The organism is Burkholderiales bacterium (assembly GCA_035543335.1).
Taxonomy (GTDB): domain Bacteria; phylum Pseudomonadota; class Gammaproteobacteria; order Burkholderiales; family JAHFRG01; genus JAHFRG01.
On the sequence record DASZZH010000011.1, the window covers coordinates 1 to 41,460 of the forward strand.

Annotated in this window: 43 protein-coding genes, 1 tRNA gene and 1 pseudogene; 20 read left to right on the top strand and 25 right to left on the bottom strand. The window is 57.2% G+C overall.

The genetic code is table 11. The annotated features are described in order from the left end of the window. Positions 1-158 precede the first annotated feature (158 nt). Complete coding sequence (icd, locus tag VHE58_02410; GenBank protein HVS26146.1) at positions 159-1,418, bottom strand: NADP-dependent isocitrate dehydrogenase; 1,260 nt, start codon at positions 1,416-1,418, stop codon at positions 159-161. A gap of 152 nt (positions 1,419-1,570) precedes the next feature. Here icd and rraA point away from each other — a divergent pair, with 152 nt between their 5' ends. From rraA to mnmA, 7 genes are all read left to right on the top strand, one after another. Next, on the top strand, positions 1,571-2,050 hold the full coding sequence (gene rraA / locus VHE58_02415; protein ID HVS26147.1) for a ribonuclease E activity regulator RraA: 480 nt from the start codon (positions 1,571-1,573) through the stop codon (positions 2,048-2,050). A gap of 430 nt (positions 2,051-2,480) precedes the next feature. After that, positions 2,481-3,758: an isocitrate lyase gene (gene aceA / locus VHE58_02420; GenBank protein ID HVS26148.1), complete on the top strand. Its 1,278-nt coding sequence runs from the start codon at positions 2,481-2,483 to the stop codon at positions 3,756-3,758. Positions 3,759-3,882: 124 nt separating this feature from the next. Continuing rightward, positions 3,883-5,490, top strand: a complete 1,608-nt coding sequence (gene aceB, locus VHE58_02425) for a malate synthase A (protein HVS26149.1) — start codon at positions 3,883-3,885, stop codon at positions 5,488-5,490. Positions 5,491-5,596: 106 nt separating this feature from the next. Continuing rightward, the gene (locus VHE58_02430) at positions 5,597-5,818 is read left to right on the top strand and encodes a hypothetical protein (GenBank protein HVS26150.1); all 222 of its coding nucleotides are present in this window, start codon (positions 5,597-5,599) and stop codon (positions 5,816-5,818) included. 130 nt (positions 5,819-5,948) lie between these two features. Then, positions 5,949-6,395 carry an NUDIX hydrolase gene (locus VHE58_02435; GenBank protein ID HVS26151.1) on the top strand — a complete coding sequence of 149 codons (447 nt, stop codon included), beginning with the start codon at positions 5,949-5,951 and terminating at the stop codon, positions 6,393-6,395. Positions 6,396-6,399: 4 nt separating this feature from the next. Next, positions 6,400-6,933 (top strand): hypothetical protein, encoded by a 534-nt coding sequence (locus VHE58_02440; protein HVS26152.1) that lies wholly within the window; start codon positions 6,400-6,402, stop codon positions 6,931-6,933. Continuing rightward, the gene (gene mnmA, locus VHE58_02445; protein HVS26153.1) at positions 6,926-7,993 is read left to right on the top strand and encodes a tRNA 2-thiouridine(34) synthase MnmA; all 1,068 of its coding nucleotides are present in this window, start codon (positions 6,926-6,928) and stop codon (positions 7,991-7,993) included. Before VHE58_02440 ends, mnmA begins: the two co-directional genes overlap by 8 nt. A gap of 4 nt (positions 7,994-7,997) precedes the next feature. Here mnmA and VHE58_02450 read toward each other — a convergent pair whose 3' ends face one another. Both VHE58_02450 and VHE58_02455 read right to left on the bottom strand, forming a co-directional pair. Then, entirely contained in the window at positions 7,998-8,609 is a 612-nt protein-coding gene (locus tag VHE58_02450) for a glutathione S-transferase (GenBank protein HVS26154.1), read from the bottom strand. A gap of 461 nt (positions 8,610-9,070) precedes the next feature. Beyond that, the gene (locus tag VHE58_02455; protein ID HVS26155.1) at positions 9,071-9,652 is read right to left on the bottom strand and encodes a uracil-DNA glycosylase family protein; all 582 of its coding nucleotides are present in this window, start codon (positions 9,650-9,652) and stop codon (positions 9,071-9,073) included. 62 nt (positions 9,653-9,714) lie between these two features. On the opposite strand from VHE58_02455, the gene purB reads away from it, so the two are divergent. Next, entirely contained in the window at positions 9,715-11,085 is a 1,371-nt protein-coding gene (gene purB, locus VHE58_02460; GenBank protein ID HVS26156.1) for an adenylosuccinate lyase, read from the top strand. 136 nt (positions 11,086-11,221) lie between these two features. Here purB and VHE58_02465 read toward each other — a convergent pair whose 3' ends face one another. The 6 genes from VHE58_02465 to queA form a co-directional block, all read right to left on the bottom strand. Continuing rightward, entirely contained in the window at positions 11,222-11,851 is a 630-nt protein-coding gene (locus tag VHE58_02465; protein HVS26157.1) for a DedA family protein, read from the bottom strand. A 16-nt stretch (positions 11,852-11,867) separates the two neighbouring features. Beyond that, positions 11,868-12,797 carry a protein translocase subunit SecF gene (gene secF / locus VHE58_02470; protein HVS26158.1) on the bottom strand — a complete coding sequence of 310 codons (930 nt, stop codon included), beginning with the start codon at positions 12,795-12,797 and terminating at the stop codon, positions 11,868-11,870. Between the two features lie 14 nt (positions 12,798-12,811). Next, positions 12,812-14,677, bottom strand: coding sequence for a protein translocase subunit SecD (secD, locus tag VHE58_02475; protein ID HVS26159.1), 1,866 nt, complete (start codon positions 14,675-14,677; stop codon positions 12,812-12,814). A gap of 83 nt (positions 14,678-14,760) precedes the next feature. Further along, positions 14,761-15,090, bottom strand: a complete 330-nt coding sequence (yajC, locus tag VHE58_02480) for a preprotein translocase subunit YajC (GenBank protein HVS26160.1) — start codon at positions 15,088-15,090, stop codon at positions 14,761-14,763. A 33-nt stretch (positions 15,091-15,123) separates the two neighbouring features. Further along, complete coding sequence (gene tgt, locus VHE58_02485) at positions 15,124-16,230, bottom strand: tRNA guanosine(34) transglycosylase Tgt (protein HVS26161.1); 1,107 nt, start codon at positions 16,228-16,230, stop codon at positions 15,124-15,126. A gap of 103 nt (positions 16,231-16,333) precedes the next feature. Further along, complete coding sequence (queA, locus tag VHE58_02490; GenBank protein ID HVS26162.1) at positions 16,334-17,362, bottom strand: tRNA preQ1(34) S-adenosylmethionine ribosyltransferase-isomerase QueA; 1,029 nt, start codon at positions 17,360-17,362, stop codon at positions 16,334-16,336. Between the two features lie 73 nt (positions 17,363-17,435). Here queA and VHE58_02495 point away from each other — a divergent pair. Continuing rightward, positions 17,436-17,522, top strand: a tRNA-Leu gene (locus VHE58_02495). A gap of 174 nt (positions 17,523-17,696) precedes the next feature. On the opposite strand, the gene panD is transcribed toward VHE58_02495, so the two are convergent. The 8 genes from panD to hda all read right to left on the bottom strand — a co-directional run bounded on the left by panD (position 17,697) and on the right by hda (position 23,942). Further along, positions 17,697-18,077, bottom strand: coding sequence for an aspartate 1-decarboxylase (panD, locus tag VHE58_02500; GenBank protein HVS26163.1), 381 nt, complete (start codon positions 18,075-18,077; stop codon positions 17,697-17,699). Between the two features lie 33 nt (positions 18,078-18,110). After that, the gene (gene panC, locus VHE58_02505) at positions 18,111-18,944 is read right to left on the bottom strand and encodes a pantoate--beta-alanine ligase (GenBank protein ID HVS26164.1); all 834 of its coding nucleotides are present in this window, start codon (positions 18,942-18,944) and stop codon (positions 18,111-18,113) included. 92 nt (positions 18,945-19,036) lie between these two features. After that, positions 19,037-19,828, bottom strand: a complete 792-nt coding sequence (gene panB / locus VHE58_02510) for a 3-methyl-2-oxobutanoate hydroxymethyltransferase (protein ID HVS26165.1) — start codon at positions 19,826-19,828, stop codon at positions 19,037-19,039. Between the two features lie 112 nt (positions 19,829-19,940). After that, on the bottom strand, positions 19,941-20,585 hold the full coding sequence (locus tag VHE58_02515; GenBank protein HVS26166.1) for a deoxynucleoside kinase: 645 nt from the start codon (positions 20,583-20,585) through the stop codon (positions 19,941-19,943). Further along, the gene (folK, locus tag VHE58_02520) at positions 20,585-21,100 is read right to left on the bottom strand and encodes a 2-amino-4-hydroxy-6-hydroxymethyldihydropteridine diphosphokinase (GenBank protein ID HVS26167.1); all 516 of its coding nucleotides are present in this window, start codon (positions 21,098-21,100) and stop codon (positions 20,585-20,587) included. The genes VHE58_02515 and folK overlap by 1 nt, the downstream gene beginning before the upstream one ends. Positions 21,101-21,103: 3 nt before the next feature. Beyond that, positions 21,104-22,477 carry a polynucleotide adenylyltransferase PcnB gene (gene pcnB, locus VHE58_02525; GenBank protein HVS26168.1) on the bottom strand — a complete coding sequence of 458 codons (1,374 nt, stop codon included), beginning with the start codon at positions 22,475-22,477 and terminating at the stop codon, positions 21,104-21,106. A gap of 49 nt (positions 22,478-22,526) precedes the next feature. Beyond that, the gene (locus tag VHE58_02530; GenBank protein ID HVS26169.1) at positions 22,527-23,192 is read right to left on the bottom strand and encodes an HAD family hydrolase; all 666 of its coding nucleotides are present in this window, start codon (positions 23,190-23,192) and stop codon (positions 22,527-22,529) included. A gap of 57 nt (positions 23,193-23,249) precedes the next feature. Next, positions 23,250-23,942 carry a DnaA regulatory inactivator Hda gene (gene hda, locus VHE58_02535; GenBank protein HVS26170.1) on the bottom strand — a complete coding sequence of 231 codons (693 nt, stop codon included), beginning with the start codon at positions 23,940-23,942 and terminating at the stop codon, positions 23,250-23,252. Between the two features lie 73 nt (positions 23,943-24,015). Here hda and VHE58_02540 point away from each other — a divergent pair, with 73 nt between their 5' ends. Next, complete coding sequence (locus VHE58_02540) at positions 24,016-25,092, top strand: FecR domain-containing protein (GenBank protein ID HVS26171.1); 1,077 nt, start codon at positions 24,016-24,018, stop codon at positions 25,090-25,092. Here the strand turns inward: VHE58_02540 and VHE58_02545 are convergent. Beyond that, positions 25,080-26,138 (bottom strand): AI-2E family transporter, encoded by a 1,059-nt coding sequence (locus VHE58_02545; GenBank protein ID HVS26172.1) that lies wholly within the window; start codon positions 26,136-26,138, stop codon positions 25,080-25,082. The genes VHE58_02540 and VHE58_02545 overlap by 13 nt on opposite strands. Before the next feature lie 65 nt (positions 26,139-26,203). Here VHE58_02545 and purM point away from each other — a divergent pair, with 65 nt between their 5' ends. The 6 genes from purM to VHE58_02575 all read left to right on the top strand — a co-directional run bounded on the left by purM (position 26,204) and on the right by VHE58_02575 (position 31,847). Continuing rightward, positions 26,204-27,241 (top strand): phosphoribosylformylglycinamidine cyclo-ligase, encoded by a 1,038-nt coding sequence (purM, locus tag VHE58_02550; protein HVS26173.1) that lies wholly within the window; start codon positions 26,204-26,206, stop codon positions 27,239-27,241. After that, entirely contained in the window at positions 27,238-27,876 is a 639-nt protein-coding gene (purN, locus tag VHE58_02555) for a phosphoribosylglycinamide formyltransferase (protein HVS26174.1), read from the top strand. Before purM ends, purN begins: the two co-directional genes overlap by 4 nt. Next, the gene (locus tag VHE58_02560; protein HVS26175.1) at positions 27,876-28,568 is read left to right on the top strand and encodes a DUF3108 domain-containing protein; all 693 of its coding nucleotides are present in this window, start codon (positions 27,876-27,878) and stop codon (positions 28,566-28,568) included. The genes purN and VHE58_02560 overlap by 1 nt, the downstream gene beginning before the upstream one ends. Next, a complete protein-coding gene (locus VHE58_02565; protein ID HVS26176.1) occupies positions 28,568-29,824 on the top strand; it encodes an RsmB/NOP family class I SAM-dependent RNA methyltransferase in 1,257 nt (418 codons plus the stop codon). Before VHE58_02560 ends, VHE58_02565 begins: the two co-directional genes overlap by 1 nt. Beyond that, the gene (locus VHE58_02570) at positions 29,817-30,398 is read left to right on the top strand and encodes a phospholipase D family protein (protein ID HVS26177.1); all 582 of its coding nucleotides are present in this window, start codon (positions 29,817-29,819) and stop codon (positions 30,396-30,398) included. Before VHE58_02565 ends, VHE58_02570 begins: the two co-directional genes overlap by 8 nt. Before the next feature lie 252 nt (positions 30,399-30,650). Next, the gene (locus VHE58_02575; GenBank protein HVS26178.1) at positions 30,651-31,847 is read left to right on the top strand and encodes a fatty acid desaturase; all 1,197 of its coding nucleotides are present in this window, start codon (positions 30,651-30,653) and stop codon (positions 31,845-31,847) included. A gap of 59 nt (positions 31,848-31,906) precedes the next feature. Here VHE58_02575 and rpmG read toward each other — a convergent pair whose 3' ends face one another. From rpmG to VHE58_02590, 3 genes and pseudogenes are all read right to left on the bottom strand, one after another. After that, on the bottom strand, positions 31,907-32,062 hold the full coding sequence (gene rpmG, locus VHE58_02580; GenBank protein ID HVS26179.1) for a 50S ribosomal protein L33: 156 nt from the start codon (positions 32,060-32,062) through the stop codon (positions 31,907-31,909). Positions 32,063-32,073: 11 nt separating this feature from the next. Next, on the bottom strand, positions 32,074-32,301 hold the full coding sequence (gene rpmB, locus VHE58_02585) for a 50S ribosomal protein L28 (protein ID HVS26180.1): 228 nt from the start codon (positions 32,299-32,301) through the stop codon (positions 32,074-32,076). A gap of 90 nt (positions 32,302-32,391) precedes the next feature. Continuing rightward, positions 32,392-32,559, bottom strand: a pseudogene (locus tag VHE58_02590) (JAB domain-containing protein). Positions 32,560-32,758: 199 nt separating this feature from the next. Between VHE58_02590 and VHE58_02595 the strand changes: the two are divergent. Beyond that, the gene (locus tag VHE58_02595; protein HVS26181.1) at positions 32,759-33,988 is read left to right on the top strand and encodes a tyrosine-type recombinase/integrase; all 1,230 of its coding nucleotides are present in this window, start codon (positions 32,759-32,761) and stop codon (positions 33,986-33,988) included. 189 nt (positions 33,989-34,177) lie between these two features. Here the strand turns inward: VHE58_02595 and VHE58_02600 are convergent, their stop codons facing one another. The 4 genes from VHE58_02600 to VHE58_02615 form a co-directional block, all read right to left on the bottom strand. Continuing rightward, on the bottom strand, positions 34,178-35,230 hold the full coding sequence (locus tag VHE58_02600) for a hypothetical protein (protein ID HVS26182.1): 1,053 nt from the start codon (positions 35,228-35,230) through the stop codon (positions 34,178-34,180). Continuing rightward, positions 35,227-35,919, bottom strand: a complete 693-nt coding sequence (locus tag VHE58_02605; GenBank protein HVS26183.1) for a hypothetical protein — start codon at positions 35,917-35,919, stop codon at positions 35,227-35,229. The genes VHE58_02600 and VHE58_02605 overlap by 4 nt, the downstream gene beginning before the upstream one ends. Positions 35,920-36,433: 514 nt before the next feature. Beyond that, positions 36,434-37,714 (bottom strand): hypothetical protein, encoded by a 1,281-nt coding sequence (locus tag VHE58_02610; protein HVS26184.1) that lies wholly within the window; start codon positions 37,712-37,714, stop codon positions 36,434-36,436. 88 nt (positions 37,715-37,802) lie between these two features. Next, on the bottom strand, positions 37,803-38,273 hold the full coding sequence (locus VHE58_02615; protein HVS26185.1) for a hypothetical protein: 471 nt from the start codon (positions 38,271-38,273) through the stop codon (positions 37,803-37,805). A gap of 625 nt (positions 38,274-38,898) precedes the next feature. Here VHE58_02615 and VHE58_02620 point away from each other — a divergent pair. The 3 genes from VHE58_02620 to VHE58_02630 all read left to right on the top strand — a co-directional run bounded on the left by VHE58_02620 (position 38,899) and on the right by VHE58_02630 (position 41,430). After that, entirely contained in the window at positions 38,899-39,834 is a 936-nt protein-coding gene (locus tag VHE58_02620) for a hypothetical protein (GenBank protein HVS26186.1), read from the top strand. 63 nt (positions 39,835-39,897) lie between these two features. After that, a complete protein-coding gene (locus tag VHE58_02625) occupies positions 39,898-40,119 on the top strand; it encodes an AlpA family transcriptional regulator (protein ID HVS26187.1) in 222 nt (73 codons plus the stop codon). A gap of 157 nt (positions 40,120-40,276) precedes the next feature. Further along, positions 40,277-41,430 (top strand): IS3 family transposase gene (locus tag VHE58_02630; GenBank protein HVS26188.1). Its coding sequence is split into 2 segments (ribosomal slippage): positions 40,277-40,535 and positions 40,535-41,430, totalling 1,155 coding nucleotides; the frame shifts between segments, so codons are not numbered across the junction. The last annotated feature ends 30 nt before the right edge of the window (positions 41,431-41,460 follow it).

Here is a 41,460-nt window from a genome sequence, read left to right on the forward strand (position 1 = left end):
CCGGAAAGCCACGCCCCATCCGGGTTTGCACGAAAAATGCCCATCTGCTGCGTTGCGCTCCTCGGCATCGTAGTCCTGGCTACGACCTTCGTCGCGCGCCTTGCATCTGAGCATTTTTCGTGTCAAACGCGGCTCCCGGAGAGTTTTTCAACACCCTGCTAGTGCTGGCCGGGGTGGCAGATGCGCTCGATCATGGCGTCGCCGAAACCGGAGCAGGACACCTGAGTGGCGCCCTGCATCAGGCGCGCAAAATCGTAAGTCACGATCCTGGCCTTGATGGTGTCCTCCATCGCCTGGATGATGAGGTCGGCGGCCTTGAACCACTGCATGTGCCGCAACATCATTTCCGCCGAAAGAATGAGCGAGCCCGGATTGACATAATCCTTGCCGGCGTACTTCGGCGCGGTGCCGTGGGTGGCCTCGAACATCGCCACCGAATCGCTCATATTGGCGCCCGGCGCAATGCCGATGCCGCCCACCTGTGCGGCCAGGGCGTCGGAAATGTAGTCGCCGTTGAGGTTGAGTGTCGCGATCACGTCGTATTCCTCGGGGCGCAGCAAAATCTGCTGCAGGAAGGCGTCGGCAATCACGTCCTTGATGACGATGCCGCCGTTCGCAATCTTGAGCCACGGCCCGCCATCTAATTCGGTGGCGCCGAACTCGCGCCGTGCCAGTTCATAGCCCCAGTTCTTGAACGCGCCCTCGGTGTACTTCATGATGTTGCCCTTATGCACCAGCGTCACCGAGCGGCGGTGGTTGTCGAGCGCGTATTGAATCGCCTTGCGCACCAGGCGTTCCGTTCCTTCGCGTGATACCGGTTTGATGCCGATGCCTGAAGTCCCGGGAAAGCGGATCTTGGTGACCCCCATATCTTTGATGAGGAAGTCGATTACTTTCCTGGCCTTGTCCGACTGCGATTCCCACTCGATGCCGGCGTAAATGTCCTCCGAATTTTCGCGGAAAATCACCATGTCGGTTTTTTCGGGGTGCGTGAGCGGGCTCGGCACGCCGCGGAAGTAGCGCACCGGGCGCAGGCACACATAGAGGTCAAGCTCCTGCCGCAACGCCACGTTGATCGAGCGGATGCCGCCGCCCACCGGCGTAGTCAGCGGTCCCTTGATGGAGACCACGTATTGGCGCGCCGCGTCTAGGGTTTCATCCGGCAGCCACATATCCTTGCCGTAGACCTTGGTGGATTTTTCGCCGGCGTAGATTTCCATCCACACGATTTTGCGCTGGCCGTTGTAGGCTTTGTCCACTGCGGCATCCACCACTTTGCGCATCACCGGGGTGATGTCCACGCCAATGCCGTCGCCTTCGATGAAGGGAATAATGGGCTGGTCGGGAACACTGAGGGAATGGTCCAGGTTGACGCGGATAATTTCGCCTGTGGTCGGCACCTTGATATGTTTGTACATTGGGATCCCTAGTCGAGAAGAGGGGGGTTCATGAACTCTTATATCTTATATAATATATTATTATTACGGTTTTGTCCGGACGGTTATTCTATGCCTGAACCGGGGAGGGCGCTGAGCCGGTCCAATCAGACTTTGTATCGGGGAGAACCAACATGAGTTTCAAAACCGCGGACCTCTGCGATCACCACCAGGGCAAAATCAGGGTGGTGTCGCCGCGGCTGCAAAGTTACGGCGGCAATAAAGTTTTTTCCGGGCGCATCGCCACGGTGAAAGTCCACGAGGACAACGTGCCGGTGAGAAGCGCGCTGTCGCAACCGGGGATGGGAAAGGTGCTGGTGGTGGACGGTGACGGCTCATTGCGCTGTGCACTAGTGGGAGATCAGCTCGCCGAACTCGCGTTGAAGAACAACTGGGCCGGCATCGTCGTCTACGGCTGCATCCGCGATTCCGAGGCTATCGGCCAAATGCCTATCGGCGTTTTGGCGCTCAATACCCATCCGCAAAAAAGCCTGAAAAAAGGCGCAGGCGAGGTCAACATCCCCGTTAATTTTGGCGGCGTAACCTTTGCACCCGACCATTATCTTTACGCCGATGCCGACGGAATTGTGGTCTCGGAAAAGATCTTGGATTGACCGTTTTTGCCCTGCACATAAAGAGGTTAAACACAGTGCGTAAAATACCTTAACTGTATTATGAAATAAACTATTATTACTTTTTTATTCATTACGTTACAACTGATGTTGCAGTGCATTAAAAACTATACATATAAAAAAATATCATGTTATACTCCCCGCCACGGTCACGAACGCTCGCCTCAAGCCCACCGCACAGGCGACGCCAGTCACGGGCTGATGTTAAGCACATCTTGAGCCCTTCAGGTTTGCCAGACCCGATCTCTGGCCACCCCGTGAAACGAATTGCCCGAGGGCAATTTTTTTCTGCAAGCCGGCATTCGCCGTTTGGTTCGACCCGAACACCGGCAAGGCGAACCGGTACGATGGGAGCCGGGGTGCGCAGCAGCGAATTGCCAGCCTGATAAATTTATTTGCGTAGAGGAACTTCATGAACAATGATCTGGAAATCGCACGAATTAAAAAAGACTGGGCGGAGAACCCGCGCTGGAAAGGCGTGAAACGCGGCTACACCGCCGAGGACGTGGAACGCCTGCGCGGCACGGTGCACATCGAACACTCGCTGGCAAGGCGCGGCGCGGAAAAACTGTGGAAGCTGGTTAACGAACAGCCTTATGTGCTTTCTCTTGGCGCGCTCACCGGTAACCAGGCCATGCAGCAAGTCAAGGCCGGCTTGAAGGCGGTTTATCTTTCCGGCTGGCAGGTCGCGGCGGATGCCAATCTCGCCGGCGAGATGTATCCCGATCAGTCGCTCTACCCCGCCAACAGCGTGCCGGCGGTGGTCCGCCGCATCAACAACACCTTCATGCGCGCCGACCAATTGCATCACGCCGAAGGCAAGGACGAAATTGACTGGTTCGCGCCGATTGTGGCGGATGCCGAAGCCGGTTTTGGCGGAGTGCTGAACGCTTTCGAATTGATGAAAGCCATGATCGAAGCGGGCGCCGCCGGCGTTCACTACGAAGACCAGCTCGCTTCCGCCAAGAAATGTGGCCACATGGGGGGCAAAGTCCTGGTACCCACGCAGGAAGCGGTGCAGAAACTCGTCGCGGCGCGGCTGGCGGCCGACATGCTGGGCGTGCCGACTCTGTTGTTCGCCCGCACCGACGCCGAAGCGGCCAATTTGATCACCTCCGACGTGGACGAGAACGACAAGCCGTTCTTGACCGGCGAGCGCACTTCCGAAGGCTTCTTCCGCGCTAAGAACGGCCTCGAGCAGGCAGTGTCCCGCGGCCTCACTTACGCGCCCTACGCCGACCTAGTGTGGTGCGAGACCGGCACGCCGGACCTTGAATTCGCCAAGAAATTCGCCGAGGCAATCCGCAAGCAATACCCGAATAAGCTGCTTGCCTACAACTGTTCGCCTTCCTTCAACTGGAAGAAGAACCTGGACGATGCCATCATCTCCCGCTTCCAGCGCGAGCTGGGCGCCATGGGCTACAAGTTCCAGTTCATCACGCTGGCGGGTTTCCACGCATTGAATTACAGCATGTTCGAGCTGGCGCACGGCTATGCCCGTGAGGGCATGTCGGCGTTCGTTCGGTTGCAGCAAAAGGAATTCGCCGCGGCGGACAAGGGTTTTTCCGCGGTCAAGCACCAGCGCGAAGTCGGCACCGGCTATTTCGACCAGGTAACGCAAGTTATTCAGGCCGGCCAGTCGTCGGTCACCGCGCTCACCGGCTCAACCGAAGAAGCACAGTTCGGCTAACAATTGCCTGATCAAACGTCGCAGGATGCGCTCGCTCAAGAGGCGGGGGCGCCCTTGCGGCGTTTTTTGTGGCAAACTTGCTACGTTAAAAGCTTTCAAAACTATAAACTAAAGGAGAATATCGATGGGCCGCATCCATGGCCACGCGGAAGGCGTCGCCGTTCTCGGCAAAATCACCCACGAATTTGCACAAATCCTCACACCCCAGGCGCTGGATTTTGTCGCCGAGATTGCGCGCAAGTTTGAAGACCGCCGCCGTGAGCTGATGCAGGCGCGCGTGGCGCGCCAGGCGGAGTTCGACGCAGGCAGGCGCCCCGATTTCCTGCCGCAGACCCGCCACCTCCGGGAAGGCAACTGGACTGTCGGACCGGCGCCGCACGACCTGCAGGACCGCCGCGTCGAGATTACCGGGCCGGTGGAGCGCAAGATGATCATTAATGCGCTCAATTCCGGCGCCAACGTGTTCATGGCGGATTTCGAGGATTCCAGCAGCCCCACTTGGGAGAACATCATCCAGGGGCAGATCAACCTGCGCGACGCGGTGCGCCGCACCGTCAGTTACACCTCGGCCGAAGGCAAGCAATATAAACTCAACGACCGGACCGCCACTCTCATGGTGCGGCCGCGGGGCTGGCATTTGCCGGAAAAGCATGTGCAGGTCGACGGCCAGCCGGTTTCCGGCGCGATTTTCGACTTCGCGCTCTACTTCTTTCACAACGCCAAAGAACTGCTTGCGCGCAATACCGGACCGTATTTCTACCTGCCGAAAATGGAAAACCATCTGGAAGCACGGCTGTGGAACGACATTTTCAACCTGGCGCAGGACGAGCTGGGCATTCCTCGCGGCACCATCAAGGCCACGGTGCTGATTGAAACCGTCCTCGCCGCGTTTGAGATGGAAGAGCTTCTTTACGAACTGCGCCAGCATTCGGCGGGGCTTAATTCCGGGCGCTGGGATTACATCTTCAGCTGCATCAAGAAATTCCGCAATGACCCGAATTTCGTCCTCGCCGACCGCAGCCATGTCATCATGACCAGTCCCTTTATGCGCGCGTACGCACTGCTGCTGATCAAGACCTGCCACAAGCGCGACGCCCATGCCATGGGCGGCATGGCGGCGCAAATTCCGATTAAGAGCGACCCCACAGCCAACGAAGCCGCGCTGGCGAAGGTGCGCGCCGATAAGGACCGGGAAGCGGGCGACGGGTACGACGGCACCTGGGTTGCGCACCCCAAGCTGGTAACGTTGGCGAAAGCGTCGTTCGATGCGGTGATGCCTGCGCCCAATCAGATTCACAAGAAACACGACGATGTCACAGTGAAGGCTGCCGATCTGCTCGCCTTCGGCCCGGAGAAGCCGATCACTGAGCAGGGCTTGCGCATGAACATCAATGTCGGCCTGCAATACTTGGGTTCCTGGCTCGCCGGCGTCGGCTGCGTGCCGATCCACAACCTCATGGAAGACGCCGCCACTGCCGAAATTTCGCGCTCGCAGATCTGGCAATGGATCCGCAGCCCGAAAGGCGTGCTGCAAGACGGGCGCAAAATCACCAAGGAACTCTTCCGCGAGCTTTTGCCGCAGGAGCTCGCCAAAATCCGGCGGGAGCTCGGTGAAACGCAATACACCCAGGGTGGGCGTTACGAAGAGGCGGCGAAAATTTTCGACGAAATCACCACCGGCAATGATTTCGTAGAATTCCTCACCCTGCCCGGCTACGCCTATCTGAAGTAACGCGGCGCTTGATCAAGCGCGGTGTCAACCTGTTGCAAGCTTGCGCGTTATTGGCGGGGGCACGTTTGTGTCTTTTTTATAATTTGTTAACTCTAAAGGAAAAACCATGAGCAAGCTGTTGTCTGCACTGATCGCCGCGGCGTTTGCCGCCGTGACCCTCTCCGCTGTTGCCGCCGAAACCGCCGCTCCGACCCCCGCCGGCACGGCCAAGACCGAAGCCGCGCAACCCGGCAACACCGAAAAGAAAGCTGAAAAGAGTAAAGAACACAAGAAAACAGCCAAGAAGAAACATAAGAAAGAAGAAAATAAGGAAGACAAGAAATCCTAAGACGGATTTATTTCCGGTCATGAGAAGGCGGGGTTGCTACCCCGCCTTTTTTGTTTTTTCCGTTGATGCGAAGTTGCTTTTGGCTTGCCCCGAGACAAGCTAAAATTCAAGTTTATCGCGGGGAAATCGCATGATCTGGAAACCGAACGTTACCGTGGCCGCGGTGATTGAAGAGCACGGGCGCTTTCTGCTGGTCGAAGAAGACACCGACGACGGCAAGGCGTTCAACCAGCCGGCCGGGCATCTCGAGGAAAACGAATCGGTGCTGGAAGGCGTGGTGCGCGAGACGCTGGAAGAAACCGCTTATCACTTCAAGCCCGAGTATCTGCTCGGCATTTACCGTTGGCACCATGCCGGCAAAAACATTACCTTTCTGCGCTTTGCCTTCGCCGGACGCGCCACCGGCTTCGAGGCGCAGCGCAAGCTGGACCACGGCATCATCCGTACGGTATGGCAAAGCGTTGATGAAATCCGCGCCAGCCAATCGCGCCATCGCAGCCCATTGGTGTTACGCTGCGTGCAGGATTATCTCGCGGGAAAGCGCTATCCTCTCGACATCATCACCTATTACAAATAAGAGCATGCTCCGGATTCCTGTTCTGCTTCTCTTGCTGTCCAGTTTTTCCACGCACGCCGAGGACGTGAAGATTTGCTACAACTATGACTGCGCCGCAAGCAGCATGGTGACATTCAGCGAAAGCCAGCTGGCAAACGCGGCCGGGCTGTTCCGGGGCATTCTTAATGGTGCCGAAGAACGCGAAGCCATCGCCAAGGCTGTGGGCTTGCTCGCGCGCTACGCGGGAGAACAGAGCCCGATTTGGCGCGACCAGGCCAAAGACGATGACGGCGGCGTGGACGGCCGCATGAATTCGGCCGATCATTCGGAAAATACCACGGCTTACCTAAAAATCCTGGAAGGCCGTGGCTGGCTCAAACTCCACCGCGTGCAATCGCGGGTGGTGCGCGGCGCCACCAAGCCGCACTGGGCGGCGCGCATTTTGGAAATCCGCACCGGCCAGCAGTACGCGGTGGATTCCTGGTGGTTCGATCACGGCAAGCCCGCGGCGATTTTTCGCCTTGAAGACTGGTTCAAGGGAGCCCGGCCCGATGGCTAAGAAGCGGATCGTCGTCGGCATGTCTGGCGGCGTGGATTCGTCGGTCGCCGCCTGGCTGCTCAAGCGGGAAGGCCACGAGGTGCTCGGCCTCTTCATGAAAAACTGGGAAGACGACGACACCGATGACTACTGCTCCTCGCGCGAAGACCTGATTGACGCCGTGGCGGTCGCCGATAAAATCGGCATTGATATTGAGACTGTGAATTTTTCCGCCGAGTACAAGGAGCGCGTCTTCGGCGATTTTCTCAAGGAATACCAGGCGGGCCGCACGCCCAATCCCGACGTGCTGTGCAACGCCGAAATCAAGTTCAAGGCGTTTCTCGACCACGCGCTGAATCTCGGCGCGGATTTCATCGCCACCGGCCATTATACCCAGGGGCGCGAGGCGGACGGACTGTTTCAATTGCTGAAAGCGGAAGACGGTACCAAGGACCAAAGCTATTTTCTGTACCGCCTGAACCAGCAGCAGCTTTCAAAAACGCTTTTTCCGTTGGGAAAGCTCTATAAGCGGGAGGTGCGGGAAATTGCGAAACGCGAGGGGCTGCCCAACCATGACAAAAAAGACAGCACCGGCATCTGTTTCATCGGCGAGCGGCCGTTTCGCGAATTCTTGAGCCGCTATCTGCCGAAAGCGCCGGGGCCGGTGCAAACCCCGGAAGGCCAGAAGGTGGGCGAGCATATGGGCATCATGTACTACACCATCGGCCAGCGCCAGGGCTTAGGGATAGGCGGCAAGGGCGAGGCGTGGTACGTCGCGGCAAAGGATTTGGAGCACAATGCGCTCATCGTGGTGCAGGGACACGACCACCCCCTGCTGTTTCGGCCGAAACTCACCAGCACCGAATTAAGCTGGGTAAGCGGCAGGCCGCCGCATTGCAACTGGGTGTACACCGCGAAGACGCGCTACCGCCAGCCGGACGCCGCGTGCAGCATTTCACAGGTGAACGAAACAAGCTGCACCATCGATTTTGCCGAACCGCAATGGGCGGTCACTCCCGGACAGTCGGTGGTGGTGTACGAGAGTAGAGCATGCCTGGGAGGTGGAATTATCGAGTCTTGAGAATTTATGAAGCCGGCGGAACGGTGTCCTTGAACGACTGCCGCTGCATCAGTTTCCCGTATAGCTTCTCCAGATTGGGATGAGCGGTGCGCCAATCGATTTCCGGCAAACGCAAATCGAGAAAACCCAAGGCGCAGCCTAAAGCGATGTCGGAAAGATTGTAGCTGTCGCCGGAGCACCAGTTTTTCTCGTCCAGTTCGCGCGCCGCCGCCCTGAGGCCGGCTTGCACCTTGCCGTGCTGGCGGCTGATCCAGTCCTTGCTTTGCAGCTTCGCCGGCCGCTTTTTTTCAACCACGATGGCGGCGGCGGCATCGGAAATTCCGTCGCCCAGCGCTTCCCAGCGCTTTACCGCCGTTCTTTCACGGTTGTCGTCGGGGATGAGTTTCCCGAGCGGTGTGACGTTATCCAGGTGTTCAACAATCACCCTCGAATCGAAGAGATTCGTGCCGTCATCCAGCAACAGCACCGGCACCTTGCCGAGCGGATTGTATTCCGGCACCTTGCTGTCCTCATTCCAGGGAATGTCCACCTGTATTTCGTAATCAATATGCTTTTCCGCCAGCACCACTCGGACTTTCCGCACGTAAGGGCTGGTGAGCGATCCAATCAGTTTCATAACCGTCCTGAACGACGTTTTAGAAGCCGCTTATTATACCTTCACCGCTCACGGCAAGACAGCGGCTTGACCAGCCGGATTAACTTCAGGGTTAGGAACCTCTGATTAAGTCCTCCGCGAATTGCGTTGCCGGCAAAATGCGGATGGATGCAAGGCGCGCGACGAAGGTCGTAGCCGAGACTACGATGCCGAGGAGGGCCCGCGTAGCGTCGCACCTGCGAAGCTGTGCAGCGGAGCGGGCCAGCGCTCGCCTTCGCGGTCGCACGTACCCGAGGCTTCACGCTCCGGCGAGCACGAGGCAGACGCCGCATCTTGCCGCAACCCAGAGGGACGGGGCAATCCGTGCGCGTGGCGTTGTTGTTCGTCGCTGGTTTGGCCTCCACCAAACGGCGCTCCTCACGCCTCGCCTTGCACCCGGATTGCACACCGTCGCAACCGCGTGGGACTTAATCAGAGGTTCCCTAGCGCAGCGCCTGGCGTGCGCGCCTGCGCAGCAGCGGAATGATTTCGTTTTCGAACCAGGGATTGAGCTTCAGCCAGCGGCGGTTGCGGGGGCTGGGGTGCGGCAGCGGCAGAAATTCGGGTAGATATTCCTGGTAAGCGCGCACCGTTTCGGTAAGCGATGATTTGGCACGATCGCCCAGGTAATAAGCCTGGGCGTAGCTTCCTATCAGCAGAGTAAGCCGGATGTGGGGAAGCTGCGTGCGCAGTCGCGGGTGCCACAGCGGCGCGCATTCCGGGCGCGGCGGCAGATCGCCATTTTTCCCCGTTCCCGGATAGCAAAAGCCGGCGGGAATGATGGCAATGCGGCGGGCATCGTAAAACTGCTCGCGGTCCAGCTTCAGCCACTCGCGCAGCGTGTCGCCGGAAGGATCGTTCCACGGAATGCCGGTTTGGTGCACCTTGCGCCCCGGCGCTTGGCCGACAATCATCAAAGTCGCGGTGTGGGCGGCTAGCAAAATCGGCTTGGGCGGATTGGGCAAATGCGCTACGCATACCCGGCAGGCGCGCACTTCATTGAGCAGGCACTCAAACTTTTTCATGCTGCTTCGGTGCAAAACCATCACTCAACCTGTGATAAAATACGCTTTGGGAAAAATCAACAATGCACCTGACGCCTCTGACCGCCTTATCGCCTCTCGACGGGCGTTATCATAACAAGACCGCGGCGCTCAGGGAGTATTTCAGCGAATCCGCGCTGACCAGGCACCGCGTGCGGGTGGAAATCGAATGGCTGAAAGCCTTGAGCCGCGAATCCGCAATCCGCGAAGTACCGCCGTTTTCCCAAGCCACGCTTAAGCAGTTCGACGATGTGGCCTCGCGTTTTTCCGAAAGCGATGCCGAAAAAGTTAAAAGCATCGAAGCGCGCACCAACCACGACCTCAAGGCGGTCGAATACTGGCTGAAGGAAAAGCTCTCGGCCAACAGGGAAGTCACTCGGGTCGCCGAGTTCATCCATTTCGCCTGTACTTCCGAAGACATCAACAACCTCGCCTATGCGCTGATGGTGCAGTCGGCGCGCGAAGAAGTGATGCGGCCCGCGCTCAAGCAGATCCGCGCCAAGGTAACCGCGCTCGCCCGCCAATTCTCCGCTTTGCCCATGCTGGCGCGCACCCACGGCCAGCCGGCCAGCCCGACCACCCTCGGCAAGGAGCTCGCCAATTTCGCCTACCGCCTGAAGCGCGCCGAGCTGCGCATGGCGACGGTCAGAATACAGGGCAAAATCAACGGCGCGGTGGGAAATTACAACGCCCATCTCGCGGCCTATCCCAACTTTGACTGGGAAAAATTCGCGAAGAATTTTGTCGAAAGCCTCGGTTTCGAATTCAACCCCTACACCACGCAAATCGAGCCGCATGACTGTCTCGCCGAATTGTTCGATGCCTACGCCGGCGCCAACGCCATTTTGATCGATCTCGACCGCGACATCTGGGGTTACATCAGCCTGGGCTACTTCAAACAAAAAACCAAAAAAAAGGAAGTGGGCTCCTCCACCATGCCGCACAAGGTAAATCCGATAGATTTTGAAAACTCCGAAGGCAATCTCGGCGTGGCCAATGCATTGCTTAAGCACTTAAGCGAAAAACTGCCCATCTCGCGCTGGCAGCGCGATCTCGCCGACTCCACCGTGCTGCGCAATGTCGGCGTCGCGCTGGGCCACACTCTGCTGGCTTATGATTCCTGCCTGAAAGGCTTGAACAAACTGGAAGCCAATCCCAAGCGGCTGCGCCAAGACCTGGAGCAGAACTGGGAAGTGTTGGCGGAGCCGATTCAAACGGTGATGCGCCGCTACGGTATCGCCCATCCTTACGAGCAATTGAAAGCGCTCACCCGCGGCAAAAGCGGTATCACCCGCAGCATGCTGCACGCTTACATCCGTTCACTTGCCATTCCCGCCGGCGAAAAGAAGCGGCTGCTCAAGCTCACTCCCTGGAGTTACATCGGTAAAGCCGCCGAACTCGCCAAGAAAATCTAGCAAATTGCGCCTAAGCTGCCCCAGCTTTGTTAAAAATTGCTCGCAAATGCTCATTTACTTCTTGTGTAAACTCCGCTTTGCTCGCTATTTTTGCCTCGCTGGATGCGGCTTATCCGGCAATTTGTATAGCTTTTAGTCAGCGCTGACGCGTCCGGTTTCTGAGAAATTCAACAATGCCGGGCAGGATGGAAACGAAGATAATCGCAATGATGAAAGCGGTGAGGTTTTCCTTCACTACCGGGAGATTGCCGAAGTAATAGCCGCCGTAGACAAAGAAACCAATCCAGAACAGCCCGCCGCACAGACTGAAGACGAGGAAGCGCGGGTAGTGCATGCGCCCGATGCCAGCGACAAACGGCGCGAACGTGCGGAGGATGGGAATGAAGCGCGCGAAGATGATGGTTTTGCCGCCATGTTTTTCATAGAAACGGCGCGCGCGCGCAAGATGCGTCGGGTTGAACAGCCGCGACTGCTGCCAATGGAAGATTTTCGGGCCGGTAAAGCGGCCGATCCAGTAATTGGTGTTGTCGCCGGAAAACGCCGCCGCTATCAATAATGCCGCCGCCCCATCCACGTTGAGCGCGCCTGTTGCCGCCAGCGTGCCGGTGACAAACAGCAGTGAATCGCCGGGAAGAAACGGCGTCACCACCAGGCCGGTTTCACAGAAAATAATCAGAAACAGGATGAGGTAAACCCCCGCCCCGTAATCGCGTATCAGCTCGAGCAGGTGCCGGTCGAGGTGGAGGAGAAAATCAAGAAATTCCACGGGCCGCGCCTGGCGATCAGGGCGTTTCCGCCGCGGGCTTCTTTTCCGGCTTGATGAAATCCTCGCGCGTCACCCCCAGCCACATGACGATGGGGCTGGCCACCAGCACCGAAGAATAAATCCCGAACAGGATGCCGATGGTGAGCGCCAGGGCGAAATAATGCAGGGTCTCACCGCCGAAGAACAGCATCGAGGTCACCATCAGCTGGGTGCAGCCGTGGGTAATGATGGTGCGCGACATGGTGCGGGTGATGGCGTTGTCGATGATTTCCGGCGTCAAAGCTTTGCGCATCTTGCGAAAGTTTTCGCGGATCCGGTCGAACACCACCACCGACTCATTCACCGAATAACCGAGAATCGCCAGCACCGCCGCCAGCACCGAGAGCGAGAACTCCCACTGGAAAAACGAGAAAAAGCCAAGGATGATGACCACGTCGTGCAGGTTGGCGATAATCGCCGCCACCCCGAATTTCCATTCGAAGCGGAACCACAGGTAAAGCACAATCCCGGCCGAAACCAGCAGCAGCGCGAGCGAGCCATTTTCCACCAGCTCCCTGCCCACCTGCGGTCCGACAAATTCGACGCGGCGCATCTGCACGGTCTTGTCCGCCTCACGCAGCGCGTCCAGCACCTGCTCGCTCAGCTTGGCGTTGGTTATGCCGGCTTTGACGGGCAGCCTGATCAACACATCGCGCGAGGTGCCGAAATTCTGCACGCTGGCGTCAAGAAAGCCGAGCTTGGTAAGCGCTTCGCGGATTTTGTGAATGTCCGCCGTCTGTGTGTAATTGACTTCCATCACCGTGCCGCCGGTAAAATCCACGCCGAAATTCAACCCTTTGGTGGCAAGGAACATCACCGCCAGGATGAACGTGATGAGGGAAATCACGTTGAACACCAACGCGTGGCGCATGAACGGGATGTCGTGTTTGATTCTGAAAAATTCCACGGTTATTTCCTGGTTCAGCCTTTGTTTTCAGCCGCCGGGCGCCATACCTGGCCGACGGAAAGTTTCTCCAGCTTGCGGCGGCTGCCGTAAACCAGATTGACCATGCTGCGCGAGACCATCACTGCGCTAAACATCGAGGTCAATATCCCCAGGCACAGCACCACTGCAAAACCGCGCACCGGGCCGCTTCCAAACAGGAACAGCGCAATGCCGGCAATCAGCGTGGTGACGTTGGAGTCTAGAATCGTGCCGAATGCGCGCTCGTAGCCCGCGGCGATGGCCGCCTGCGGCGTGGTGCCGTTTCGCAGCTCCTCGCGGACGCGTTCGTTAATCAGCACGTTGGCGTCAATGGCCATGCCCACCGTGAGCGCAATGCCGGCCATGCCGGGCAGTGTCAGCGTCGCCTGCAGCATGGAAAGCAGCGCCACCAGGAACAGCACGTTGCAGACAAGCGCGATGATGGAGACGAAGCCGAAGAGCAGATAGTAGGCAATCATGAAAACGGTGATGGCGGAGAAGCCGATCCAGGTGGAATGAAAGCCGCGCTGGATGTTTTCGGCGCCGAGACTGGGACCCACGGTGCGCTCCTCGATGATTTCCATCGGCGCCGCCAAGGCGCCGGCGCGCAGCAAGAGCGCGATGTCGCGCGCTTCCTCCACATTCATCCGGCCGCCGCTGATCTGCACGCGGCCGCCGCCGATTTCGGTACGGATCACGGGCGCGGTCACCACTTCCGCCTTGCCTTTTTCAATCAGCAGAATCGCCATCCGCTTGCTGACGTTCTCGCGCGTGACCAATTGGAAAATCCGTGCGCCGGCGCCATCCAGCGTGATGTGCACCGCCGGTTCACCGGTCTGGCCGTCATAGCCCGGCTGCGCGTCGCTGATGCGTTCTCCGGTCAGCACTACGGTTTTCTTCACCAGCACCGGGATGCCGTTCCTTTCCTTGTAAAGCTCGGTGCCGACCGGGAGCTGCCCTTTTGCCGCCGCTTCCAGCGATGCTGCGTCGCTATGCTCCTCATCCACCATGCGCACTTCCAGCGAGGCGGTGCGGCCAAGAATGTCCTTGGCCTTGGCGGTGTCCTGCACGCCGGGCAGTTGCACCACCACCCGTTCCGCGCCCTGCTGCTGGATGATGGGTTCGGCGACGCCCAGTTCGTTCACGCGGTTGCGCAACGTGGTGATATTTTGCTGCAGGGCGTATTCCCGAATTTTGGTCTGTGCCTCCGGCTTGAGCGTTGCGGCAAGCTTCGGTTCGCCGCCTTCGTCCATTTCCTTCAGCCCCAGGTCGGAAAAGTTTTTGCTGATTTCGGCGGAGCCTTTTTCGCGCGCCTCGGCGTCACGGAATTTCACCGACACGGTCTGCCCGTCGCGGCTCACGCCGGTGTAGGCGATTTTCTTGTCGCGCAAGGTGGATCGGATATCGTTGACGTAGCGGTCGGCCGCCTTGTCGAGCGCGGCTTTCATGTCGACTTGCAGCAGGAAGTACACGCCGCCGCGCAAATCCAGCCCAAGGTACATCGGCAGCGCGCCGAGGCTGGAAAGCCATTTGGGCGAGCTCGACAACAGGTTCAGCGCCACCACATAATCGTCGCCGAGCTGCGTTTGCAGGAGGTCCTTCGCTTTAAGCTGGGTATCGGTATCGGCGAAGCGCGCCTTGATGGTGTTGACGTCGAGAAAAACGCCTTGGGCGGGAATGTTGGCTTTGGTGAGTGCTTCTTCAACCCGCGCCAGCAACGCGGTATCCACTTTCAGCGCGGATTTGGCGGGCAGAATCTGCACCGCCGGCACCTCGCCAAACAGGTTCGGCAGAGCGTAGAAAAAGCCCAACCAGAGGGTGAGGCCGATGAGGATGTATTTCCAGAGTGGATAACGGTTCATGGGCTAATGCGTGAACGGGTGAACAAGTGAACAAGTGAATAGAAAAAGCATGGTTCCGTCACTCGCTTTCACTCGTTCACTTTTCACTCTATGCTTTTGATGGTCCCTTTGGGCAGCAGCGTCTGAATCGCGAGCTTCTGCACCTGAACCTCGACGTTCGCCGCAATTTCCAGACTCACGTAGTTATCGCCGACCTTGGTAACCCGGCCCAACACGCCGCCGCCGGTCACCACTTCGTCGCCTTTTTGCAGCGCCTCGACCATCGTCTTGTGCTCCTTGCCGCGCTTCATCTGCGGGCGGATCATCAAGAAATACAGCAGCACGAACATCAGCACCAGAGGCATGAGACTGATCCAGTCTAGACCCGGCTGCGCGGGCGCCGCGGTCTGCGCAAAAACTGGGCTGATCAACACGGGTTTCTCCGTCCAGGGAATAAAATAAAGGCGTTATTCTAGCACGGCGAGACGCGCCCGCTTAAATTCCTCGACAAAATCCTCGAAGCGGCCGTGCTCGACGGCCTCACGCAAACCGCGCATCAGTTCCTGGTAGTAATGCAGGTTGTGCAGGGTATTGAGCCGCGCCCCGAGAATCTCGTTGACCCGCTGCAGATGGTGAAGATAAGCACGAGTGAAATGACGGCAGGTATAGCAGCCGCATTGTTCATCGAGCGGCCGCAGATCGTCGCGATAACGGGCATTACGCAGTTTGATGGTGCCGTGACGGGTGAAAATCCAGCCGTTGCGGGCATTGCGCGTCGGCAGCACGCAATCGAACATGTCCATGCCTTGTCCCACGGCGTACACAATATCCTCCGGCGTGCCGATTCCCAGAAGATAACGCGGCTGGTTGTCCGGCAATTGCGGGGCAATATGTTTGAGCATGCGCTGCATGTCGCGCTTGGGTTCTCCCACCGACAGCCCGCCAATCGCGTAGCCGTCAAAGCCGATAGCCGCTGAACCGCGCAGCGACACCTCGCGCAAGTGTTCGTACATGCCGCCTTGAACTATGCCGAACAATGCGTTGCGATTGCCTTCATGCGCGCGCTTGGAGCGCTCCGCCCAGCGTAGAGACAATTCCATAGACTTAAGCGCTTCCTTCTCATTCGCGGGATAAGACGTGCATTCATCGAACATCATCACGATGTCGGCGTTGAGCACGCGCTGGATACGCATGGACTCTTCAGGCGAGAGAAAACAGGCGTCGCCGTTGACCGGCGATTGGAACTTCACACCCTTTTCCGTCACTTTGCGTAAATCCCCGAGGCTGAACACCTGGTAACCGCCGGAATCCGTCAATATCGGCCCGTCCCAGCCCATGAAGCGGTGCAAGCCGCCGTGCGCTTCAATCACCTCAAGACCCGGGCGCAACCACAAGTGAAAAGTGTTGCCCAGCACGATGTCAGCACCCAGCTCTTTCAGCTCCGCCGGACTCATCGCCTTCACCGTGCCATAAGTGCCGACCGGCATGAAGGCCGGCGTTTCCACCTTGCCGTGCGCAAGCGTGATGGTGCCGCGCCGCGCGAGGCCGTCGTAGACTTTCAATTCAAATTTCACTCAACAAACCCTTTCTCACCGCAGAGACGCTGAGGCGCAGAGAAAAGTGAATTTCTTCAAGATTATTTAAAGCAATCTTCTCCGCGCCTTTGCGCCTCCGCGGTTAATCCTGTCTTTCAATCAGCATGGCGTCGCCATAGCTGAAAAAGCGATAGCGGCTCTCTACCGCGTGGCGGTAGGCCTTGCGGATATTTTCCATTCCGCCAAAAGCCGAGACCAGCATAATCAGAGTCGAGCGCGGCAGATGGAAATTGGTGAGCAGCCGCTCCACCACCCGAAAGCGGTAACCCGGGGTGATGAAAATACTGGTTTCGCCGCTGCCGGCTTGCAGTTTCCCACTTGCCGCGGCGGCTTCCAGCGCGCGCAGACTGGTGCTGCCCACCGCCAGCACGCGTCCGCCTTTCAGTTTTGCTTCCTCGATCATCTTCACGGTTGCCACGGGCAAGCAATAGCATTCTCCGTGCATTTTATGTTCTGCAATATTTTTGGTCCGCACCGGCTGGAAGGTGCCGGCACCGATATGCAAAGTCACATAGGCCGTCTTCACGCCCAGCTCGCGCAGATTGTCCAGCATGGCGGCATCGAAATGCAAACCGGCGGTAGGCGCCGCCACCGCCCCGGGCTCGCGCGCATACACCGTCTGGTAGCGCGCTTCATCCAGTTCAGCCGCGGGCCGCGCAATATAAGGCGGCAGCGGCGTGGCGCCATGAAGCTCCAGCAATTCGAACACCGTCCGCTCGCTTTCAAACCGCACTTGGTAAAATTCGCCTTCGCGCCCCAGCACGACGGCTTGCAGGCCTCGGTTAAAATTCAAGACCGTGCCGGGGCGCGAGGGGTGGCCGGCGTAAATTTGCGCCAGCGCGTGGTGCCCGTCCAGCACCCGCTCCACCAGCAGCTGTACTTTGCCGCCGCTGGCTTTTTTCCCGAACAGCCGGGCTTTGATGACGCGGGTGTCGTTCAGCACCAGCACATCGCCGGGCTCGACACATTTCGGCAAATCGCGGAACCAGGAATCGCGAAATTCACCGCTTTTGCCGTCGCAATACAGCATGCGGCTCGCGGCGCGCTCGGCTGCGGGAAATTGCGCGATCAACTCCTGCGGCAAATCGAAGTCGAAGTCGCTGGCTTGCATATCAAGGAACCTCTGATGAGATTTCTTAATCTTGCCGGAAAAATCCCTTTTGGTGGATAATCGCGAATCCCGCGCCGGGATGGCGGAATCGGTAGACGCGCCGGACTCAAAATCCGGTGGTGGCGACACCGTGAGGGTTCGAGTCCCTCCCCCGGCACCAATAGTTTCATATGCTTATTCTTTGTCACAAGCGGGATTTCAGTGAAGGCTAATGCGGCCGTAGGCCGCGTTACGCCGTAACTAAAATCGAACCATCAGCGTGAGGATTCGAGTCCCTCCCCCGGCCTCAATAAAAAAGGCGGCTTGCAAGCCGCCTTTTTACTTCACTGAAACCTCAAGCCCGTTGCACAGGAATCTCGTGACGCTGCTCGAGAATGCGGTTGCGCTCGTCCACGTAAACCAGTTCGGGATGGTACTTCTGCAGTTCGAGTTCGGAATAAGCAGCGTAAGCCGCAATGATCAGAATGTCGCCGGGGCTGGCTTTGCGCGCGGCGGCGCCGTTCACCGAAATAATTCCCGAGTTGCGCTCGGCGCGGATTGCGTAGGTGGTGAAACGCTCGCCGTTGCTGACGTTGTAAATGTCGATCTGCTGATACTCGCGGATATCCGCGGCGTCCATCAGAGTCTGATCGATGGCGCAGGAGCCTTCATAGTGGAGCTTCGAATGCGTCACCCGCACCCGGTGCAATTTGGATTTGAGCATGGTTCTTTGCATGAGTCACCCCGCATGAAAAGAGGTCATCCGACCCTACCTAGATAAGAACTCTACATTATCAATAAGTCGCGTGCTGCCCAGCCATGCGGCGCCGAGTACCACCAGCTCTCTGTCTACGGGCTTGGCGAGCTCCAGGGTAGCGCTTTTCCGCAGCGCAACATAATCCACGCGCCAACCACGCGTGTCAAGCGTTTTTTTAGCGTTTTCCTCGAGCTGCGAAAAATTGCGCTCACCGGCTTCCACCCGTTCCTTTATATATAGCAGAGTGCGGTGCAAACGCACCGCCTCCTGCCGCTCTTCAACGCTCAAATAGCCGTTTCTGGAACCCAAGGCCAGCCCGTCGGCCGCGCGCACGGTTTCGCCGCCGACGATTTCAATCGGCAGGTTCAACTCGCGCACCATGGTTCGGACAATGAAGAGTTGCTGATAATCTTTCTTGCCCAACACCGCGACCTGGGGCTGCACGATGTTGAAGAGCTTCAACACCACGGTCGCCACGCCGCGAAAATGCCCCGGCCGGAAGGCGCCGCAAAGCTCATCGGCGATCGGCGGCGGTTCCACCATTACCTGCTGCGGCGAGGGGTAAAACTCCTTTTCATCAGGCGTGAATATCACATCCACTCCGCACCTTCCCAGTTTGTCGCAGTCCTCCTGCAAGGTGCGCGGGTATTGGTCGAAGTCTTCCTTCGGGCCGAACTGCAGGCGGTTCACAAAAATGCTCGCCACCACGCAGGGCGCATGCGCGCGCGCCTGCCGCATCAACGCCAGATGGCCTTCATGCAGATTGCCCATGGTGGGGACAAAAGCGACACGCGGCTCGCGTTCGAGCCTCGCGCGCAGGGATTCTATTGTGGAAAGAATTTCCATGGAGGATTCAAGAGCAAGGATTCAGGATTCAGCAGACGGAAGCGTGAGAGTTTGTCGATACCGAATCCGCAATCCCGAATCCTTGATCCTGGTTAAAACGAGTGCTCGGGTCCGGGAAAGGTCTTGGCTTTTACTTCCCTGACGTAGGTTTCCACCGCGGCCTGGATGCTGTTCCGGCCGCGCATAAAATTTTTCACGAACTTGGGCTTCTTCCCGGGGAACACATCGAGCATGTCGTGCAGCACCAGCACTTGGCCCGAGCAGTCCGCACCGGCGCCGATCCCAATGGTGGGGATGGAAAGCCTCCGCGTGACTTCTTTGGCCAGTTTCGCCGGCACCGCTTCCAGCACCAGTAAGCCTGCGCCCGCCTGCTCCAGCATTTTCGCTTCCTGCATCAGCCGCCTGGCCTGCGGGTCGGTTTTGCCCTGTACTTGATAGCCGCCGAGCTGGTGCACCGATTGCGGAGTAAGCCCCAGGTGCCCGCACACCGGAATGCCGCGCTCGGTGAGGAAATCCACGGTTTCCGCCATGGCTGTGCCGCCTTCAAGCTTCACCATGTGTGCTCCCGCCGCCATCAGCTCCACCGCATTTTCGAAAGTCTGCTGCGGGCTCAGTTGAAACGTGCCAAAAGGCATGTCGGCGACGATGAAGGCGCGTTTCGCGCCGCGCGCGACACAGGCGGTGTGGTAGGCCATGTCGTCCAGCGTCACCGGCAGCGTCGACTCATGGCCTTGCAGCACCATGCCCAGCGAGTCGCCGACCAGCAGCACATCCACTCCGGCGCCCTCAAGCAGGCCCGCGAAGCTTGCGTCATAGCAGGTGAGCACGGCGATTTTCTCGCCGTTCTTTCTCATTTTCTGCAAGGTATTTAGGGTAATCCGCATATTTAAAATCCCTCAGCCACGGAGGGCACAGAGATCACGGAAAAATTCTTTAAACAAGACCCATCGCGCGGCCGTTCGTATTTTACTCTGTGACCTCTGTGTTCTCTGTGGCCTAGTTCCCCAGGCTGAAAAATTCGCGCCCGCCGCGCATGCCCGCCATCCGCTGCAACAATAAATCAAAATCCGCCGGGTTATCAACAAAATTGAGGTTTTCGCTATTGACAATCAGAAGCGGCGCATCCTTGTAATCGTGGAAAAAACGACTGTAACTTTCGGTAAGCCGCGCCAGATAATCCTCGGGGATGTTTTTCTCGTAGGCATTTCCCCGCCGGCGCACGCGCTCAACCAGGCTTTCCACCGGCGCCTGCAGGTAGACCACCAGGTCGGGTTGCAGCGCCTGCGGTTTCACCTGCCGGTAGATTTCATGATACAGGCGGAATTCGTCGTCGTTGAGGGTGAGCCTCGCAAACAGCGGGTCCTTCTCCAGAATGAAATCGGCGACGGTGAGCTTGTCGAACATGTCCATCTGCGCCAAACCCTGCAATTGGTTGACGCGGTGGAACAGGAAAAACAGCTGCGTTTGAAGCGCGTAGCGCGGCATGTCCTGATAGAATCTCGGCAGAAACGGGTTGGCATCCGGGGTTTCGAGCAAAGACCGCCCGCTGAAGTGTTGTGAAAGCAGCCGCGCCAGGCTGGTTTTGCCCACGCCGATCGGCCCTTCGACCACAATATAGCGATAGCGCTCGGACAGCATCATTAGCCCGCTTCAACCAGTTTTTCCAGTTTTTGTTTGGCACAGCCCGCAAGCAGATCGGCAACACGGCCGATACCGGGGATCACGCAATCGGGCGCGATTTCATGCAAGGGCTGCAAGACAAAAGCCCGCTCATGCATGCGCGGGTGCGGGAGAGTCAACCCGTGCTCATGATGGATCAGGTCGCCGTACAGCAGCAAATCCAGATCCAGCGTGCGCGGGGCATTGGCAAAATCGCGAACTCGGCCATGACAGCGCTCGATTTCCAGAAGCGCCGTGAGCAGCGCACGCGGCTCAAGCGCCGTCTCGATCCCGGCCACGGCATTGATGAAGTCCGGCTGATTGAGATAACCGACCGGCGCGCTGCGGTAAAGCGAGGAGCGCGCCGCCAGCCGGCTTTGCGCAAGCCGCGCCAGCTCCTCGAATACATCATGCATCTGCCTGAGCGGATTGGCCAGATTGCTGCCCAGCGCAATGTAGGCGGTAACCACTCCAGATTGGTTTGGGTTAAACGACACGGGTTATTCGGTGACGGGCGCGGCGGGTTGATCGGGGCCGCGGACCCCTTCGTCTTGGCTTTGGGCAGGGCCTTTTCTCCTGCGCCGACGACGGCGCTTCCCTGGCATTTGGTCAATCATCAGCATGTTACGGCGCTGTTCCTGGCCGGCGTTCTGAAACGCCGTCCACCATTTTCCGATTTCAGCATCCACTTCGCCGCTGTCACAGCGCAGCAGCAGAAAATCGTAGCCGGCGCGAAAGCACGGATGCTCAATCAGGCGAAACGGCCGCTTGCCGGCGCGCTGCAAAAAACGCGGCTGCGACGTCCAGATTTCCTTCATCGTCGCGGTAAAGCGCCGCGGGATCGCCAGGCGCTGCGCCTGCCGGCTTATCACCTGCTCCATCGCCTGATGCAGCGCGAGCATGGGTTGCACGCCCCGGCTTTCGAAGTTTTTCCATGCCGCCAGCACTTCATGCCACAACAGCGCGGCGAACAGAAAACCGGGTGAGACCGGCTTGTCTTCGCGGATGCGGTCATCGGTATTCTTGAGCGCGGCCGCGAAAAAGCGCTGCCCCAGCGGCTGCTCGATGATCAGGTCCAGCATCGACAGCAAACCCTGGTGCAGTCCGTTTTCGCGCAGCGCTTTCACGCTTGCCGCGGCATGGCCGGAAAGCAGGAGCTTCAACATTTCCTCGAATAGGCGCGAGGCGGGAACGTTTTGCAAAAGCGGCGCGAGCTTGAGGATGGGCGCGCGCGTGGACGGCTCGATTTTGAAGCCGAGCTTCGCGGCAAAGCGCACCGCGCGCAGCATGCGCATCGGGTCTTCGCGGTAGCGGCTGACGGCATCGCCGATGATGCGCAGTCGGCGCGCCTGCAGATCGGCAAAACCGCCCACATAGTCGAGAACTTCCTCGTTCTGAGGATCGTAAAACAAGGCGTTGACGGTGAAATCGCGGCGCTCCGCATCCTGCTGCCGGGTGCCAAACACATTGTCGCGCAGGATGCGCCCATGCTCATCCTGCTCCGCGCCACTGCCCTCTGACTGTGTCCCGCGAAAAGTGGAAACTTCCACTGTTTCCGCGCCGTGCATCACATGCACCAACCGGAAGCGGCGGCCGATGATGCGGGCGCGCCGGAACACCGTGCGCACCTGCTCGGGTGTGGCATCGGTCGCCACATCGAAATCTTTGGGCTTCAATCCGAGCAGCAAATCCCGCACCGCACCGCCCACCACAAACGCCGTGTAGCCCTTATCGCGCAATGCAGCGGCGGTTTTCAGCGCGCCGGAGCTGATCTGGCTGCGGGTGATGCCGTGCTGCTTGCGCGGGATGACGAGCGGCGCGCCGGAAGGGAATATTTGCTTGCTGAAAACACGGCGCAGAAGTTTGCTGATCATGATGAACAAATAGAATTATACACTGCGGCCTCTCCCGAGCTTCCAGCGGTCACCGGCGCAAACTGATGATCTGCCAGTGGTGCTTTTCGGCATGCGCCCTCAAGCTGTCGTCCGGATCCACCGCGACCGGATGCGTCACGCGCTGCAACAGGGGCAAATCATTCGAGGAATCGCTGAAAAACCAGCTTTCAGCAAATGAGTTGAATTGCATTCCCTGCTGTTTCAGCCAGTTCTCCACGCAGGCGACTTTCCCTTCGCGGAAACAGGGAATGCCGGTCACCTTGCCGGTAAACTCGCCATTCTTCTCTTCCGGCTCGGTGGCGATGAGGTGGGGAACGCCGAATTCCACGGCGATGGGAGCCGTCACGAAGCGGTTGGTGGCGGTGATGATAGCGGTCAAATCGCCGTCTTCCAGGCGGCTTTGCACCAGCAGCCGCGCTTTTTTGTTCACAATGGGCACAATCCGCTTTCGCATGAACTCGGCGCGCCAGGTTTCCAGCTCGCTCTTCGGATGGCGCGACAAGGGCATCAACTGGAAATCGAGAAAGGCAAGGATGTCGAGCGTACCGGCTTGGTATTGTTCGTAGAAATCCCGGTTTTGCGCTTCGTACACCTCGTGGTCCAGCACTTGTTTGTCGATCAGGAATTGCGCCCATTCAAAATCGCTGTCGCCGGCGAGGAGCGTGTTATCGAGGTCAAATAAAGCAAGTCGCACGGCTTACCTATCTAGCTTGGAAATACGGGAAAGGGATTGGGTGAGGGTTGGCCAGTCTCACTGCCCCCCCGGAAACAAGGACGATTGGAGGAGCTCGCGCAGCAGCGGCAAAGTCACCGGCCGCTTGGCCTGCAGGGAAAAATTATCCAGCGCATCGAGTACGGCGAGCAGCGAAGGCATGTCGCGCCGGCCGTGGCGCAGCAGATAATCGGCCACATCCTGCGGCAGCGCAAAACCGCGCTCCCGGGCATGTTGCTTCAAGGCCTGCGCTTTTTCCTCGTCGTTAAGCGCGTGCACCTGGAACACCAATCCCCAGCCGAGCCGCGTAATCAAATCCTCGCGCAGCCTGAGCTGCGCCGGCGGCAGTTTGCCGCTTACCAAAAGCACCGCCTGGCCCTCACGCACGTGGTTGTAAAGATTGAAGAGGTCGATTTGTGCAGGGGATGACAGCCGCTCGACATCATCAACCGCGATCATGTCGAGCTGGTCCACCCCCGGCGCAAATTCGATGTCGGCAGCGCAGGAAATGTAAGACGCGCTCAAATGCTGCCGGCGGAATGCATCAACCATGGCTTTCAGCAAATGGCTGCGGCCGGAACCGGGACCTCCCCAGACATAAAGGAAGCGCTCCCCGGGTTTGGCCAGCATCTCACGCAGCACCTGTATCAGCTCCGCGTTCTTGCCGGCGACAAAATTATCCAGCGAGGGCTCGGTGGGCAGGGATAACTCCAGCGCCATTTGGCTTTGCATGATTAAGCTCCGTTTGCAAATTCGGGCCAATCTCGGCAGTATATCGCCCAACGTTCTTCAGATGCCACTCCGAGTGAATAAACCCTCAATTTGGCGCGCTGTGTTTTGGCTCGCCCTGTTTTACTTTAATCCCGTCCATGCCGCAACCACCGCCGGCGTAATCGAGCTGGTCGAAGGCGACGTCAAAATCACCCGGGGCGGCAATCCGACTTTGGAGCCTATTCTCGGCGATTCACTTGAGGAAGGCGACACCATCGTCACCGGCGCCGACGGCGAACTGCAGGTCAGCATGGAGGATGGCGGCTTCATCGCGGTGCGCCCCAATACCAGGATGAAAATCGAAGCCTACCGCGCCGAGGGTGATGCCGACGACAAAAGCATACTGTCGCTGTTTCAGGGCACTTTCCGCTCGATTACCGGCTGGATCGGCAAATACTCGCGCAACAACTACCAAATCAAGGCGCCCAACGCGACCATCGGCATCCGCGGCACCGACCATGAGCCGCTCTACATTCCGGAAAATGCCGTCGGGCCGGAAGGCGAGCCGGGCTTGTACGACAAGGTGAACCAAGGCGAAAGTTTCATCCAGAACCAGCAAGGCAAGATTTTCGTCAAAACCAATCAGTCGGGTTTCGTACCCCACCACGGGCGCACCGCGCCAAGACTACTGGCACGCATTCCGGGCTTTTTCCGCGCCACCCGCAACGAGCAGCGCATCCTCCAAAAGCGTGAAACGCTGAAAAAACAAATCGAGCGGCGGCGTTTAGAGCGGCGCAAGTTTATCCAGCAGAAACGCACCGAGCAGCGAAAAAAGCTGATTGAAGAAAAGACGCGGCGCCAAAAACAAAAGCGTGAGGAGCTTTTGAAGCAAAGGCAGCATGGCGAACATTCGGCGAAAGAGAAAAAACAGCAGCTCGAGCGGCTGCAGGAAATGCGCAAAGAGCGTGAAGGACGCGCCGAGCGCCAAGGCTCCGACGACAAAAGGCGGCTAAAGGAGAAAAACCGCCGGGAGCTTGATGAAGATGGGCGTGATGATCAACGACGCGGGGGCCGCGATTTTGACCGCGAAAGCGAACGTGGCGGAGACGGCAGGCCGGGCGGCGGAGATCATCGCGGGCGCCATTCGTCCGGCCACCGTCAGGATTTGTAAATCGCGCTTTCCATGTAGCGGCGCCGCAAATGGCGCAGCCAAACCAGCAGCGCCGAGCTTGCCGGCAGCGCCAACAGCACGCCGAAAAAACCGAACAACTGGCCGAAGGCGAGCAGCGCGAAAATCACCACCACCGGATGCAGCCCCACCCGCTCACCCACCAGCCAGGGCGTGACCACCATGCCTTCCAGCGCCTGGCCGATGGCGAACGCCACCCACACTGGAATCAACCCGATGAAATCCGGAAATTGCAGAAACCCCGCCAGCGTGGCCAAAGTCAAGCCCACGATCATTCCGAGATAAGGCACGAACACCAAAAACCCGGCGAGCACGGCGATGGGGAACGCGTAATCGAGGCCCGCCAACCACAGCGCCACCGCGTAATAGGCGCTCATCAACAGCATCACTGAAATCTGGCCGCGCAAAAATTCCCCCAGCACGCGGTCGATTTCCGCGGCCAAGCCCGCGATTTCTGCATGCAGGCCGCGCGGAATAATTTCTTCTATTCTTTTGATAAGCCCATTCCAGTCGCGAAGGAAATAAAACAGCACCACCGGCACCAGCAGCAGATTCATCAGAAAGGCGATGAGGGCGAGCCCCCCGCTTTTCAGCGAGGGCAAAAGTTTGACCGCCAGGTCCTTGGCCGCCGGCAGGTTTTCGGTCAACGCCGCCGCCAAGCTGGTTGCATCAAGCTGCAACTCCAGTCCGAAGCGGGCATGCAGCCCAGGCAGAATGCTCGATTTTATCGTGTCGAGATAAGCTGGCAATCGCTCTGCCAGCGTAACCAGTTGCTGGTGCAACACGGGCAGCAGAATCAGCACGAACAGCGCAGCTAATCCCAGCAACAGCAGCATGGCGAGAACCACGCCCAGCGTGCGCGGGATTTTCCGGCGTTGCAGGAAATTCACCAGCGGATTGCAAATGTAGGCGAGAACCGCCGCCAGCAAAAAAGGCGTGAGTATCGGGCTCAACAGATAAATCAACACGGCGGCTATGACCGCCAGCCCGAGCCACCAATACATATCGTCGAAGCGTTTGGTATTCATTTCAGGTAAAATTCAAGGTGCAAAAAGCCCTGCCACTTTATCTTGAACAACGCCATAACTCAACCTTGAACCAAAGATCCTCACTTTCCTACCGTGGCGCCGGCGTGGACATCGATGCCGGCGACGCCTTGGTGGAGAATATCAAGCCGTTTGCCAGAAAAACCCTGCGGCCGGAAGTGCTGATGGGGATCGGCGGCTTTGGCGCGCTGGTAAAAATTTCCAAAAAATACCGCGACCCGGTGCTAGTTTCCAGCACCGACGGCGTCGGCACCAAGCTCAAGCTCGCTTTCGCGCTCAACCAACACGCAACCGTCGGCATTGACCTGGTGGCGATGAGCGTGAACGATATTCTGGTGCAGGGCGCGGAGCCGTTGTTCTTTCTCGATTACTTCGCCTGCGGCAGGCTCGAAGTGGCAACCGCGACGCAAGTCATTAAAGGAATTGCCAAAGGCTGCGGGCTTGCCGGCTGCGCGCTGATTGGCGGCGAAACCGCGGAAATGCCCGGATTTTACGCCGCCGGCGAATACGACCTTGCCGGCTTTGCCGTGGGCATCGTGGAAAAGAAAAAAATCATCACCGGCAAATCCATAGTCGCCGGCGATGTGGTGCTGGGGCTGGCATCAAGCGGCGCGCATTCCAACGGCTATTCTCTGATTCGCAAAATCATCGAAAAAAACGGCGCCGATCTGCATGCGGATTTTCACGGGCGGACTTTGGGCGAAGCCTTGCTTATCCCCACGCGCATTTATGTGAAGCCGCTACTTGCGCTCATGAAAAAGATTCCGGTCAAGGGATTAGCGCATATCACCGGCGGGGGGCTGCTCGAAAACATCCCGCGCATCCTGCCGCAAAAACTTTGCGCCGAATTGCGCCTTTCGAGTTGGCACCGGCCGCCGCTCTTCGATTGGCTGCAAAAGCAAGGCAACGTCGGCAATCACGAAATGCTCCGCACTTTCAACTGCGGCATCGGCATGGTGGTCGTAGTGAGCAAAAAGGATGCGGCAAAAGCAGTCCGGCTGCTGCGCGAGGCGGGCGAGCGGGTGTGGCCCATTGGCGAAATCAGAAAGCGCGCCAAAGGCGAACCACAAACCGTGGTGTCATGAAATCCGTCGTCGTTCTGATTTCCGGACGCGGCAGCAACCTGGAAACCCTTATCAATGTCAAGCTTCCGGTCAAATTCGCCGCAGTCATCAGCAACGACCCCCAAGCCAAAGGACTGGAGATCGCGAAACAGCGCGGCATCAGCACACTCGCTCTCAATCATCGGAATTACGCAACTCGCGAGGCATTCGATGCGGAGCTTGCTTCACGCATCGAGAATTTCAAGCCGGATTTGATCGTGTTGGCCGGCTTCATGCGCATTCTCGGCGACGTCTTTGTCAGCCGTTTCGAAAACCGCATCATGAACATTCATCCGTCCTTGCTGCCCGCGTTTCCCGGCCTCGACACTCACGCGCGGGCGCTCGCGGCCGGCGTGAAAATCCACGGCTGCACGGTGCATTTCGTCACCCCTCAACTCGATCACGGCCCCATCATCATTCAGGCCGCGGTTCCGGTGTTGCCCGGCGATACTGAACAGGCGCTTGCCGCCCGGGTGCTGGAGCAGGAGCACCATATTTATCCACAGGCGGTGCGCTGGTTTGCTGAAGGCAGGCTGGTCATCGAAAACCGGCGCGTGCGCGTTATAGACGCCAGTGACAAAATTTCGCCCATGCGGGTGCCCGGAGCGGAGAATTGATGAGGCGGTCCATTCCACTATTGGTGATTTGCCTTTCGCTCAATGCCGCGGCAGCCGAGCTGCCGCGGCGCGTCACCATCACCTATGAAGTCAGCCGCGGCATTTTGGGTCTGGGCACGGGAACTGACGTGCTGGAGACCAATGGCAAGAATTATTCCATCGTCAGCCAGACTCATCCGAGCGGCCTTGCCGCGCTGATACCCAAGGCCAAAATCCGGCGCGAGTCGCGCGGCACCATCACGGCTCAAGGCCTGCGCCCGCAGCAGTTTCTCGACAAGCGCGGCAACGAGCCGCCCGCGATTGCCAAATTCGACTGGGAAAAAAAGCTCATCACCTTCGAGCGCAAAGACAAAGCGGAAAGCGTGGAATTGCCCAAGACCACGCATGACCGCCTGAGCATCGCCTACAGCTTTGCCTTCAGCTGGCCGCCAGGCAAGGACCTTCAGTTTTCCATGACCGACGGCAAGCAACTTTCCAATTATCGCTATGTGCTGTTAGGCGAGGAAAAACTCAACACGCCATTGGGAAAATTGCAGACGCTGCACTGGCAAAAGCAGCGCGAAACGGAAACCGACCGCGGCGCGGATCTGTGGCTCGCCCCGGACCACTTCATGCTGCCAGTGCGCATCGTCTTCATCGACAAGGATGGCAGCCGTTACGAGCAGATCGCAACGCAAATCAGCTACCAATAATGCTTGCCGCCGCACGCCTCGACATGGCCGTTGCCGCCTGGCGCATCCTCTCTCCTTTGAGCGGGCCGGCGGACAATCTGCTCTCGCGCTTTTTCCGCGACCATCCCCAGCTCGGCCCCCACGACCGCGGCTTTATCGCCGACACGTTGTTCGGCCTTCTGCGGCATCGCTTTTATGCGGAGCATCTGGCCGAAAACCAAACGCCAAGACGGCTGGTGCTTGCCTATCTCGCCCGGCTTGCGGGCTTGAGCCTGCGCGAGCTTGAACCTTGTCTTTCCCGCGACGAGGCGAAATGGCTGGGCAAAATCAAGGGGAAAGCCGGCGAGGATTTGCCCTTTCACGTCCGCGCCGAACTGCCCGAATGGCTGATTGAAAAACTCAAAGTCTCGCTTCCGGAAAACGAAATTCTTGCGCTCGGGCGCGGCATGCAAAATCCCGCTCCGCTGGATTTGCGGGTCAACACGATGCGCGCCAGCCGCGAGGAAGTGCTGCACGGCCTGCAAGTCGAGGGTCTCAAAGCGGAGCCCGCCCCTTATTCGCCGATCGGCATTCGCCTGCAAAACAAGATTTCGCTCAACCGCCACCCGCTGTTTCTTTCCGGCAAGGTGGAAGTGCAGGACGAAGGCAGCCAGCTGCTGTGCTTCCTGCTCGCGCCGCGTCGGCATGAGATGGTGGTGGATTTCTGCTCCGGCAGCGGCGGCAAGTCGCTGGCGCTGGGCGCCATGATGCACAACCACGGGCGGCTTTATGCTTTTGATGTTTCCGACAAGCGGCTCAACCATCTGAAACCGCGGTTGAAACGCTCAGGGTTAAGCAATATTCATCCGCAGCGCATCGACAGCGAGAATGACACAAAAGTAAAGCGTCTTGCCGGAAAAATCGACCGCGTGCTGGTGGATGCGCCGTGCAGCGGCCTGGGAACGCTGCGCCGCAATCCTGATCTCAAATGGCGGCAGTCGCCGCAAAGCGTCGAGGAACTCGGGCAAAAACAGGCGGCGATCCTGCGGCGCGCCGCAACCTTGCTCAAACCAGGAGGTCGATTAGTTTACGCGACCTGCAGCATTCTGCCCGAGGAAAATGAAGCCATTGTGACTGATTTTTTGCATGAAAATCGGCACTTTATCATCATGAATGGCAGTGCGGCTCTGGCGCAGCAGGCAATTCCGCTCGCTACGGGCGAAACTCTGCGGTTGTTTCCGCATCTTCACGGCACCGACGGTTTTTTTGCGGCGGTGATGGAGAAAACAAATGACTAAACTGGTTTCACTCAAAACCGGCCTGGCGTTGACGCTCTTCGCCGCCGCGCTTTCGGCAATTGCGTTTCAAGAGCCGGTTTTATCACCAGGCAAGTCGATTGCCACTACCGGCAAAATCGGACTGGCTTTTACCCCGGAGGATGCGGCCGACCGGATGGTGATCAAAGTCATCAACGGCGCACGCAAGCAGATTCTGGTCCAGGCGTTCAGTTTCACCCATCGCGATATCGCCCATGCGCTGATCCAAGCCAAAAAACGCGGAGTGGACGTGCAGCTCATCGCCGACGCGGAACAAACCGATAAAATCCAGCCCAACATGATTGCCGACATCGCCGCTTCCGGCATCCCGACTTATCTCGATTTCCAGCACCAGAGTGCGCACAACAAAATCATGGTGATTGACTCCGGCAGTCCCGATTCGGCCGTCGTCACCGGCTCGTTCAATTTCACCCATGCGGCGCAATTCAAGAACGCGGAAAACCTGATTGTTTTCCGCGGCAATCCGGAAATCACAGCGGCTTATCTGGAAAACTGGAAGCGCCATTTGGCGCATGCGTTGCGCTACCGCCGATAGCGGAACAAGGCCAGCTTCAGCTGCGCTCGGATATCTATCTGGAAATCTGGCGCAAATTCCAGAAACACGGCATCGAAATCCCCTTTCCCCAGCACGACGTACGTATCTTAAGCCAGCCCGCCGGCCAGGCTTAATTTGCCAAATACCGCACAAAAAAAGCGCTTTTGCCAAATACCGCACAAGAATAACGCTTTGCTTCACTCCCGATAGCGGGTAGGATAGCTCGGTCATATTTTGAGGCGCACAAACCTAATGTCTTATTTTTCCGAGCATTATTTCTCGGGACTGATTGACCTGCCGTGGTGGGGCTACGTCCTCGTCGCCCTCGTCTTTACCCATATCACCATCGCCACCGTCACCATTTACCTGCACCGCTGCCAGGCGCATCGGGCGCTTGACCTGCATCCGGTCGTCAGCCATTTCTTCCGCTTCTGGGTGTGGCTCACCACCGGCATGGTGACCAAGGAATGGGCAGCGATCCACCGCAAGCACCACGCCAAGGTCGAAACCGCGGAAGACCCGCACAGCCCGCAAGTGTGCGGCCTGCGCAAAGTGCTGTGGGAAGGCACTGAGCTCTACAAGCGGGAAGCCAAGAATCCCGAAACGCTGGAAAATTACGGCCACGGCACGCCGGATGATTGGCTGGAACACCACCTGTACGGCAAGTACAGCATACTCGGCATTTCCATCATGGCGGTGATTGACTTTGTCCTGTTCGGATTTATCGGTGTCACCATCTGGGCGGTGCAGATGATGTGGATTCCGTTTTTCGCCGCCGGTGTCATCAACGGCGTCGGCCACTTCTGGGGATACCGCAATTTTGCTTGCGCCGACGCCAGCACGAACATCGTCCCCTGGGGCATTCTGATCGGCGGCGAGGAACTGCACAACAATCATCACGCCTACGTCACCTCGGCGCGGCTTTCCAACAAATGGTACGAGTTCGACATCGGCTGGCTCTACATCCGCATCATGGAAATTTTCGGCTTTGCTGAAGTCAAGAAAATCGCACCGAAAATCCGCTTCAATTTCACCAAGGCGCAGTGCGACGACGAAACGCTGGAGGCGGTGATTACCCACCGCTACGATGTGCTCGCCAAATTCGCCCAATCGGTGAAGCAGACTTACGCCGAGGAAATACGCAAGCTCAGGGAGCGCGCCGCGCAATTCGACGGACAAACCCTGAAGAACATCAAAAAGCGCTGGCTGCACCAAGATGCCAAATTCTTAAAAGCGCAGGAACGCGCCAAACTCGACGAAGCCTTGAGCAAGAGCAAAGTGCTGGAAACCATATATTCGATGCGCCAGGAACTCACCGCGCTGTGGCAGCGTTCCGCCGCGTCGAAAGAACAACTGCTCAAACAGCTGCAAGACTGGTGCGCGCGTGCCGAGAAAAGCGGCATTGCTTCGCTGCAGGAATTCTCGCGCAAGCTGCGCTGCTATGCATAAAGAATTACAACCAATAAAAAACCCGCCAAATGGCGGGTTTTTTGTTTCCCAGTGCGCTCTTATTTGAGTTTGGTTTCTTTGTAGACTACATGCTTGCGGGCCACCGGATCGAATTTCTTGATTTCCATCTTCTCCGTCTGGTTGCGTTTGTTCTTAGTGGTGGTGTAAAAATGTCCGGTGCCGGCGGACGATTCGAGCTTGATCTTCTCGCGCATAATTCTATCCTTTATTTCTTGCCGCGCAGCTCGGCAAGCACTGCTTCGATGCCCTTCCTGTCAATGGTGCGCAAGGCGGCGTTGGTAAGCCGCAGGCTCACCCAGCGCTTTTCGCTCTCCACCCATAATTTGCGGTAGTGCAAGTTGGGGAGAAAACGGCGCCGGGTCTTGTTGTTGGCGTGAGAAACGCGGTTCCCAAGCATCGGCGTCTTGCCGGTTACTTCGCACACTCTGGCCATGATGCTTTACCTCAAATCCGAAGAGTGCGCATTTTACCCATTTAAGGATTAATTCTCAAGGGAAAAATTTGCACCCCAGAAGGCTGGACTCTACAACAAACCACGCTCGGCAAAGGACATGATGCCGCCACTGCCGACAATGAAGTGGTCAAGCACCTTGACATCCACCAGCGCCAGCGACTTTTTGAGAGCTGCGGTGAGTGCCTCGTCGGCGCCACTGGGTTCGGCGGTGCCGGAAGGGTGGTTGTGGGCGATTATCTCTACACTCGTCTAAGAACGTCCAAGCTAATCCAAGGACGTTCTGTCGTCAGATGCTAACAGCTTGAGCAAGAAACTATTTTTGGCCAAAGCAGTCCTACGACGAATATTTCAATCCGGTCAATCCTGCCCCCACCGTTGCCCCCATCGTGGTTGGTGGAGGCAAGGATGGGGGCAACACTAGAAGGAGAGGCAAGCGATGGGAAAACTATCCGATACAAAGTTACATGGGCTTAAGCCACGCGAGAAGTCGTACCAGATTGCAGACGGTGGGGGCATGTATGTTGAGGTCCTATCTACGGGCGCAAAATCCTTCCGCTATGGCTATCGTCTGTTTGGAAAGAAAGAAAAGGTGGTACTTGGCACCTATCCGGCGTTGTCGCTCGCCTCGGCGCGACAAATGCACCGGCAATATCAAACGATGGTCGAGCATGGGGATTCGCCGTCTCGCTATGTCCAGGAGCAGAGCGCGGCGCGAAAGACTGAATATCTCGGTATTAATTCCTTTGAGGACCACGGACGCAAGTGGTTTGCCGCGTGGCGCGTGGACAATTCACCGCAAGCTGTTAGACAAGCCGAGGCTTGGCTAGAAGCGGACGTATTTCCTGCGCTCGGCAAGCGCCCAGTCTCACAGGTTGAGGAAATCCATCTTGTTGAGCTTCTTGACCGTATCAAGAAACGTGGCGCGCCACAGACCGCTCGCCGCATTCTCGGTTACCTCAAGGGGATATTCCGTTATGCCAAGCGGCGAGGCATAGTGAAACATGATCCGGCGCAGTCAATTACGGCTGATGAAATTGCGCCAAAGAGCGAGCGCGACCGGACGCTTGAACCAAGCGAAATCGCCACATTTCTCCGGTCGCTTGATAGCACTAGTGCGAACGAAGGAAACTGCCTCGCCCTCAAGCTAATTCTCTTGACGCTATGCCGAAAGGATGAACTGCGGCTCGCAAAGTGGGATCAGATTGACTTGGAGAGTGCGGAGTGGCTCATGCTTCGAACCAAGATGGGTAAGCCCCATGTCGTTTATCTATCGACCCAGGCTGTTGGCATACTGAGGCGGTTACGCGAGCTTGCGGGTGACTCGACTTTCGTGCTGCCGAATTGCTTCCGGCAGGTTAAGCCAATCGGCCATATGACCTTGAACAAAATCATTGATAGGTTGCTAAAGGGTCCGCTAGAAGGCATGGCGCATTTCACCATACACGATCTGCGACGGACTGCATCTACACGGCTCCACGAAGCAGGATTCCCTCCGGATGTCGTGGAGAAAGCCCTTGGGCACCGAATTCGCGGGATTCGGGGAATCTACAACCGCGCCGAATACGCGGAACAGCGGCGACACATGCTGCAATTCTGGGCAGACTACTTGGGGCAGCTGGATGCTAGTGCGAAGATTGTGATCGGGAACTTCGCCAAAGCTGCTTAATCGGCCATTTAATCCGCAGGTCCCAGGTTCGAGCCTTACTCGGGGAGCCGGTACCCAACGCCTGCTATCGACCCGAAGCGGACCTTTCTATTTCCGGTTTGCGGACATTCGAAGCGCCCCACAGCGGGTCCAAAGGCAGGCGAACCATTGCTGCCATACAGAAGGTTGTCAATGTGACGCCGGCGAGCGTCACCGTTTGATCATTCGCTGTGCCAACTTTTCGTGTGTCTCCAGCAAAATGTCCAACAGCAGGCGACCTTCAATGCCGCCGAGTTGCTCGCTTTGCGCATCGCTGGGAAACAGGAAAAAAGCCTTTGCAAGATTCATCTTCAGGCCGTCAAAGAAAGACAATTGATAACCCACGAACCGCATGGGCGCCGTTACCAGCGTTTCATCTCCGGGAATCTTTTCGTCGAAAATCACCTGGCCATTCTTGTTGTACACCCGAGCACGGTACAAAAGGCTCACCGTGCCGGCCTGAGCGCTCATCGGCTCATATTTTAGGATATGCGGGGCCAGCTTGATGCCGACCAGGTAGTCGGCGTTCAGGCTTTTCGCCAGCAATGCTGCTTCTTTCGTCCCCAGGTTAATCAATTGGACACCGCTGTTCGCAAAAGCCAGCCCGCGAGCGCCATTGAAACCCGCAAAAGCCACGATCGAAATCGTTGATGCTCGTGTGGGATCAATCCCGGCTCCGGCAGCACTCCGTGGTGCTCGAAATTGCAGGATGTCCCGCGCAAGGGAGCGTACCAATGGCTCGGTCTGGTTTCCCTGCTTTTGCAGCAGGTTTCTGTATACCGCGTTGGTTGCGATCTGATCCGTCGGTATTAACCTGAATTGGTGGTTCTCTGTCAACTTAGCCGCAAAGCGCGAGTAGGTTTGCGCGAACATCTCCTCCAGTCCCAAATGTTGAGATCCGGCAAACCCCAGACCTTCGTCGGGTTTCTTTATTCCGGCTTCGCCGAGCAATTCCTCCAGGAAATTCTCACCTATTCTCGCGGCAACACTTTTTGACTCCTCGGCGCCGCCGGACGCGGTAAGCACGCCACCCAATACCAACAGGAGGATGGCACTCCGCATGGACTTTTTCCAAGGAATGGAACTGCAATTGCTTTCGGCGGCCCGGCCATACACTTTTCCCGGCCAAGAACATGGAGCGACCATCGAGGCATCGCGTCTCGTCTTGCCGCATGTCGCATGCGGCTTGATCTTTGCGATCTGGACCTTGGTTGCGGCGCTCATGGTTTTTGCATTTTCGACAAAAGTCCTTGCCTCGGCTGCAAGGACACGGAGGCGCGCCACTTCAAGATCAGCTCCAGTTTCTCCTTGAAAGCATGCGGATTGATCACGCCCGGAATGACGATCGCCGGCTTGACGGTTTGATCGATATAAATTTCGATGTCTCCGTAGGAGAGTCGTTGCGCAAGCCAATTCTGTTTGACGCGAGTGAGGCGAACTTTTTCCAGTTCGAATTCGCGGTCGACGAAGCGCGTGTCCGTCGGCGGGCCACCGGCGATGTCGTCTACAATTGTTTCGTAATCCTCGATGATGTCGCTGAAGTTTATTTTCGTCTTCGAAACTGCATAAGCAGCTTTGCTTCGCAGCTGGCTGTAACCCAAGTAGGCGGCCGTCACGCAACCGAGGATCACGATCACGACAAGCAGGAACAAGACGATCTGAATAACGGTGAGAATAGCACCGGTAAAAAGCCACGACAATGATTTGAGAAGCGGACTCTCGGCGAGATAGACGCCTGTACCGACAACGGCCGCTCCGGCAAGCCATTCGATGAAGACCGTCAGTCGATAACGTAGCGACGGGCCGACCAGCAATATGGGCCAATCATTCGGAATGTCCGAAGAAACGGCGCATCGCGCGCAACGAAGCTCCCAGTATTCCGTGGCTTCACCGCATGTCGGGCATTTCTTCATTTTGTCCGGAATTTCCCCGATGACTCCCGAACCGGCGAGAAGGAAGTGATAGCAAAATCAATCCTCCCTGATCCTGCCCGTCGCCGGCATCCTGTGCCGATGCAAAACTGTTGTGATGCTTGAGCTGCGCCCCACGTTCCTGAGGATGCGCTGGATGACTCCAGCATCTCCGATCGCTCGAATGGCCGTTTCTGGCCGCTTCATAACTGGGCGGAAACGACCCTGAGCTGCCCGTCACGTGTCCTGCAAACAGACGCTCTCCTATGCCCGTAGCGGAAATAACAATGGAATGCCCGAGCTGACCAATCCGAAGGCGGCCTCTCAATACGTGACATTATCCCCCGTACGAGTGATATGAGAGATCCCGGCGGCAGCGGACGATTAGTACAAACACCGACCTGTTTAAATTGGCCCGACCTCGATTATCAACTCGGTAGCATCAAGAGACTCCGCGTTACTTGCCGTTATCCACAATTTCCTGGAGTCATCATTTCGAGGCTCCCAATGCGATTGCCTAATCCTTTAGTTGCTCGCCAATAAGTGTCCGGTAAGTTGTGGCATGATGTTGTAAAAAAGGATCACTAGGATCGCCGGGCGTACCAAACACCATCAGCACATGCCCCGCTGGGACAAAATCCCAAGATGACGCGGTAGTGTCATTTCCGATTGGCTTGATATTCTCATAGTTGTAAAAATAGCTGTATCCGGTAGCACTTTTTTTGACGAAAGGCTCTGCGAAAAAGGAAACGACTCCGCGAAACGTGGATCCAAATCCGGATACAAAATGCACGGCACTGACCAAGAAAGAGCTCCCTTTAAAGTCATTATCCAAATCTCCTGTTGATTGAAGGGTAAGAGGCACCTTGGGCACCGGATCGATGTAATTGTTAATTACAATAGCATTGTCCTCATTTTGTGTTATTCGAGCAAAGTCTGAGCTAAAGGCGTAATTTCCGGGTTTGGGTTGTGCAAATCCATAAGACTTGAGCCGATAGCCCATTCCTTTTAAGCCAAAAACAGGTTGAGATGTGGCCTCCTCGTTACGCATAGCGTAGTACATAAACGCATGGACGATTGTCGCCATTGCAGCTCCTTGGCTATGTCCGATTACATATAGCCTAGAATTGGCAGGAATCTCTTTGTTATTCAAGGCACGAAGAATCCCATATCTATCGTCCAATAAGAGCGTAAAAGTGGCATGCGCAAATCCACTGTGCAGGGAAGCGTTATCGGAATCGGCAAACTGAACAGCCTTACTCAAGAAGTTTCGTGCAGAAACAGGATGGAAAAACGCGTCTTCTGAGGTGCTTGGAGAGTTTGAAACCACCGTCCCCCGTATTGCAATGGCGTATGCTCCTTTAAACGTACCCCGTCCTTCGTAAAGTAGCCACGCATTCTGCCAAGGTCCAAATCCATTTAAATCAGGATCAATAAAAATCGTGTTCTCGTCCCAGCCTTGGGGATACTTGGAATCTGCTTTGGCAATAATTTTTTTGTATAGTTTGGCCCAAGGATCCGCCTCTTTGGCGCCCCCATCTAACTTCCGAAAGTTAACCACGTCCTTAGCAATTGCTGATCTACTATCATAAATTGGTTCTGGATTCCATAATTGTGGATCAATATTTAGATAAAGAGTTTTGTTATCTTTATTTTTCAGTCGATCGTCCTGGTTATCCAACTCAACACAAAATTCAATGAACTGTTTTGCCTCTTCACTGCGGTAGCCATTATTTGACTTATTGCCACTGCCATACAACAGACCATTATTAACTTCTGAGTCAATGGATTTTTCCATCGTTGAACACCCTGTTACCAATAGGACTATCCCAATGAATGGGCCCCAGAGTTTGCTCATCACTAAGCGTAGCCTAGCTCATGTGAATCTACTGACCAGAACTCATGTATTTCTTGTAGGACTCAATCCAGTTTGTGTAGATGGCCTGCTGTGCTTCCTCCAGGCCCAGGCTCCCATTGCAGAAGAGCTCGTGCAGCTTGTTTTCCAGTTTGTCCTTCTTTGTTGCTGACCATTGGCCTTTCCGGGGTTGCGGCCACAAGTTTTGGGGGTCGGTGGGATTGCCGCCCACTTCCAGGGGAATTAAATGGTCCTCTTCGAAAGCCTTGGGATTGGCATGCTTGTAGCCGTACTCGACGAGCTGTTTCTTCTTGAGCTTATTTGTATAGTTGGCTGGTGGCCGGATTGTCTTGGTGAAGCCTTGCACGCAAATGGTGTTCTGGATGTTGTCCTGGGTCACGTCAGGGTTGGTCACCCCAGGGGTAAGTTGGGGATCCGGCAGTTCGCCGCCATAAGCCAGGACTGCGGAAAGAAGTAGAAGAAAGCTCAGGAAAAATTTCATGGTTGCCCCCTCAACAATATCTACAGCGACCAGCACTTTGTTATGGGCTGGTATAAAAAAACAATAGTTGAGCCAACCCAGAAAGGCAAATCTAACAAAATGTTAGGTTTTAAAATTACCTAAGACAATTAGCAACTTGTGGAGGTGGCCTGCTAATCTTGATAAAGTTTGGAGGTTGGGCTCGGAAAAATTCTCATTACGCTTGGATCAAAAAACCGGTGTTAGCTCACATAACCGCCAATTGCAGATTGATGAGTCTAGGGCTTAGGACAGCCAGAGCCGGAGATCCGAAAGGATATACGACAGCGTCACTATAGCTATCGCTCAGAACAATTCGCCGGTGTCCGCTTTTGGCCGGTTGCCGCCATCTCCGGAACCCAGGCGTGTATGAGAATACGTGGCGGGCGCGCCATCCACGCGATTCGTTAAATCAGCGGCACCGTCAATACCAAGGGGTGCCCGGTTTTGCCCTCAACGGGGAGTGACCTGCTCCATTTTTTGTGCCAATTTAAAAGACAGTTTTGTTGCATTAAACTGCTACTATCAACTTGGCACAAAAAAGCGGGCAGGCCAAGATTTGGGTGCGAAATCGACAGAATGCAGCCAGCGGATGCCCATCTAGCTAATGGAAAAGATTGTGACACACCGCGCACCAAGCCGCTCCCGGACGAGTCTCCCGTTCTGGCTGCCGGAACCGGTGGCCGAGTTCGTGCGCAGCTGCGAACTCGGGCAAACCTGGCTAGAGCAGACAATCTGGGAAAATGAGGAACTCCGGGCGCGGTTGCTGCGCCTGACGACGCGCGATGAGATGAGGGACGTATGGAGGCGGCTCTCCGAGGCAGACTTCCATTCAACCGTTTCGCAGGAGCCTGATGTCCGGGCTCAGGAAGTTATCTTGCGCGGTTATCTCCTGGCGGCCGTTTATCCCGGACAACCGCCTTCCTACTGGGAGAGCCACCCGACCGAGGCGCAGCAACGCGAGACGCTTCGCCGGATCGCCGAACACGCCAACGACCTTTGGGAAGCGCTCGGCGGACTCGATCCCAGCCCCGCCTCCAAGCAATATACTGCCTGGAACAGTTTGGACCAGGGACTGCCGTGGATTGAGCAATGTCCACCCCTAAAGCCGAAGCGGCAACGGGACCCGGCGCATCTTCGAGCGCAGTCTCTACGCGAAGTCCTCGTCGAACTGCGGGCACTCACCCGCGGCCGCTTTTGGTCCGGACCCGAGGATACTCCCTTGCACGTTTTAACTTCGCAGGCACTGTTCGGGCCTCTTCCGAAGATGCTACACGCCCTAGCTGAACTCGCCAGCCTCGTGGCCACTATGCCCGTTGCCAGGCCCCCGAAGAAATCGAAGACGGTGTATCGCAACGCGTGTGTCCGCCGCTTGGCGACCTACGTAACAACGTACTTCAATCAGCCCTTGAATCAGGTTATCGCGACGACTGTCAACGTCGCCCTCGATATTGATGACGAGGGCGTCACCGAAGACCTGGTACGAAGGATCGTCCAGACACATCGGAAGATTCCGGGCAAAAAGGGCAAAAGATCTTCCTAACGTCCTCTCGCCAATATCCTTGAGAATCCAGCCATGTTTAACAGCGCATAAGGAGGCGCGAACATGGCTCACTCGATACTAAGACTTCCTGCGGTCAAAGCTCGCACCGGGCTTAGCCGTTCCTCTGTCTATCTCAAAATTTCTCAGGGAATTTTCCCGAAACCTATTTCCCTCGGAGCACGTGCGGTCGGGTGGCTTGAATCTGAAGTCGACGCCTGGCTAGAGCAATTGATTAATCAAAGCCGCAGGGCTGCGGCCCAACCCAAGAAAGGCCAGACGCAATGAGGATTTGGCGAAGCGCCTACCAGCGCTCCGGACCAGAGCAGAAATTCGTGATTTTCGCGCTAGAGCAAAATCCCGCCAAACAATTCTAGGACAGATGGGCTGCCCCCGGTTTCACGGACACCTTGTTAAGGTAGGATGATACCTATGGAGGTGTACGATGGAAAGACGGAAATTCAGCCGGGAGTTCAAGCTTGAGGCAGTGAAGCTGGTAAAGGAACGCGGGGTGGCGCTTACGCAAGCGGCGCACGACCTGGATGTTGGTCAGGTCACCTTGCGTCGTTGGGTCAAGGAGTTTTCGGCCGATCCGGGACAGGCGTTCCCGGGGGCAGGCCAGATGAAGCCTGAGCAGGCAGAGCTTGAGCGGCTGCGACGGGAGAATGTCAGACTCAAGGCCGAGCGTGACATCCTAAAAAAAGCCGCGGCCTACTTTGCGAAGGAGTCGACGTGAAGTTTGGCTTCATTGTAAAGCATCGAGGGATCTGGCCGGCGACGTGGTTGTGCGAGATCCTCGGTGTCTCGCGTAGCGGGTTCTATGCGTGGCTGACCCGGCCGCCCAGTGCGCGGGCGCGCAGCGACGAAGTCCTGGGCGCGCAAGCGAGATCGAGTTTCCTGCAAAGCGATCGGACCTACGGTGCGCGGCGTGTCTGGCATGACCTGCTGGCTGCGGGTTTTGCGTGCGGGTTGCACCGCATCGAGCGGCTCATGGCCCACCACGGCCTGCGCGCCCGCCCAAGGCGGCGTAGCCTGCCGCGCGACACCGGTGAACGGTTGAGTAGCGCGGTGGCGCCGAACGTGCTCGACCGCCAATTCGAAGCGGCAGCGCCGAATCGCAAATGGATCGCCGACTTTACCTACATCTGGACCGCCGAGGGTTGGCTCTATGTGGCGGCGGTGCTGGATCTGTTCTCGCGACGCGCCGTAGGCTGGTCGATGAGCGCGACGATGACGGCGCAACTCGTGACCGACGCACTGATGATGGCTCTCTGGCGGCGCGGCAAGCCGGATGCACTGCTGCATCACTCGGATCAGGGCAGCCAGTACACGAGCGAGCGGTTTCAGCGCTTGGCTTCCGAACACGGTGTCACCTGCAGCATGAGCCGATCAGGCAATGTCTGGGACAACTCGGCCATGGAGAGTTTCTTCTCGTCGCTCAAGACCGAACGCGTCGCGCGCAAGGTCTATCGCACACGAGAACAAGCGAAGGCCGACGTATTTGATTATATTGAGCGCTTCTATAACCCGCGGCGCCGGCATTCGACGCTCGGATATGTGAGCCCGATGGAGTTCGAAAACCAGATGCAATTAGCTTAGGTGGGTGTCCACCGAACCGGGTGCAGCCCA

Excerpts from the sequence above, each read along its gene's own strand:
- VHE58_02610 (HVS26184.1), bottom strand. The coding sequence starts at position 37,714 with ATGGAAAAATCCATTGACTCAGAAGTTAATAATGGTCTGTTGTATGGC.
- VHE58_02440 (HVS26152.1), top strand. The coding sequence starts at position 6,400 with ATGCTCCGGATTCCTGTTCTGCTTCTCTTGCTGTCCAGTTTTTCCACG.
- rpmB (HVS26180.1), bottom strand. The coding sequence starts at position 32,301 with ATGGCCAGAGTGTGCGAAGTAACCGGCAAGACGCCGATGCTTGGGAAC.
- secD (HVS26159.1), bottom strand. The coding sequence starts at position 14,677 with ATGAACCGTTATCCACTCTGGAAATACATCCTCATCGGCCTCACCCTC.
- VHE58_02560 (HVS26175.1), top strand. The coding sequence starts at position 27,876 with ATGAGGCGGTCCATTCCACTATTGGTGATTTGCCTTTCGCTCAATGCC.
- queA (HVS26162.1), bottom strand. The coding sequence starts at position 17,362 with ATGCAAGCCAGCGACTTCGACTTCGATTTGCCGCAGGAGTTGATCGCG.
- aceB (HVS26149.1), top strand. The coding sequence starts at position 3,883 with ATGGGCCGCATCCATGGCCACGCGGAAGGCGTCGCCGTTCTCGGCAAA.
- panB (HVS26165.1), bottom strand. The coding sequence starts at position 19,828 with ATGCGGATTACCCTAAATACCTTGCAGAAAATGAGAAAGAACGGCGAG.
- VHE58_02570 (HVS26177.1), top strand. The coding sequence starts at position 29,817 with ATGACTAAACTGGTTTCACTCAAAACCGGCCTGGCGTTGACGCTCTTC.
- VHE58_02545 (HVS26172.1), bottom strand. The coding sequence starts at position 26,138 with ATGAATACCAAACGCTTCGACGATATGTATTGGTGGCTCGGGCTGGCG.
- aceA (HVS26148.1), top strand. The coding sequence starts at position 2,481 with ATGAACAATGATCTGGAAATCGCACGAATTAAAAAAGACTGGGCGGAG.
- rpmG (HVS26179.1), bottom strand. The coding sequence starts at position 32,062 with ATGCGCGAGAAGATCAAGCTCGAATCGTCCGCCGGCACCGGACATTTT.
- purN (HVS26174.1), top strand. The coding sequence starts at position 27,238 with ATGAAATCCGTCGTCGTTCTGATTTCCGGACGCGGCAGCAACCTGGAA.
- VHE58_02435 (HVS26151.1), top strand. The coding sequence starts at position 5,949 with ATGATCTGGAAACCGAACGTTACCGTGGCCGCGGTGATTGAAGAGCAC.
- VHE58_02575 (HVS26178.1), top strand. The coding sequence starts at position 30,651 with ATGTCTTATTTTTCCGAGCATTATTTCTCGGGACTGATTGACCTGCCG.
- VHE58_02615 (HVS26185.1), bottom strand. The coding sequence starts at position 38,273 with ATGAAATTTTTCCTGAGCTTTCTTCTACTTCTTTCCGCAGTCCTGGCT.
- mnmA (HVS26153.1), top strand. The coding sequence starts at position 6,926 with ATGGCTAAGAAGCGGATCGTCGTCGGCATGTCTGGCGGCGTGGATTCG.
- icd (HVS26146.1), bottom strand. The coding sequence starts at position 1,418 with ATGTACAAACATATCAAGGTGCCGACCACAGGCGAAATTATCCGCGTC.
- VHE58_02600 (HVS26182.1), bottom strand. The coding sequence starts at position 35,230 with ATGAGCGCCGCAACCAAGGTCCAGATCGCAAAGATCAAGCCGCATGCG.
- rraA (HVS26147.1), top strand. The coding sequence starts at position 1,571 with ATGAGTTTCAAAACCGCGGACCTCTGCGATCACCACCAGGGCAAAATC.
- VHE58_02455 (HVS26155.1), bottom strand. The coding sequence starts at position 9,652 with ATGAAAAAGTTTGAGTGCCTGCTCAATGAAGTGCGCGCCTGCCGGGTA.
- VHE58_02605 (HVS26183.1), bottom strand. The coding sequence starts at position 35,919 with ATGAAGAAATGCCCGACATGCGGTGAAGCCACGGAATACTGGGAGCTT.
- VHE58_02625 (HVS26187.1), top strand. The coding sequence starts at position 39,898 with ATGGCTCACTCGATACTAAGACTTCCTGCGGTCAAAGCTCGCACCGGG.
- purB (HVS26156.1), top strand. The coding sequence starts at position 9,715 with ATGCACCTGACGCCTCTGACCGCCTTATCGCCTCTCGACGGGCGTTAT.
- pcnB (HVS26168.1), bottom strand. The coding sequence starts at position 22,477 with ATGATCAGCAAACTTCTGCGCCGTGTTTTCAGCAAGCAAATATTCCCT.
- VHE58_02450 (HVS26154.1), bottom strand. The coding sequence starts at position 8,609 with ATGAAACTGATTGGATCGCTCACCAGCCCTTACGTGCGGAAAGTCCGA.
- panD (HVS26163.1), bottom strand. The coding sequence starts at position 18,077 with ATGCAAAGAACCATGCTCAAATCCAAATTGCACCGGGTGCGGGTGACG.
- VHE58_02620 (HVS26186.1), top strand. The coding sequence starts at position 38,899 with ATGGAAAAGATTGTGACACACCGCGCACCAAGCCGCTCCCGGACGAGT.
- panC (HVS26164.1), bottom strand. The coding sequence starts at position 18,944 with ATGGAAATTCTTTCCACAATAGAATCCCTGCGCGCGAGGCTCGAACGC.
- VHE58_02515 (HVS26166.1), bottom strand. The coding sequence starts at position 20,585 with ATGATGCTGTCCGAGCGCTATCGCTATATTGTGGTCGAAGGGCCGATC.
- VHE58_02430 (HVS26150.1), top strand. The coding sequence starts at position 5,597 with ATGAGCAAGCTGTTGTCTGCACTGATCGCCGCGGCGTTTGCCGCCGTG.
- hda (HVS26170.1), bottom strand. The coding sequence starts at position 23,942 with ATGCAAAGCCAAATGGCGCTGGAGTTATCCCTGCCCACCGAGCCCTCG.
- VHE58_02595 (HVS26181.1), top strand. The coding sequence starts at position 32,759 with ATGGGAAAACTATCCGATACAAAGTTACATGGGCTTAAGCCACGCGAG.
- VHE58_02565 (HVS26176.1), top strand. The coding sequence starts at position 28,568 with ATGCTTGCCGCCGCACGCCTCGACATGGCCGTTGCCGCCTGGCGCATC.